Source organism: Tatumella sp. UCD-D_suzukii (genome assembly GCF_000611875.2).
In the GTDB taxonomy this organism is placed as follows: Bacteria; Pseudomonadota; Gammaproteobacteria; order Enterobacterales; family Enterobacteriaceae; genus Tatumella; species Tatumella ptyseos.
Map to the genome: position 1 here is coordinate 173,015 of NZ_JFJX01000053.1, position 57,671 is coordinate 230,685.

Annotated in this window: 53 protein-coding genes, 5 tRNA genes, 1 other RNA gene and 1 pseudogene (1 of these 60 cut by a window edge); 16 read left to right on the top strand and 44 right to left on the bottom strand. The window is 52.0% G+C overall.

What is annotated here, in order from left to right; translation table 11 throughout:
• Positions 1-367, bottom strand: partial view of a methylated-DNA--[protein]-cysteine S-methyltransferase gene (locus CG67_RS10685; RefSeq protein ID WP_025902941.1) — the 5' portion only. Its footprint begins 131 nt before the window's first position; 367 of the gene's 498 nt are visible here — the first part of the coding sequence; its start codon is at positions 365-367; its stop codon lies off the left edge, out of view.
• 159 nt (positions 368-526) lie between these two features.
• Between CG67_RS10685 and CG67_RS10690 the strand changes: the two genes are divergently transcribed.
• On the top strand, positions 527-1,999 hold the full coding sequence (locus tag CG67_RS10690; protein WP_025902942.1) for an AlkA N-terminal domain-containing protein: 1,473 nt from the start codon (positions 527-529) through the stop codon (positions 1,997-1,999).
• An 86-nt stretch (positions 2,000-2,085) separates the two neighbouring features.
• On the opposite strand, the gene CG67_RS10695 is transcribed toward CG67_RS10690, so the two are convergent.
• The 23 genes from CG67_RS10695 to sdhC all read right to left on the bottom strand — a co-directional run bounded on the left by CG67_RS10695 (position 2,086) and on the right by sdhC (position 22,385).
• A tRNA-Lys gene (locus CG67_RS10695) sits at positions 2,086-2,161 on the bottom strand.
• Between the two features lie 63 nt (positions 2,162-2,224).
• Positions 2,225-2,300 (bottom strand) — tRNA-Lys (locus tag CG67_RS10700).
• Between the two features lie 39 nt (positions 2,301-2,339).
• A tRNA-Lys gene (locus CG67_RS10705) sits at positions 2,340-2,415 on the bottom strand.
• Positions 2,416-2,471: 56 nt separating this feature from the next.
• Positions 2,472-2,547, bottom strand: a tRNA-Lys gene (locus CG67_RS10710).
• 163 nt (positions 2,548-2,710) lie between these two features.
• Positions 2,711-3,499: a cell division protein CpoB gene (gene cpoB, locus CG67_RS10715; RefSeq protein WP_025902943.1), complete on the bottom strand. Its 789-nt coding sequence runs from the start codon at positions 3,497-3,499 to the stop codon at positions 2,711-2,713.
• A gap of 9 nt (positions 3,500-3,508) precedes the next feature.
• Entirely contained in the window at positions 3,509-4,027 is a 519-nt protein-coding gene (pal, locus tag CG67_RS10720; RefSeq protein WP_025902944.1) for a peptidoglycan-associated lipoprotein Pal, read from the bottom strand.
• A 43-nt stretch (positions 4,028-4,070) separates the two neighbouring features.
• Entirely contained in the window at positions 4,071-5,366 is a 1,296-nt protein-coding gene (gene tolB, locus CG67_RS10725; protein ID WP_025902945.1) for a Tol-Pal system beta propeller repeat protein TolB, read from the bottom strand.
• Between the two features lie 116 nt (positions 5,367-5,482).
• Positions 5,483-6,925, bottom strand: coding sequence for a cell envelope integrity protein TolA (tolA, locus tag CG67_RS10730; RefSeq protein WP_025902946.1), 1,443 nt, complete (start codon positions 6,923-6,925; stop codon positions 5,483-5,485).
• Between the two features lie 26 nt (positions 6,926-6,951).
• Complete coding sequence (gene tolR, locus CG67_RS10735) at positions 6,952-7,380, bottom strand: colicin uptake protein TolR (protein WP_025902947.1); 429 nt, start codon at positions 7,378-7,380, stop codon at positions 6,952-6,954.
• 14 nt (positions 7,381-7,394) lie between these two features.
• On the bottom strand, positions 7,395-8,081 hold the full coding sequence (gene tolQ / locus CG67_RS10740; protein ID WP_025902948.1) for a Tol-Pal system protein TolQ: 687 nt from the start codon (positions 8,079-8,081) through the stop codon (positions 7,395-7,397).
• Positions 8,078-8,482, bottom strand: a complete 405-nt coding sequence (ybgC, locus tag CG67_RS10745; RefSeq protein ID WP_025902949.1) for a tol-pal system-associated acyl-CoA thioesterase — start codon at positions 8,480-8,482, stop codon at positions 8,078-8,080. The genes tolQ and ybgC overlap by 4 nt, the downstream gene beginning before the upstream one ends.
• Positions 8,483-8,765: 283 nt before the next feature.
• On the bottom strand, positions 8,766-9,068 hold the full coding sequence (gene ybgE, locus CG67_RS10750; RefSeq protein ID WP_025902950.1) for a cyd operon protein YbgE: 303 nt from the start codon (positions 9,066-9,068) through the stop codon (positions 8,766-8,768).
• On the bottom strand, positions 9,068-9,178 hold the full coding sequence (cydX, locus tag CG67_RS10755) for a cytochrome bd-I oxidase subunit CydX (protein ID WP_055725593.1): 111 nt from the start codon (positions 9,176-9,178) through the stop codon (positions 9,068-9,070). Before cydX ends, ybgE begins: the two co-directional genes overlap by 1 nt.
• Before the next feature lie 15 nt (positions 9,179-9,193).
• Positions 9,194-10,333, bottom strand: a complete 1,140-nt coding sequence (gene cydB, locus CG67_RS10760; RefSeq protein WP_025902951.1) for a cytochrome d ubiquinol oxidase subunit II — start codon at positions 10,331-10,333, stop codon at positions 9,194-9,196.
• 14 nt (positions 10,334-10,347) lie between these two features.
• Entirely contained in the window at positions 10,348-11,916 is a 1,569-nt protein-coding gene (cydA, locus tag CG67_RS10765; RefSeq protein WP_025902952.1) for a cytochrome ubiquinol oxidase subunit I, read from the bottom strand.
• Positions 11,917-12,609: 693 nt separating this feature from the next.
• Positions 12,610-13,485 carry a succinate--CoA ligase subunit alpha gene (gene sucD / locus CG67_RS10775; RefSeq protein WP_025902954.1) on the bottom strand — a complete coding sequence of 292 codons (876 nt, stop codon included), beginning with the start codon at positions 13,483-13,485 and terminating at the stop codon, positions 12,610-12,612.
• A complete protein-coding gene (gene sucC, locus CG67_RS10780; protein ID WP_025902955.1) occupies positions 13,485-14,651 on the bottom strand; it encodes an ADP-forming succinate--CoA ligase subunit beta in 1,167 nt (388 codons plus the stop codon). Before sucC ends, sucD begins: the two co-directional genes overlap by 1 nt.
• A gap of 67 nt (positions 14,652-14,718) precedes the next feature.
• Positions 14,719-15,939, bottom strand: a complete 1,221-nt coding sequence (gene odhB / locus CG67_RS10785; protein WP_025902956.1) for a 2-oxoglutarate dehydrogenase complex dihydrolipoyllysine-residue succinyltransferase — start codon at positions 15,937-15,939, stop codon at positions 14,719-14,721.
• Between the two features lie 15 nt (positions 15,940-15,954).
• Positions 15,955-18,762, bottom strand: coding sequence for a 2-oxoglutarate dehydrogenase E1 component (gene sucA / locus CG67_RS10790; RefSeq protein WP_025902957.1), 2,808 nt, complete (start codon positions 18,760-18,762; stop codon positions 15,955-15,957).
• A 391-nt stretch (positions 18,763-19,153) separates the two neighbouring features.
• Entirely contained in the window at positions 19,154-19,867 is a 714-nt protein-coding gene (locus tag CG67_RS10795) for a succinate dehydrogenase iron-sulfur subunit (RefSeq protein ID WP_025902958.1), read from the bottom strand.
• A gap of 17 nt (positions 19,868-19,884) precedes the next feature.
• A complete protein-coding gene (gene sdhA / locus CG67_RS10800) occupies positions 19,885-21,651 on the bottom strand; it encodes a succinate dehydrogenase flavoprotein subunit (protein ID WP_025902959.1) in 1,767 nt (588 codons plus the stop codon).
• Positions 21,652-21,999 (bottom strand): succinate dehydrogenase membrane anchor subunit, encoded by a 348-nt coding sequence (gene sdhD, locus CG67_RS10805; RefSeq protein WP_025902960.1) that lies wholly within the window; start codon positions 21,997-21,999, stop codon positions 21,652-21,654.
• Positions 21,993-22,385 carry a succinate dehydrogenase cytochrome b556 subunit gene (gene sdhC / locus CG67_RS10810; RefSeq protein ID WP_029991644.1) on the bottom strand — a complete coding sequence of 131 codons (393 nt, stop codon included), beginning with the start codon at positions 22,383-22,385 and terminating at the stop codon, positions 21,993-21,995. Before sdhC ends, sdhD begins: the two co-directional genes overlap by 7 nt.
• A 583-nt stretch (positions 22,386-22,968) precedes the next feature.
• Here sdhC and CG67_RS10815 point away from each other — a divergent pair.
• On the top strand, positions 22,969-24,252 hold the full coding sequence (locus CG67_RS10815; RefSeq protein WP_025902962.1) for a citrate synthase: 1,284 nt from the start codon (positions 22,969-22,971) through the stop codon (positions 24,250-24,252).
• Between the two features lie 137 nt (positions 24,253-24,389).
• Here the strand turns inward: CG67_RS10815 and aroE are convergent, their stop codons facing one another.
• The 12 genes and pseudogenes from aroE to msrA form a co-directional block, all read right to left on the bottom strand.
• Entirely contained in the window at positions 24,390-25,244 is an 855-nt protein-coding gene (aroE, locus tag CG67_RS10820) for a shikimate dehydrogenase (protein ID WP_025902963.1), read from the bottom strand.
• 149 nt (positions 25,245-25,393) lie between these two features.
• On the bottom strand, positions 25,394-26,128 hold the full coding sequence (pxpA, locus tag CG67_RS10825) for a 5-oxoprolinase subunit PxpA (protein WP_025902964.1): 735 nt from the start codon (positions 26,126-26,128) through the stop codon (positions 25,394-25,396).
• Complete coding sequence (pxpC, locus tag CG67_RS10830) at positions 26,125-27,054, bottom strand: 5-oxoprolinase subunit PxpC (RefSeq protein ID WP_025902965.1); 930 nt, start codon at positions 27,052-27,054, stop codon at positions 26,125-26,127. Before pxpC ends, pxpA begins: the two co-directional genes overlap by 4 nt.
• A complete protein-coding gene (gene pxpB, locus CG67_RS10835; protein WP_025902966.1) occupies positions 27,048-27,704 on the bottom strand; it encodes a 5-oxoprolinase subunit PxpB in 657 nt (218 codons plus the stop codon). The genes pxpC and pxpB overlap by 7 nt, the downstream gene beginning before the upstream one ends.
• A 363-nt stretch (positions 27,705-28,067) precedes the next feature.
• Positions 28,068-28,811, bottom strand: coding sequence for a type 2 GTP cyclohydrolase I (locus tag CG67_RS10845; protein ID WP_025902968.1), 744 nt, complete (start codon positions 28,809-28,811; stop codon positions 28,068-28,070).
• Positions 28,812-28,819: 8 nt separating this feature from the next.
• Complete coding sequence (phrB, locus tag CG67_RS10850; RefSeq protein WP_025902969.1) at positions 28,820-30,262, bottom strand: deoxyribodipyrimidine photo-lyase; 1,443 nt, start codon at positions 30,260-30,262, stop codon at positions 28,820-28,822.
• Positions 30,259-31,062, bottom strand: coding sequence for a DUF1722 domain-containing protein (locus CG67_RS10855; protein ID WP_025902970.1), 804 nt, complete (start codon positions 31,060-31,062; stop codon positions 30,259-30,261). The genes phrB and CG67_RS10855 overlap by 4 nt, the downstream gene beginning before the upstream one ends.
• 201 nt (positions 31,063-31,263) lie before the next feature.
• Positions 31,264-31,722 carry an IS200/IS605 family transposase gene (gene tnpA / locus CG67_RS10860; RefSeq protein ID WP_025902971.1) on the bottom strand — a complete coding sequence of 153 codons (459 nt, stop codon included), beginning with the start codon at positions 31,720-31,722 and terminating at the stop codon, positions 31,264-31,266.
• Positions 31,723-31,871: 149 nt separating this feature from the next.
• A pseudogene (locus CG67_RS17505) lies at positions 31,872-32,021 on the bottom strand (transposase); the annotation flags it as partial.
• Positions 32,022-32,208: 187 nt separating this feature from the next.
• A non-coding RNA gene (locus tag CG67_RS17510) (RtT sRNA) lies at positions 32,209-32,334 on the bottom strand.
• Positions 32,335-32,386: 52 nt separating this feature from the next.
• Positions 32,387-32,474: transfer RNA gene (locus CG67_RS10865), tRNA-Ser, on the bottom strand.
• Between the two features lie 170 nt (positions 32,475-32,644).
• Positions 32,645-33,175: a peptide-methionine (S)-S-oxide reductase MsrA gene (gene msrA / locus CG67_RS10870; protein ID WP_025902972.1), complete on the bottom strand. Its 531-nt coding sequence runs from the start codon at positions 33,173-33,175 to the stop codon at positions 32,645-32,647.
• A 125-nt stretch (positions 33,176-33,300) separates the two neighbouring features.
• Here msrA and CG67_RS10875 point away from each other — a divergent pair, with 125 nt between their 5' ends.
• The 3 genes from CG67_RS10875 (at position 33,301) to otsA (ending at position 37,761) form a co-directional block, all read left to right on the top strand.
• Positions 33,301-33,807 (top strand): hypothetical protein, encoded by a 507-nt coding sequence (locus tag CG67_RS10875; protein WP_025902973.1) that lies wholly within the window; start codon positions 33,301-33,303, stop codon positions 33,805-33,807.
• Between the two features lie 66 nt (positions 33,808-33,873).
• Positions 33,874-35,292 carry a hypothetical protein gene (locus tag CG67_RS10880; protein WP_025902974.1) on the top strand — a complete coding sequence of 473 codons (1,419 nt, stop codon included), beginning with the start codon at positions 33,874-33,876 and terminating at the stop codon, positions 35,290-35,292.
• A 1,062-nt stretch (positions 35,293-36,354) separates the two neighbouring features.
• The gene (gene otsA, locus CG67_RS10885; protein ID WP_025902975.1) at positions 36,355-37,761 is read left to right on the top strand and encodes an alpha,alpha-trehalose-phosphate synthase; all 1,407 of its coding nucleotides are present in this window, start codon (positions 36,355-36,357) and stop codon (positions 37,759-37,761) included.
• Between the two features lie 74 nt (positions 37,762-37,835).
• Here the strand turns inward: otsA and argS are convergent, their stop codons facing one another.
• A complete protein-coding gene (argS, locus tag CG67_RS10890) occupies positions 37,836-39,566 on the bottom strand; it encodes an arginine--tRNA ligase (RefSeq protein WP_025902976.1) in 1,731 nt (576 codons plus the stop codon).
• A 270-nt stretch (positions 39,567-39,836) separates the two neighbouring features.
• On the opposite strand from argS, the gene CG67_RS10895 reads away from it, so the two are divergent.
• Entirely contained in the window at positions 39,837-40,406 is a 570-nt protein-coding gene (locus CG67_RS10895) for a VOC family protein (RefSeq protein WP_038024784.1), read from the top strand.
• A 1-nt stretch (position 40,407) separates the two neighbouring features.
• On the opposite strand, the gene CG67_RS10900 is transcribed toward CG67_RS10895, so the two are convergent.
• Positions 40,408-41,556 (bottom strand): MalY/PatB family protein, encoded by a 1,149-nt coding sequence (locus CG67_RS10900; protein WP_025902978.1) that lies wholly within the window; start codon positions 41,554-41,556, stop codon positions 40,408-40,410.
• A gap of 94 nt (positions 41,557-41,650) precedes the next feature.
• Between CG67_RS10900 and cutC the strand changes: the two genes are divergently transcribed.
• Positions 41,651-42,391, top strand: a complete 741-nt coding sequence (gene cutC / locus CG67_RS10905; protein WP_038011364.1) for a copper homeostasis protein CutC — start codon at positions 41,651-41,653, stop codon at positions 42,389-42,391.
• 252 nt (positions 42,392-42,643) lie between these two features.
• Here cutC and cmoB read toward each other — a convergent pair whose 3' ends face one another.
• The 3 genes from cmoB to CG67_RS10920 all read right to left on the bottom strand — a co-directional run bounded on the left by cmoB (position 42,644) and on the right by CG67_RS10920 (position 45,309).
• The gene (cmoB, locus tag CG67_RS10910; RefSeq protein ID WP_025902979.1) at positions 42,644-43,612 is read right to left on the bottom strand and encodes a tRNA 5-methoxyuridine(34)/uridine 5-oxyacetic acid(34) synthase CmoB; all 969 of its coding nucleotides are present in this window, start codon (positions 43,610-43,612) and stop codon (positions 42,644-42,646) included.
• Positions 43,609-44,337, bottom strand: a complete 729-nt coding sequence (cmoA, locus tag CG67_RS10915) for a carboxy-S-adenosyl-L-methionine synthase CmoA (RefSeq protein ID WP_025902980.1) — start codon at positions 44,335-44,337, stop codon at positions 43,609-43,611. Before cmoA ends, cmoB begins: the two co-directional genes overlap by 4 nt.
• A gap of 150 nt (positions 44,338-44,487) precedes the next feature.
• On the bottom strand, positions 44,488-45,309 hold the full coding sequence (locus tag CG67_RS10920) for a DUF72 domain-containing protein (protein ID WP_025902981.1): 822 nt from the start codon (positions 45,307-45,309) through the stop codon (positions 44,488-44,490).
• A gap of 241 nt (positions 45,310-45,550) precedes the next feature.
• Between CG67_RS10920 and aspS the strand changes: the two genes are divergently transcribed.
• The 6 genes from aspS to ruvB all read left to right on the top strand — a co-directional run bounded on the left by aspS (position 45,551) and on the right by ruvB (position 50,891).
• Positions 45,551-47,341, top strand: a complete 1,791-nt coding sequence (gene aspS / locus CG67_RS10925) for an aspartate--tRNA ligase (RefSeq protein WP_025902982.1) — start codon at positions 45,551-45,553, stop codon at positions 47,339-47,341.
• On the top strand, positions 47,341-47,787 hold the full coding sequence (gene nudB, locus CG67_RS10930; protein WP_025902983.1) for a dihydroneopterin triphosphate diphosphatase: 447 nt from the start codon (positions 47,341-47,343) through the stop codon (positions 47,785-47,787). Before aspS ends, nudB begins: the two co-directional genes overlap by 1 nt.
• 78 nt (positions 47,788-47,865) lie before the next feature.
• Positions 47,866-48,609 (top strand): YebC/PmpR family DNA-binding transcriptional regulator, encoded by a 744-nt coding sequence (locus tag CG67_RS10935; protein ID WP_025902984.1) that lies wholly within the window; start codon positions 47,866-47,868, stop codon positions 48,607-48,609.
• Positions 48,610-48,642: 33 nt separating this feature from the next.
• Positions 48,643-49,164, top strand: coding sequence for a crossover junction endodeoxyribonuclease RuvC (gene ruvC, locus CG67_RS10940; protein WP_025902985.1), 522 nt, complete (start codon positions 48,643-48,645; stop codon positions 49,162-49,164).
• Between the two features lie 93 nt (positions 49,165-49,257).
• The gene (ruvA, locus tag CG67_RS10945; RefSeq protein WP_025902986.1) at positions 49,258-49,875 is read left to right on the top strand and encodes a Holliday junction branch migration protein RuvA; all 618 of its coding nucleotides are present in this window, start codon (positions 49,258-49,260) and stop codon (positions 49,873-49,875) included.
• Positions 49,876-49,883: 8 nt separating this feature from the next.
• On the top strand, positions 49,884-50,891 hold the full coding sequence (gene ruvB / locus CG67_RS10950; RefSeq protein ID WP_025902987.1) for a Holliday junction branch migration DNA helicase RuvB: 1,008 nt from the start codon (positions 49,884-49,886) through the stop codon (positions 50,889-50,891).
• Positions 50,892-50,922: 31 nt separating this feature from the next.
• On the opposite strand, the gene znuB is transcribed toward ruvB, so the two are convergent.
• Both znuB and znuC read right to left on the bottom strand, forming a co-directional pair.
• Positions 50,923-51,708: a zinc ABC transporter permease subunit ZnuB gene (znuB, locus tag CG67_RS10955; RefSeq protein WP_025902988.1), complete on the bottom strand. Its 786-nt coding sequence runs from the start codon at positions 51,706-51,708 to the stop codon at positions 50,923-50,925.
• Positions 51,708-52,460 (bottom strand): zinc ABC transporter ATP-binding protein ZnuC, encoded by a 753-nt coding sequence (znuC, locus tag CG67_RS10960; protein ID WP_025902989.1) that lies wholly within the window; start codon positions 52,458-52,460, stop codon positions 51,708-51,710. The genes znuB and znuC overlap by 1 nt, the downstream gene beginning before the upstream one ends.
• A gap of 77 nt (positions 52,461-52,537) precedes the next feature.
• Between znuC and znuA the strand changes: the two genes are divergently transcribed.
• The 3 genes from znuA to lpxM all read left to right on the top strand — a co-directional run bounded on the left by znuA (position 52,538) and on the right by lpxM (position 55,928).
• On the top strand, positions 52,538-53,500 hold the full coding sequence (znuA, locus tag CG67_RS10965; protein WP_025902990.1) for a zinc ABC transporter substrate-binding protein ZnuA: 963 nt from the start codon (positions 52,538-52,540) through the stop codon (positions 53,498-53,500).
• A gap of 15 nt (positions 53,501-53,515) precedes the next feature.
• Positions 53,516-54,847 carry a murein DD-endopeptidase MepM gene (gene mepM, locus CG67_RS10970; RefSeq protein ID WP_025902991.1) on the top strand — a complete coding sequence of 444 codons (1,332 nt, stop codon included), beginning with the start codon at positions 53,516-53,518 and terminating at the stop codon, positions 54,845-54,847.
• 118 nt (positions 54,848-54,965) lie between these two features.
• On the top strand, positions 54,966-55,928 hold the full coding sequence (gene lpxM, locus CG67_RS10975; RefSeq protein WP_025902992.1) for a lauroyl-Kdo(2)-lipid IV(A) myristoyltransferase: 963 nt from the start codon (positions 54,966-54,968) through the stop codon (positions 55,926-55,928).
• Positions 55,929-55,998: 70 nt separating this feature from the next.
• Here the strand turns inward: lpxM and pyk are convergent, their stop codons facing one another.
• The gene (gene pyk / locus CG67_RS10980; protein WP_025902993.1) at positions 55,999-57,441 is read right to left on the bottom strand and encodes a pyruvate kinase; all 1,443 of its coding nucleotides are present in this window, start codon (positions 57,439-57,441) and stop codon (positions 55,999-56,001) included.
• Positions 57,442-57,671 lie beyond the last annotated feature (230 nt).

Genomic DNA, 57,671 nt, shown 5'->3' on the forward strand with positions numbered 1-57,671 from the left:
GCGGATTTCTGCCATTGGCTGCACCGACCGCCCGCATGGCTTTCGGGCGATGAATACGTTCTGCTATGTCACGATAGCTTCGCGTTTCACCGTAAGGAATTTCGCGCAATGCCTGCCATACCTCACACTGGAAAGGGGTACCTTCAAACTGTAGCGGTAAATCAAAGGTTTGTCGCTGACAGTTAAAATATTCTGTTAACTGGTATGCCGCCTGTTCCAGTACCGGATGATCCGTCACCCGCAATTCAGGATGGGCTCTGATGCGGGAAGGTCGTTCATTTTCCCAGGCCACGGCAGCCAGCCCCTGCTCACCGGCAATCAATGTCAGCTCACCGACCGGAGTCAGCAATAATCTGTAATAGTACATATAACGTCTCCCTGCGCTGCACAATGCGGACCATTATGCCACGTTCGCGCCGGGGAACCGGCGGTTTTCGGACAGCAGATTATTTAGTTTCCATGTCCGGAAACCGCCAGTCATTCGGGCGTTATACTTATACGCTGAGCGCCTGAACAGGAGAGAACAATGAACGATGAAGAGAGTGCTTATCAGGCGATGGTCAGCCGTGACAGGCGTTTTGACGGCCTTTTTTATGTCGCCGTGCGTACGACCGGTATTTACTGCCGACCGGTTTGTCCGGCACGTAAACCCTTACGTAAAAATTGCCATTTTTTTCGCTATGCGGAACAGGCCGAAAAAGCCGGCTACCGGCCCTGCCTGAGATGCCGGCCGGAACTTGCCCCTGGCCACGCGCCGATAGACCAGGCCGCGTCTCTGTGCCAGCAATTCATCGACGCTATTGAGTCCGGTCTGCTGGATAGCGGGAGCTCTCTCCCCGAAATAGCCAGACGCTTTTCGCTCAGTGAACGTCAGTTCAGGCGTATTCTGCATCAGCAACTGGGGATCAGTCCGCAGGAGTTACGCCAGAGCCGGCGGCTGAAACTTGCCCGGCAACTACTGACCGAGACCCGGCTGCCGGTGACGTCTATCGCATTTACCAGTGGTTTCGGCAGTATCCGCCAGTTTAATTCCGCGTTTCTCACCCATTACCATCTGGCCCCGTCAGCCTTCAGGAAAAGTCTGCCTGCCCTGCCGGATCCACAGCAGCATCAGACAGAAAAAGTCCGGTTATCTTATCGCCCGCCTTTCGCCTGGCACGCCCTGCTCCGTTTTCTCGCCAGGCGCGGTATTAAAGACGTTGAGTGGATAGACGGTGAATATTACCTGCGCACCCTGGCTATTGGTCAGTGCCGGGGGTGGATCCGCGTGGGAGATGATCCCCGGCAACATTGTCTGCGGGTAGAGTTCAGCCACTCGCTGACCCCGGTGTTACCGGTGTTGTTACAACGGTTACGGCAACTTTTTGATTTGAGTGCGAGGCCTGATCAGATAGCCGATCATCTGTCCCGGGATCCTCTGCTGGCTCCGTTAGTGCTGCAAAGCCCCGGCCTGCGGGTACCAGGCTGCTTTGAGCCTTTTGAACTGGCGGTCAGGGCTATCCTCGGGCAGCAAGTCACCGTCGCGGCAGCGACAACGCTGAGTAAACGGCTGGCGGCCAGGTTCGGACAGCCGGTGGTCACCCCCTTCCCTGAGCTGAGCCGCCTTGCGCCGACAGCGGAGGATTTTATCGGGGCGACCACGGACGATATCGGCTCTCTGGGGATTGTGGGGAGCCGTATCAATGCGATTCTGGCGCTGGCGGACGCCACCCGGCACGGCCTGTTCAGAGAACTGCAAAACGAGCCTCAGCAAAGGGGACCGCAGAGACTGACTGAATTACCCGGCATTGGCCCCTGGACAGCACAATATATTGCAATGCGGGCCTTTTCATTGACGGATGCTTTCCCTAAAGAAGACATAGCACTGCGTAAAGCCCTCGGCGGACTGACGCCCCGTGCTGCAGAACAACGCTCGCTGATCTGGCGTCCCTGGCGGAGTTATGCCGTCATGCTGTTATGGCAGGCGGAGGAAAATAAGAAACCGGCGGCAAAGCTGTAAACGTGGGGACAGGTGAAAAGAGTCGCTGCCGGCCGGACGGGTCACAGAAACGAAAAAAGCCCCCTGAAGGGGCTTTTTTCTGAATTTGGTGGGTCGTGCAGGATTCGAACCTGCGACCAATTGATTAAAAGTCAACTGCTCTACCAACTGAGCTAACGACCCCTTGCGGGATATTCCCTTTACGAGTGTTCTTGCGAGAGGTTCTTTAAGTCATATCTTAAAGAATGGTGGGTCGTGCAGGATTCGAACCTGCGACCAATTGATTAAAAGTCAACTGCTCTACCAACTGAGCTAACGACCCCTCGCGGGTTGTTTTGTGTTGATGCATTCACCGGGTGAATGGTGGGTCGTGCAGGATTCGAACCTGCGACCAATTGATTAAAAGTCAACTGCTCTACCAACTGAGCTAACGACCCGTCAGCCACAAAACAGATAAAAGAGTTTAACACCCCCACCCTTCACAACAGAAAGATGGTGGGTCGTGCAGGATTCGAACCTGCGACCAATTGATTAAAAGTCAACTGCTCTACCAACTGAGCTAACGACCCTCTTTTACCGCCACCGAATGCATTTCGCTTATCACCCGGCAACGGCGGCATATATTACTGATTTAACTGGATAGCGCAACTCTTATTTGAAAAATAACTGACTGGTTGCTTAGCTTTCACCCGCTACGTCCATAAATCACACGATTCCGGGTGAGTTTGCTATTTACTGACCTGCTTCCAGTCGTTTTTTAGCATCCCTGGCCGATGCCGTACCGGGGTAAAGTTTAATTACCTGTTCAAACACTGCCTTCGACTTGGCTGTGTCTTTTTTATCCTGCATCACAACACCGACCTTGAATAAGGCTTCCGGGGCTTTAGGCGATTTAGGATAATTTTTTACCACGGTCGCGAAATAGTAGGCAGAATCATCCAGCTGACCTTTGTTGTAATACAACTGTCCCAGCCAATAGTTGGCATTCGGCTGATACGTAGAGTCCGGATATTTTTTTACCCACGTCTGCAGAGCAGAGATTGCCTGATCAAACTTCTTCTGCTTCAGAATAAGATCAATGGCGGCGTTGTAGTCAGAGTTCTCATCACCTGACTGCGCGGCCGGGCTGGCGGCAGCGGCCGGAGCACTTCCTGAAGCGGCCGTGGCATCCTTACTGTCAGTGTTCGCGGGAGTTGTCTGAGTCGTGTTATTGCTGCTCAGCGTGTCTATCTGCTGATAGAGCTGTTTTTGCCGTTCAACCACCTGGCTGAGCTGATAACTGTTTTCCTGAATCTGTCCACGCAACGAGTCAATATCACTTTGGGTATCATTCAGCTGCTGCTGCAACTGCTGCATAAGTTGAGACTGTGCGTTAGAAATACGTTCGAGGGTGGTGACCCGGTCTTCTACCGAGCCAGAGCCAACGCTACTGATTGACGCCTGTGCAAAAGCGGCCGGAACGGCCGCTACACCAATCAGTAACGACAGACTCAGTGCATGACGTCTGAAGTTACTAATCATATGACTCTCTTAGTACACCAGTACGGCGCGACGGTTTTTAGCCCATGCGGCTTCGTCGTGGCCCAGTACTGCAGGTTTTTCTTTACCGTAAGACACGATGGACATCTGGTCAGCAGATACCCCTTTGCCTTGCAGGTACATTTCAACAGCATTAGCACGACGTTCGCCCAGGGCGATGTTATATTCCGGTGTACCACGTTCGTCCGCAAAGCCTTCGATAGTGACTTTGTAAGACGGGTTGCTACGCAGGAAGTTCGCGTGCTGATCCAGCATACGAGCGTACTCAGGCTGAATGTCATATTTGTCCAGACCAAAGTAGACAATATTGTTCTGCTGAAGCTGCTGCATTTGCATACGCGCTTGTTCATCAGAAGACATATTACCGCCATTCTGGCCGCTACCATAAGCGCTATCAGCACCGGTAGTTGAGCCACTCTGGTCATTGTCATTTTTGTGCGAGCTACAAGCCGCAACAGCCAGTACAGGCAGGGCCAGCATGAGGCCTTTCAGCATTTTATTCAGTTGCATTTCAACACCCTATTATTGTTTGCCATACATATTTACACATGCATCACATATACGGAGACCAGGCAGGCGAAGATACCTGTCCATCAGTCGCCGGAAGACGCGCTTTGAAACGCCCGTCAGTTGAAACCAACTGCAATACGGAGTTATAGCCCTCGGTGGAGCCATAAATAACCATTGTGCCGTTAGGTGCAAGACTTGGCGTCTCATCCAGATACGTGTCCGTTAATTGCTGAACGGCTCCCGTCTCCAGATCCTGTTTAGTGATATGCTGCGCACCGCTTGCGGTACTCACCATCACCATAAATTTACCATCCGGAGAAACATCCGCATCCTGGTTCTGACCACCCTGCCAGGTAATGCGTTGCGGAGTCCCCCCGTTAATATTCATTTTATAAATTTGCGGACGTCCTGCCTGATCCGACGTATAGGCCAGTGTTTCACTGTCCGGGAACCAGGTCGGCTCGGTGCTGTTATAACGTGCATTTGTCAGCTGACGGATCTGTCCGGACGCCAGGTCCATCACATACAAATTCAGACTGCCGGTTTTAGACAATACAAATGCCAGTTTTTTGCCATCCGGAGAAAACGCCGGAGCACCATTGTGGCGCGGGAAATCAGCGATAGTACGGATAGTGCTGTTAGACAGATTTTGTACGACCAGTGCTGAACGTCCTGTTTCAAAGGTAACATAGGCGAGTTCGTTACCATCAGCAGACCAGGCCGGTGACATCAGCGGTTCCGGTGAACGATGGACCACAAACTGGTTGTAACCATCGTAATCGGAGACGCGTAACTCATACGGGAACTGTCCGCCGTTGGTCTCAACCACGTAAGCGATGCGTGTACGGAATGCGCCTTTGATACCGGTCAGCTTCTGGAATACTTCATCACTGGCGGTGTGAGCCGCATAGCGTAACCACTGCTTAGTCACTTTATAACTGTTCTGCGACATCACGGTGCCCGGAGAGCCCGCAGTATCGACCAGTTGATAAGAGATCTGGTAGCTGCCATCGGCATTCGCCTGGATCTGACCTACAACAACAGCATCAATACCTAGTGCAGACCACGCCGCAGGCTGAACCTGTTGAGCTGTGGTTGGTTCCTGCGGTAAGCGGGAACGATCTAACGGGTTAAATTTACCACTGTTACGTAAATCTGCGGCAATAATCCCACCAATGTCTGCCGGCGCCGGGCCTGTACCTGTCCATTGGAAAGGTACGACACCGATAGGACGTGCAGTATTTACCCCCTGGGTGATTTCAATCCGGACTTCAGCCTGTGAAACCACCGCCCATAATAGTAAAAATACACCTAACGTTATACGAAATGCCTGCTTCATCTTCTCTCCCTTATCTGAACTCACGCCCATGATAATTCGTATAAATTCCGGTAATTGTCTGGCGCAAGTATCGGTTGCTCTACCTAGCATAGTCGATACTTACGCCGGAGACACGGTTAAGGTTTAAACTCCAGTGTCGCATCCCTCACTGCCTGCCAGACTTCCTGGCTTGGTGGTTTCGGAATATGCGCCATTTTTGCTGCGGTGATCGCGGCCTGGCATAGAGCAGGATCGCCGCCCGCCGCCGTTGCTGAGATCAATAATCCGTCAGGAGCCAGCTTAATATTTACATCACAGGTTTTCCCTGCGTAGTTATCAGAGTCGTAGAACTTACTCTGGATAGCGCCCTGTACCTGACCAATATAACTCTGTATAGCGGCACCAGATGCACCTGATTTATGCTGATTGCCCTGCCCTGCGGCAGATGCCCCTGCGTTTTTACCGGATTTAGGTGCATTCTTACCGGAGGCTAACCCACCCAATAAGTCATCCACTTCACTGGTATTTTTTGCAGCAGCCGCTTTTGCCCTGGCGGCAGCTTTAGCTTCCGCATCAGCTTTGGCTTTCGCCTGCTGCTCTGCCTTCGCCTTTGCTTCTGCCGCTGCTTTGGCTTTCGCCTGCTGTTCCGCTTTCGCTTTTGCTTCTGCCGCTGCCTGAGCTTTCGCCTGCTGTTCGGCTTTTGCTTTCGCTTCTGCCGCCGCCTGAGCTTTCGCCTGCTGTTCGGCTTTTGCTTTCGCTTCTGCCGCCGCCTGGGCTTTCGCCTGCTGTTCGGCTTTTGCTTTCGCTTCTGCCGCCGCCTGGGCTTTCGCCTGCTGTTCGGCTTTTGCTTTCGCTTCTGCCGCCGCCTGGGCTTTCGCCTGCTGTTCGGCTTTTGCTTTCGCTTCTGCCGCCGCTTCGGCTTTTGCCTGCTGTGCTGCTTTTGCGCTGGCTGCTGCTTTTGCCTGCTGATCTGCCTGAGCTTTCGCTTCGGCAGCAGCTGCTTTCGCCTGCTGATCTGCCTGAGCTTTCGCTTCGGCGGCTGCAGCTTTCGCCTGCTGTTCGGCCTGAGCCTTCGCTTCGGCGGCTGCAGCTTTCGCCTGCTGATCGGCCTGTGCCTTCGCTTCGGCAGCAGCAGCTTTCGCCTGCTGGTCTGCCTGAGCTTTTGCCTCGGCCTCGGCTTTAGCTTGTGCGGCTTGGGCTGCGGCTTTTGCCTGCTGTGCTGCTTTTGCTTGTGCCTCAGCGGCTACAGCCTTCGCCTGTTCGGCTTTCGCATCAGCATCAGCATCAGCATCCTGTTGCTGTTCTTCTTTCGCGTCGTCCTGTGAAGGTTTGGCATTCGGCTGTTGCTGTTGTGAGGGCTGACTGGCGCTCTGCTGCTCATTCTCGCGGTTGTACTGTTCAACTACTGCCCCCGGGTCCACCATGACGGCATCAATATCGCTGCCGCCACCGCCACCACTGGTTTCGATATTTTCATTCAGCGAGCTTATAATCAGTATTGCAATCAACAGGATATGCAAAATCACCGAAATTATAATCGCGCGCTTTAATTTATCGTTTTGCTCGGTTGCCTTCGACACTCTCGGTTCCCACAAACGGATTAGACTTAAATCGGCTGCGTCATCAGGCCAACTGACTTAACACCCGCCTGATGGAGTAAATTCAGTGCTTTGATAATTTCATCATAAGGCACTTCTTTCGCTCCCCCGATTAAAAACACCGTCTTAGGGTTCGCCTGAAGACGACGTTGTGCTTCACTGATGATCTGTTCCGGAGGTAATTGCTCCAGTCGCTGGTGATCTTCAACAATGCTGTATTGCCCCACGCCGGAGACCTCAACAATGACCGGTGGATTATCATCCGTTGACACTGTTTTTGAATCTGTTGCATCCGGCAGGTCGACATTGACACTCTGGGTAATAATCGGTGCCGTGGCCATAAATATCAGCAACAGCACCAGCAGTACATCCAGCAGCGGGACAATGTTTATCTCAGACTTCAGTTCGCGACGAGCGCGACCACGCGTTCTGGCCATGAGTCAACCTCTGCTTACTTAGAACTATCGCTGGTAAATGCCTGGCGATGCAGGATAGCGGTAAACTCTTCGGTAAAGTTATCGTAACCCTGCTCCAGCTTATTCACCCGCTGATTCAGGCGGTTATATGCCATGACTGCCGGGATGGCCGCAAACAGACCAATAGCGGTAGCAATCAATGCCTCTGCTATTCCGGGAGCAACCATCTGCAGGGTTGCCTGCTTTACGGCACCCAGGGCGATAAAAGCATGCATAATTCCCCAGACTGTACCGAACAGACCAATATAAGGACTGATGGAACCGACCGTCCCCAGGAAAGGGATATGGTTTTCCAGACTTTCCAGTTCACGGTTCATCGAAATACGCATGGCCCGGCTGGCACCTTCAACAACGGCTTCCGGCGCATGGTTATTTACGCGGTGTAATCTGGCAAATTCTTTAAAGCCCGCATAGAAAATCTGCTCTGAGCCGCTAAGCTCTTCGCGGCGCCCCTGACTTTCCTGATAAAGACGTGAAAGATCCACACCTGACCAGAATTTATCTTCAAAGGCTTCGGCCTCACGGCCTGCTGCATTCAGGATGCGTGTACGTTGAATAATGATGGCCCAGGAGGCAATAGAAAACACAATCAAAATCAACATAATGAATTTGACCAGAAGGCTTGCCTTCAGGAACAAATCAAGGATGTTCATGTCAGTCACTGCTTGAACTCCGCGACAATAGACTTAGGAAGCGCAATGGGCTTCATACGATTTATGTTGATACAGGCAATCAACACTTCAGCTTCATTGATTATTTTGCCTTCACCATTCACGATACGTTGACGGAATGTCATCGTTACCCGCCCTAACTCGCAGACTTCGCTTTCAACGTGCAGCAAGTCATCAAGTTTTGCGGCAGCAATATAGTCCACCGTCATACGCCGCACCACAAACCCCACCTGCTGTTCTAACAGCGTCTGCTGCGTAAAACCACACTGGCGCAAGGCTTCGGTACGTGCCCGCTCATAGAAAGCAATATAGCTGGCGTGATAAACAACGCCACCGGCATCGGTGTCTTCATAGTAGACCCTGACCGGCCATTGAAACTGAAAGTGACTCACTCTGCATCCCGGCATTAATTTTTAAACCAGCCTACTATACGCAAGAGAAATCGCCTTTGGAATGGGACAACACTGAGCGGAGAAAATAATTATGCCTTCTGACACAACCTGCACCGATTTCAGTGAACAACCTGACAAACACTTAACTTTTTTTACCTTTTAAAGCACTCAGGGCCGTGTTCAGGCTGGGAAAATTCCGACTGACCACAAAAAAACTCCCCTGAAAGCGATACTTTCAGGGGAGTTCCGGGTGTACGGATCAAAGATGACTGTTTCAGCTGACTCAGTGAGTCGCCCAAAAATAGCAGACAAGCGCAGGGATCAAAATTATCCAGGCCAGCAGAGGATTAAAAACTCCCTGCCAGAGCGTTTTTTGCAGGCGCAAACCGCTGCCATGAATGACTCCGGCACACACTGACCAGATAAGCGCCAGCCCCCACCACACAGCATATGTCCGGGGAACCACAGCGAACCGGGTCGGATCCCAAAGTACACATCCGGCCACCAGCAACGCGAGGATCAGCGAAAGGACCCGCAAGGGGCCCTTATCGGTAAGCTGATAGATCCGGTGAATAATCCCGGCCATCAGGACGGATTACTCTCGTTATCTTTGTTGGCATTTTCAAATGCCAGTGCAGCTACGACACCAAAAGAACAGGCCAGAAGCGTGCCGAGGATCCAGGCAAAATACCACATAATCGACCTTCCTGATTAATACAATGAATGAGAGTTACGTTCGATATCTTCTTTAGTGATGCGACCATACATTTTGTAATAACACCATGCAGTGTATGCCAGAATGAGAGGTACGAAGATGATCGCAGCAAAGGTCATCGTTGTCAGCGTACGCAGGCTGGAGGTGGCATCCCACATCGTCAGGCTCATCCCCGGGTTAGTCACGGATGGCATAATGAACGGGAACATCGCAATACCTGCCGTCATAATAACGCAGGCAATGGTCAGTGATGAGCAGATAAATGCCAATGCGCCCTTATTCTTCGCTGAGAATAATGCAGTCAGTAATGGCAATACCACACCCAGTACAGGGAACACCCATAAGACCGGTGACTTCCTGAAATTCACCATCCAGGCGCCGGTTTCACGTACCACGTCTTTACCAACCGGGTCAGAAGCCGCATGATGATCAATCACGCTTTTCAGTACATAACCTTCAATACCGTAAGCGACCCAGATACCGGCCAGGATAAAGCAGACCATCATGACCAGTGTCGCAATCTGCGTCACCCGGCGGGTACGCAGGTGAAGCTCACCCGTCGTACGCATCTGCAAATAGGCTGCCCCCTGGGCGAGGATCATTGTCAGGCTGACAATCCCGGCCAGTAAGGCAAACGGGTTCAGCAGCATAAAGAAGTTACCGGTATAGAACAGACGGAGGTACTCATCCATATGGAAAGGGACCCCCTGCAGTAAGTTCCCGAAAGCAACCCCGATGACTAATGGCGGAACGAAGCTCCCGATAAAGATCCCCCAATCCCACATACCACGCCAGCGGCTGTCACCCAGTTTCGAGCGATAATCAAAACCGATCGGGCGGAAGTAGAGAGATGCCAGCACCAGAATCATTGCAACATAGAAACCGGAGAATGCGGCGGCATAGACCGTTGGCCAGGCCGCAAACAGTGCCCCACCCGCCGTGATCAGCCAGACCTGGTTTCCGTCCCAGTGAGGTGCAATACTGTTTATCATAATACGGCGTTCGGTATCTGTGCGTCCGATAATACGACACAGCATACCGACACCCATATCAAACCCGTCGGTAACCGCAAAACCTATCAGTAATACACCGATAAGCAGCCACCAGACAAAGCGCAAAACTTCATAATCAAACATATGTGCCCCCTGAATTAATGTGTCAGCTGCGACGGTGTGGCCAGTTGTTCATGATGATAACGACCGGTTTTCAGACTGCTTGGCCCCAGGCGAGCAAACTTAAACATCAGGTACATTTCAGCCACCAGGAATAAAGTATACAAACCGCAAATCAGGCCCATAGAGAACAGCAGGTCCCCGACTGTCAGCGATGAATTAGCCACAGCGGTAGGTAAAACTTCACCGATGGCCCAAGGCTGACGCCCGTATTCCGCCACAAACCAGCCAGCTTCCACAGCAATCCACGGGAGCGGGATGCCGTACAGTGCAGCTTTCAGCAACCAGCGGCTTTTCCCGACCCGGTTACGCAGCACACTGAAGAATGAAATCGCAATCACTGCCAGTAACAGTACGCCACACAGCACCATGATGCGGAAAGCAAAATAGAGCGGAGCCACACGCGGAATAGAATCCTGCGTCGCTTTTTCAATCTGAGCTTCTGTCGCATCTGTCACGTTAGGTGTGTAACGTTTCAGCAGTAATCCATATCCCAGGTCTTTTTTGGACTGATCAAAGGCTGCGATAACCGCAGGATCTTTACTGCCGCTGCGCAGTTCATTCAGCAAGGCATAGGCTTTCATACCGTTACGAATACGAACTTCGTGCTGCGCCATTAAATCCTTAAGACCAATCACCGGGGTATCCGTTGAACGGGTGGCGATTAATCCGAGCAGATAAGGTATTTGGATAGCGTAGTGGTTAGTCTCTTCTTTCTGATCCGGGATCCCAAACAGGGTAAATGCTGCCGGGGCAGGCTGGGTATCCCACTCTGCTTCGATGGCTGCCAGTTTGGTTTTCTGTACATCGCCGATTTCATAACCGGACTCATCACCCAGAAGGATCACTGACAGAACCGCGGCCATCCCAAAGCTTGCTGCAATGGTGAAAGAGCGTTTGGCAAAAGCCATATCACGCCCTTTAAGCATATAGAATGCACTGATCCCCAGAATAAACATCGCCCCGGTGGTATAACCCGCGGCCACAGTATGCACAAATTTCACCTGCGCGACCGGGTTCAGGACCAGCTGAGAGAAGCTGACCATTTCCATACGCATGGTTTCATAGTTAAAGACAGATGCAACAGGGTTCTGCATCCAGCCATTGGCGACCAGGATCCATAGGGCCGACATATTTGACCCCAGGGCCACCAGCCAGGTCACCGACAAGTGCTGAACTTTCCCCAGACGGTCCCAGCCAAAGAAGAATAAACCGACAAAGGTAGATTCCAGGAAGAATGCCATCAATCCTTCGATAGCCAGTGGAGCCCCGAAAATGTCTCCGACATAATGGGAATAGTATGACCAGTTAGTCCCGAACTGGAACTCCATCGTCAGACCGGTAGCCACGCCGAGGGCAAAGTTAATTCCGAAGAGTTTCCCCCAGAATTTGGTCATATCTTTATAGATTTGTTTACCTGACAATACATACACTGTTTCCATAATAGCCAGCAAAAACGCCATACCCAGCGTCAGTGGCACAAACAGAAAGTGGTACATTGCAGTCAAGGCAAACTGTAGACGAGACAGTTCGACGATATCAAACATCCTGACTCCTTGCTCTTTTAATAAAAAACTCTCTTCACGGGCCCTGTTATCATTTCAGGACTTCAGAGACTAAGTCGTTAATTGTCACGGTGAATTATATTTTCTTTCATTCAGCAAAAAGTTGATCCGCTATTCAGAACAGGATTTTACCAGCCCCGTTAACTCTCAGACGCTAACCACTTATTCACATCTCATTATGGTTAATGAGTTGTGAATAAAATGACAGCGCTCAACTTCCGGTAAAAAAAAAGAAAAAATAGGAAAAACCCCAAATTGACACAGAACAATTTAATCTAAAACACTTAACTATATCCAGCGGATAAAATAGATATAAATCATCATTTATTGATCTGAATCGTTATTTCCCGGGGAGATATTTGATATGTCAAAACAGGCAGGACAACATGCGTCAGACCGTAACGGTCATTATGTCACCAAAGACTGTCATTGCGGATAAGAGGCCTGGCGTGTCTGCCATGACCGGAAACAGGTAAGTTATGTTTATCGTTCTTCCGTAATTTTAGTATAACGCCGCCAGGCAGGAAACAAAAAATTCACAGTCAGTAAATAATTAATAAACAATAGTATGTTTATATTCAGTATTAACCGGAATACTGCAGGCTGCATCGTTAATTTATCACCATAAAAAAACCACCGGCGGGCCGGTGGCTGTCTGGCAGAATACAACGATGATTACCGTGCAGGTAAAACTGATTTCACTGCATCACCGATGTCGGCAAGACTGTGCACAGTCCTGACTCCCGCCGCTTCCAGCGCCGCAAATTTTTCATCTGCAGTCCCTTTACCGCCGGCAATAATCGCCCCCGCATGCCCCATCCGCTTTCCTTTCGGCGCTGTGACACCGGCAATATAGCTGACGACAGGTTTGGTCACATGATCTTTGATAAAAGCGGCGGCTTCTTCTTCAGCACTGCCCCCTATCTCGCCAATCATTACAATCGCTTCTGTCTGCGGATCTTTTTCAAACAGACCCAGAATATCGATAAAGCTGGACCCCGGGATCGGGTCGCCGCCAATACCGACACAGGTTGACTGACCATAACCGATATCTGTGGTCTGCTTGACGGCTTCATAGGTCAGCGTGCCGGAACGGGAAACAATACCGATACGGCCTGGTTGATGGATGTGGCCCGGCATAATGCCGATTTTACATTCCCCGGGGGTGATGACTCCCGGGCAGTTAGGCCCGATCATCCGTACACCCGCTTCATCCAGCTTCACCTTTACGGTCAGCATATCCAGCGTCGGGATCCCTTCCGTAATGGTGATAATCAGTTTGATACCGGCATCAATGGCTTCAAGGATACTGTCTTTACAGAACGGCGCAGGGACATAAATCACTGATGCCGTGGCACCGGTTTGCTCTACGGCTTCACGCACGGTATTAAAAACCGGCAATCCGAGATGAGTGGTTCCGCCCTTACCTGGCGTCACTCCGCCGACCATTTGTGTTCCGTAATCAATGGCCTGTTCAGAATGAAAGGTACCCTGCCCGCCGGTGAACCCCTGGCAGATGACTTTGGTATTTTTATCGATCAGAATTGACATTATTTGCCCTCCGCCGCTGCAACCACGCGTTGTGCCGCGTCGGTCAGACTGGTTGCTGCGATAATATTCAAACCACTCTCAGCCAGTTTTTTTGCGCCTGATCCTGCGTTATTACCTTCCAGACGCACCACCACCGGAACATTGACACCCACTTCAGCCACCGCCCCGATGATCCCGTCAGCGATCAGGTCGCAACGGACGATGCCCCCGAAAATGTTCACAAATACCGCTTTTACGGCATCGTCAGAGAGAATGATTTTAAACGCTTCGGTGACACGCTCTTTGGTCGCACCGCCGCCAACGTCCAGAAAGTTTGCCGGCTGACCGCCATAGTGTTTAACGATATCCATGGTCCCCATCGCCAGCCCTGCCCCATTGACCATACAGCCAATATTACCGTCCAGAGCAACATAATTGAGTTCCCACTGCGCCGCGCGGGCTTCCCTGGCATCTTCCTGGCTTGAGTCATGCATTTCGCGTAATTCCGGCTGACGGAACAATGCGTTACTGTCGATGCTCAGTTTACCGTCCAGACAGACCAGATCATCGGTTTTGGTGATCACTAACGGGTTAATTTCGACTAAAGCCAGATCCCGCTCAAGGAACAGCGTGGCCAGTCCCATAAAGATTTTGGCAAACTGACTGACCTGTTTTCCTTTCAGCCCGAGCTTAAAGGCCAGTTCACGCCCCTGGTACGGCTGAGGACCGGTCAGAGGATCAATCGCCATTTTATGGATAAGATGCGGGCTTTCTTCCGCCACTTTTTCAATTTCCACGCCGCCTTCGGTGGATGCCATAAATACAACGCGGCGACTGCTGCGATCGACCACCGCCCCCAGGTAGAGTTCGTTCGCGATATCTGTGGCGGCTTCCACCAGAATCTGACTGACCGGCTGTCCGTTTTCATCGGTCTGATAAGTCACCAGCGACTTACCTAACCAGTTTTCGGCAAAGGCACGGATTTCTTCTTTACTCTTCACCACTTTGACGCCACCCGCTTTACCGCGACCACCGGCATGGACCTGGCATTTCACTACCCAGGGGCCCGCTCCGATTTTGGATGCCGCTTCTTCAGCTTCGCGCGGGGTGGTACAGGCATAACCGACAGGTGCAGGCAGGCCGTACCGGGCAAACAATTGTTTAGCCTGATATTCATGTAGATTCATGATGTGCTATCCATTCAGTTCAGAAAAGAATAAAAATCAGGCGTACCTGCGTACGCCTGGTGAAAAATCAGACATCCAGTAATAAGCGGGCCGGATCTTCAAGCATCTCTTTAATAGCCACCAGATATCCGACAGATTCACGACCATCAATTAAGCGGTGATCATAGGAGAGCGCCAGATACATCATTGGCAGGATCACAACCTGACCCTCGACCGCCATAGGACGATCTTTAATCGCATGCATCCCGAGAATGGCACTCTGCGGCGGGTTGATAATCGGTGTCGACATCAGTGAACCAAATACGCCGCCGTTAGTGATAGTAAAGTTCCCGCCGGTCAGTTCTTCAACGGTCAGTTTCCCGTCGCGCCCTTTTACGGCGAGTTCTTTAATTTTTTTCTCAATATCCGCCATGCTCAGTGCATCAACATCTTTCAGCACCGGCGTCACCAGTCCGCGAGGGGTGGATACCGCAATGCTGATATCGAAGTAATTGTGGTAAACCACATCATCACCATCGATAGACGCATTCACTTCCGGGTAACGTTTCAACGCTTCCACGACCGCTTTCAGATAGAAAGACATAAATCCGAGGCGGACACCATGGCGCTTCTCGAACGCTTCGCCATACTGTTTCCTGAGATCCATGATGGGCTTCATATTGACTTCATTAAATGTCGTCAGCATGGCGGTGTTGTTTTTAGCTTCCAGCAGGCGCTCTGCCACCCGTTTACGCAAACGCGACATCGGCACACGTTTTTCACTGCGGTTGCTCATCACCGGTGCAGCCGCAGGGGCAGATCCCTCAGCCGGAGACGCCACTGATTTTGACTGTGCCGCCAGATGCTTTTCAATATCTTCCCGGGTCAGGCGGCCACCGACTCCACTGCCGCTGATTTTCGCCGGGTCCAGAGAGTGTTCAGCAATCAACCGGCGGATAGCCGGGCTTAACGCATCATTGGATCCTTCTTCCAGAGAAGCATTCTGACGTTGTGCAGGTGTTGATTCTTTCGCCTCTGGCTTAATATCAGATTCTTTACCGCTGCTGTCGCTCTCTTTCAGACGTCCCAGTAACTGCCGGGAAGTCACGGTCGCACCTTCATCTTCCAGAACCGCGTCCAGTACACCGTCGGCAATGGCAGGCACTTCCAGAATAACCTTATCGGTTTCAATCTCAACCAGCACATCATCGCGTCGAACACTGTCACCCGGTTTCTTGTGCCAGGTCGCGACGGTGGCATCGGCAACAGATTCAGGCAAATCGGGAACGAGAATATCTAAACTACTCATTTTCTATCCTTATAATCAATCAACGTTCAGCGCATCATTTACCAGCTGTTGCTGCTGCTGCTGGTGAACCGACAGATACCCCACTGCCGGTGAAGCGGATGCCGGTCTGCCGGCGTAGTGCAGTGATGATCCCTGCGGTACAACTTCACGGAAATTATGCTGACTGGAATACCAGGCCCCCTGATTCAGTGGCTCTTCCTGACACCAGACAAAATCAGTGACATGTGAATACGGCTGCAGGAGTTCCTGAACCACCTGGTGCGGGAACGGATATAACTGCTCAATCCTCAGGATAGCCACATCCTGCTGACCATTTTTACGGCGCTGTTCCAGTAAGTCGTAATAGACTTTGCCGGAACACATCACTACGCGGCGGATATTCTCTGCCGGCAGCGGATCAATTTCACCTATCGCGGGCATAAACTGACCGGAGGCCAGTTCTTCGAGGGTAGACACTGCCAGCGGGTGACGTAGCAGTGACTTAGGTGACATAACGATCAATGGCCGGCGCATACCCCGCAGAGCCTGACGGCGCAGCATGTGGTAGACCTGCGCCGGGGTGGAAGGTACACACACCTGCATATTCTGTTCTGCACACAGCTGCAGATAACGTTCCAGACGGGCCGAGGAGTGCTCCGGTCCCTGACCTTCATAGCCGTGGGGCAATAACATCACCAGACCGCACATGCGACCCCATTTTTGTTCACCGGAACTGATGAACTGGTCAATCACTACCTGTGCGCCGTTCGCGAAATCCCCGAACTGAGCTTCCCAGATGGTCAGCGTCCGGGGTTCGGCAGTGGCATAACCGTATTCGAATGCCAGTACGGCCTCTTCGGACAAGACAGAATCCCAGACTTTGAATTCCCCTTGTCCATTGTGGATGTGCTGTAACGGTGTGTAGGTTGAACCGTTCGTCTGGTTGTGGATCACCGCATGACGGTGGAAAAAGGTGCCTCGCCCGGTATCTTCCCCGGAAAGGCGGATAGGAACGCCTTCATCCACCAGCGTCGCGTACGCCAGGTTCTCCGCTCCGCCCCAGTCAAATAATTTGCTGCCTTCAGCCATTTCCTGACGGTCACGGTAAATTTTCTGTACCCGTGATTGCGCCTCAATTCCGTCAGGGATCTGACTGATACGGCGCGCCAGCTCCTGCAAACGCTTCATTCCGACCTGTGCCGGATAGCTCTCATCCCATTCATGATTCAGGTACGGTGACCAGGTATAAGAGTTAAGAGACATTGGCCGCCATTCATCAACCACACACTCACCGGCATCCAGCGCATCCCGGTACAGATTGACCATTTCAGTGGCATCCGCACTGCTAATCACCCCTTCTTCCTGCAGGCGATCGGCATAGATTTTACGCGGGGTCGGGTGTTTTTTAATCTGCTTATACATGACCGGCTGAGTCGCACTTGGCTCGTCGGCCTCATTGTGGCCATGACGGCGATAGCAGACCAGATCGATAAACACATCACGTTTGAAGGTATTACGGTAATCCAGGGCCAGCCGTGTCACAAAGGCAACCGCTTCCGGATCGTCGGCATTCACATGGAAGATCGGTGCCAGCACCATTTTACCGATATCGGTACAGTACGGTGTTGAACGGGCATCCAGCGGGTTCGACGTGGTGAAACCCACCTGATTGTTAATCACGATCCGGACGGTTCCTCCCACCTCATAGCCTCTGGCCTGGGACATATTCAGGGTTTCCTGTACCACCCCCTGCCCGGTGATCGCCGCATCACCATGAATGGTAATAGGTAATACCTGATCGTGTGAGCGCTCCTTCAGCCTGTCCAGCCTGGCTCTGACCGAGCCCATAACGACCGGGCTGACAATTTCCAGATGGGACGGGTTAAAGGCCAGAGCCAGATGCACAAGACCGCCTTCGGTTTCCACATCCGAGGAGAAGCCCATGTGGTACTTCACATCTCCGGTACCCAGCAATTCTTTATGCTTACCGGCAAACTCATCAAACAGATCCTGCGTTTTCTTACCCAGGACGTTAATCAGGACATTCAGTCGCCCACGGTGCGCCATGCCCAGTACCACTTCGCGGGTGCCGTTTTTTCCGGAGTGGCGGATCATCTCGCGCAGCATGGGGATCAGTGCATCGCCGCCTTCCAGTGAAAAACGCTTAGCGCCGGGGAATTTGGCGCCCAGATATTTCTCAATCCCTTCTGCCGCCGTCAGCTCTTTCAGGAATTCTTTCTTTTCCTTAGCAAGGAAACTGGCACGCCCGACAACAGACTCCAGTCGCTGCTGGATCCAGCGTTTTTCTTCGGTGTTGTTGATGTGCATATATTCCGCACCGATCGAACCGCAATAGGTTTGTTTCAGTGCTTCATACAGGTCGGCCAGTTTCATGGTCTCTTTGCCTATGGCAAAGGAACCGACATTAAAACTTTCCTGAAAATCATCCGCCGTCAGATCATGAAAAGCCGGGTCAAGATCCGGCACCGGTTCCTGTTTCCAGAGACCTAAAGGATCAAGTCTGGCCTGCTGATGACCACGAAAACGAAAGGCATTAATCAGTTGCAGTACTTTCACCTGGCGGGAATTGACTGCCGGGTCAGTGACTGAGGAGGTGTAGCGGGTCGAATCTTTTGCCAGGCGACGAAAATATTCACGGGTCGTAGAGTGGAACTGCTCCTGACGGAGATCGTTTGCCGGGAACTGTTCGAACATTTCCCGCCAGACGGGTTCGACAGAGGCAGGATCAATGAGGAAGTCCTCATAGAGTTGTTCTATATAAGACTGGTTAGCTCCTGCCAGCCAGGAGGAGTCCAGCCAGGGCTTCATTGCGTTGTTCTGCATGGTGATCCCTTAAGCATTGTCATGCTTTTCGTAGTTATTGTTGCCGTTTACACGGATATTCCGGGACAGTGCATAGGTCAATGAATGCCATTCCCTCAGATTGTCCATATCTTCTGTTGATGCAGTGGCATTCCCTACGGCCCGGCCTGTTCAGACATTGACCCCGTGTCATGCCCGCAATCATCACCTTGTTTTATATCATTAAACGCGGTACTACATGCAAGATTCTCTTGCCCGAACAGTGGCCTTACCCGCAAAGATAAGCCCCGAAGTGTCATTTTTACGACAGGTCAGCGCTATCTTTGTCAGGGCGAAACGTCCAGGTGACGACGTTGGCGCTCTTGCTAACATGACTTTCGGTGCCGGGAGAGGAGACCTCCCCGGCGCCGGGTCAGGCATTACGGTGCAATAACATGGACTTAATATGACCAATGGCTTTGGTCGGGTTCAGCCCTTTCGGACAGACACTGACACAATTCATGATGCTGTGGCAGCGGAAGACGCTGAAGGCATCGTCCAGGTTATCCAGCCGGGCATCGGTTTCGGTATCCCTGCTGTCAATCAGGAAGCGATACGCGGCCAGCAAACCGGCCGGGCCGATAAACTTGTCCGGATTCCACCAGAAAGACGGACAAGACGTCGAACAACAGGCGCACAGAATACATTCGTACAAGCCGTCCAGATGTGCCCGCTCTTCCGGAGATTGCAGGTTTTCACGGGCGGGCGGATTTTTGTCATGACTCTGCAGGTACGGTTTAATTTTTTCATACTGGGCATAAAACTGCCCCATATCGACCACCAGGTCGCGGATCACCGGCAGGCCCGGTAAGGGACGAACCACAATTTTCCCCTTACCGCGGAGTGCCGAGACCGGCGTAATACAGGCCAAACCGTTTTTACCGTTCATGTTCAGGCCATCCGAACCGCAGACACCCTCGCGACAGGAGCGACGGAAGACCAAAGTCGGGTCCTGTTCTTTCAACAGGATCAATGCATCCAGCAGCATCATATCCCGCCCTTCTTCCGCCTCCAGTGTGTAGTCCTGCATCCGTGGGGCATCATCAACTTCCGGATTGTACCGGTAAACAGAAAACTCAAGTTTCATTTGTCTCTCTCCACCGGTTAATAGGTACGTACTTTTGGCGGAAACGCCGCACGTAACTTCGGTTGCATATTCACTGTGCGCCGCGTCATGCTTTCGTTATCCGGTAAATAGAGACTGTGGCAGAGCCAGTTTTCGTCATCGCGATCCGGGAAGTCAAAACGACTGTGCGCTCCGCGGCTTTCGGTGCGATAGTTCGCAGCCATGGCCGTGGCGTAGGCGGTTTCCATCAGGTTATCCAGCTCCAGACATTCCACCCGCTGCGTATTAAAATCCGGTGAACGATCATCAAGACGAGCTGATTTCAGTCGTTCGCGGATAGCTTTCAATTCTTCCAGCCCCTTAGCCATCGCTTCACCTTCACGGAACACCGAGAAATTGTGCTGCATGCATTGCTGTAGGGCTTTACGGATTTGGACGGGGTCTTCACCCGTAGTGTTGTTATCCCAGCGCTGGTAGCGGGCCAGTGCCGCAGTAATTTCTTCGTCTGTCGCCTCCGTCAGCGGGCCTTGTTCGGCAATGGATTCCGACAGGTGCAGACCGGCAGCTCGTCCGAACACCACCAGGTCCAGCAGGGAGTTTCCTCCCAGGCGGTTAGCACCGTGAACTGAGACACAGGCGATTTCCCCGACGGCAAACAGCCCCGGGATCACTTTATCATTACCGTCTTCATCAAGGGTCAGCGCCTGACCGGTTACCCGGGTCGGGATGCCTCCCATCATATAATGGCAGGTCGGGATCACCGGAATCGGTTCCTTAACCGGGTCGGCATGGGCAAATGTCCGTGATAATTCAAGGATCCCCGGCAGGCGTGATTCCAGCACCTCTTTCCCCAGATGGTCCAGTTTCAGCTTAAGGTGAGGCCCCCATGGGCCATCGCAGCCGCGTCCTTCGCGAATTTCTATCATCATTGAACGGGCAACCACATCCCGTCCGGCCAGATCTTTGGCATTCGGGGCATAACGTTCCATAAAGCGTTCACCATGCTTATTCAGCAGATATCCGCCCTCACCACGACACCCTTCGGTGACCAGCACGCCGGCTCCGGCAATCCCTGTCGGATGGAACTGCCACATCTCCATATCCTGAACCGGAACACCGGCCCGCAATGCCATCCCGACACCGTCACCGGTATTAATATGGGCATTCGTCGTCGACTGGTAGATCCGTCCGGCACCGCCGGTCGCCAGAATGGTTGCCTTCGCTTTGAAATAGACCACTTCACCGGTTTCGATACATAACGCCGTACAACCGACAATGGCACCCTGCGCATTTTTCACCAGGTCCAGGGCGTACCACTCAGAGAAGATGGTGGTATTGTTCTTCAGGTTTTGCTGGTAAAGCGTATGTAATAACGCATGTCCGGTACGGTCAGCTGCCGCCGCAGTACGCGCCGCCTGCTCTCCCCCGAAGTTTTTCGACTGTCCGCCAAACGGCCGCTGATATACCCGGCCATCATCGAGACGAGAAAAAGGCAACCCCATGTGCTCCAGCTCCAGAATGGCTTCCGGCCCGGTTTTACACATATATTCGATGGCATCCTGATCCCCGATATAATCAGAGCCTTTTACGGTGTCATACATATGCCATTCCCAGTTGTCTTCGTGGGTATTCCCCAGCGCAACGGTGATCCCGCCTTGTGCAGACACGGTATGGGAACGGGTAGGAAAGACTTTAGATAACAGGGCACAGCTCTGCCCTGACTGAGAAATCTGTAGCGCGGCACGCATTCCTGCGCCACCCGCACCGATAACGACTGCATCAAACTCTCTGACCGGCAAACTCATTTACACACCCCACACAATAATCGTTCCATAAATTGCATACGTCAGCAGCGCCAGCACGATCACGCCCTGAAGCACCAGCCGTAACGCAATGTTTTTCACATAATCGGTCAGGACCTGCCACATACCGATCCAGCCATGAATAAGAACCGAAAATAGCGTCAGCAAGGTGAATACGCGGGTAAATGTCAGCGCGAAGAATCCACGCCAGACCTCAAAGGTTAGCGGGCCGGAAAAAACGAAAAATCCGAGGATGAACAACACATACAGTGCAATCACTATTGCTGCGCCACGTAACAGCAACCAGTCATGAATGCCATTACGTCCAAGTGCAGATACGCTGCTTACCATAGTAATACCCCCGCCAGAACCGCCAGAATCACGGTAATTACGAAACTGATTTGTGCAGACCGTGTACCGGCCTCCAGGCTTTCATCCAGCATACCAAAATCCATGAGCAGGTGCCGGAGCCCCCCGACAATGTGGTAAGCCAGAGCTGTCATTATCGCCCACAGGATAAACCTGACGATAAAACTCCCCAGCAGAGTGGATGCTTGCTGAAAACCTTCGGGGGAAGAGAGAGAAAGTCCAAGTAACCACAGCAGAATGCCCACGGCAATCAACGTGATTACGCCGGAGACACGGTGGAGAATGGATGCTATTGCAGTCACGGGAAACCGGATCGTCGAGAGATCCAAGTTGACAGGTCTTTGTTTTTTCACGATTTGCCCACACAGCTCTTTATTATTTTAGCTTCCTCCGGCCTTGCAGGAGACGTAAAAATCTGCATCACGACTGACTTTTACGGGACCAATACAGGTAACATCCAGTGTTAAATGACGCGAAAAAACGCTGGGTGCCTCCTGATAACAAGAGTTTCCGGAGACCTTTTCAAAGTATAGGGTTATCACAATCTGATTACAATTACCCTACAAATTGTTTGGATAAATTTGCCCGGAACAGTGATCAGTATCACGTTACAAGCCGATTTTCCTAAAGCCGAACCAGCATTCACATAAAAACAACATTTTTGTCACATTCAACGCTGATTAATCGATATAATACCTCCTGAAGGTGGGGATAGACTTTCAGTTATCTGTAAGTTATATAACTGTTTAGAGATAAACGCTAAAACGATGACAACAACGATACTTTTTATGTCACCCGGAGGCGAATAACTCCAGATATTTCCAGCTATTACGGAAGCATTTATGCCGGAATAACTTCACAAAGCGTGTAACTTGTATTTATTTTGTAAAGCCAGTATTACGCATATTTTGGCGTCCGGAGAGTCTCTGCCGGGCGCTAAAGGAGACCGAGATGACAGACAAGAAAGTGACGCTTACCCTGGATGGGGCCGAGCCATTAGAGCTCAATGTCCTGCGTGGCACTCTGGGTCAGCATGTGATAGATGTTCGTGCATTAGGGAACAGCGGGCTGTATACCTTTGACCCCGGGTATACCTCCACGGCATCCTGCGAGTCCAGAATAACGTATATCGACGGCGATGAAGGCATCCTGTTGCACCGGGGTTACCCTATCTCACAATTAGCAACACATTCGAACTATCTGGAAGTCTGTTATATCCTGCTGTACGGCGAAACCCCGACACGGGATCAGTATGAAAAATTCCGTACCTCGGTCACCCGGCATACGATGATCCATGAACAGATCACACGTTTATTCCACGGTTTTCGTCGCGATTCACACCCGATGGCGGTGATGTGTGGCGTTACCGGGGCACTGGCCGCGTTTTATCACGACTCGCTGGATGTCAATAATGAACGTCACCGGGAGATTGCCGCCTTCCGTCTGCTGTCTAAAATGCCGACGGTTGCAGCCATGTGTTACAAATACTCTATCGGTCAGCCCTTCGTGTATCCGCGTAATGATCTCTCTTACGCCGGCAATTTTTTACACATGATGTTTGCAACCCCTTGTGAAGAATACGTCGTCAATCCGGTGCTTGAAAAAGCGATGGATCGTATCCTGATATTACATGCCGATCATGAACAGAATGCATCGACCTCTACGGTCAGGACGGCAGGATCTTCAGGCGCGAATCCGTTTGCCTGTATCGCCGCGGGGATTGCCTCTCTGTGGGGGCCGGCCCACGGGGGAGCGAATGAAGCGACTTTACGTATGCTGGAAGAGATTGAGACCGTTGAGCATATTCCTGAGTTTATTCGCCGGGCGAAAGATAAAAACGACTCTTTCCGTTTGATGGGCTTTGGTCACCGCGTGTATAAAAACTATGACCCACGGGCCACCGTCATGCGTGAAACCTGCCATGAAGTGCTCAAAGAGCTGGATATGAAAGACGATCTGCTGGAAGTGGCCATGGAGCTGGAGCACATTGCACTGAATGACCCGTACTTTATCGAGCGTAAACTCTACCCTAACGTCGATTTCTATTCCGGCTTGATCCTGAAAGCGATGGGGATCCCGACGTCTATGTTTACGGTGATCTTTGCAATGGCACGTACCGTCGGCTGGATCGCACACTGGATTGAAATGCATGAAGAAGGAATGAAGATCGCCCGTCCAAGGCAATTATATACCGGCTATACGGAGCGTGAGTTCCATACCAGCCTCACCGAATAATTCAGGCGACAAACACCTCCTGCACGGAGGTGTTTGTCCTCCCGGCCAAACAGCCCCTGTCATTAAGAACGCTCAACGGAGGCAGGCAGAGCCTCCGGGTCTAGCCAGCCGGTCAGCTCTCCCCTCTTTCGACCGTATTAGCCGGTAAAGAGTTTCTGTAATACTTTACGCATAGGCTCTTTATCTGCCTCTTTATCGAACCAGTAAGTGAGGTTTAACGCCCCCTGATTCACCAGCATATTTAATCCATTCAGTGTCCGGCAACCTTTATCCGCGGCTTTTCTTAAAAGCGCTGTTTGCGGCGGATTGGGGATCACATCAGCAACAAACAGCGAGCTTTCCAGACTCTCCGTATCAATGTCCGGTAACGCGTCAGCATCATCCAGCCCGACAGACGTCGCATTCACCAGAATATCCGGAAGCGGATCAATGCGTAACCCCGGTGTCCAGGCCTTAAAGGTCGCTTTTGCTTTCGTATTGTCGTTGATCAGATCGACCAGTTCCTGACCTTTTTTCTTATCACGGTTAATGATGGTAATTTCTGTGGCTCCGGCTAAGGCCGATTCCACGGCAATGGCCCGGGCTGCCCCCCCGGCTCCCAGCAATGCCAGGGTTTTGCCTTTGACATCAATTTGCTCACTTAATGCCTCGACGAACCCCTTACCGTCGGTATTCTCGCCGGTGAGTTTACCGTCACGGATAATGACACAGTTAACGGCACCGATGACTTTGGCTGAGGTGCCCAGTTCATCAATATACTCAATAATGGCCTGTTTGTTGGGTATGGAGCAGTTAAACCCGCGCCAGCCCATGGCTTTTGCACCAGCCACGGCCTTCTCAAGCTGCTCTTTGCCGACATCACAATTGATATAACGGGCAGGAATGCCCTGATGCTGGTAGGCAGCTTCCATGACGGCCACGGTGGGGTTTTCGGCACAAGGTGAAGAGAAAGAACCGGTCAGATCACTCAGAAAATTTTCTTGTTCAGCCATCAGAAACTCCTGTTATCAGAATGTTTCTTTAAGCCTTAAACAGAATGGCAGCACTGTCAACGTTACTGCCATTGATAATATGAATCATAATATTACCCGCGGCATGATCGCCGCGTGCGACCCGATATCCTGTCCTGCACATCGGGGCTTCAGGCAGTGATCATAATATTTTCCCGGCGGAAGGCTTCACACAATGCCCGGGCGAACAGCAAGGCATGTTCCCCATCCCCATGCAGGCAGACGGTCTGCGCGGTGACACGAACCTGCTCCCCGCTCACTGCGGTGACTTCCCCCTGCTGTACCATCTGCAAAGTCTGAGTGATCGCCTGGCTGGCTTCAGCCAGTAATGCGCCGGGTTCTCCGCGAGGTACCAGCTCACCCTTCACGGTATATCCCCGGTCTGCAAACACTTCCTCACGCGTCGCTAAACCGTAATGCTGCCCCGCGGCAATCAACTCACTGCCGGCCAGTCCGACCAGAATCAGTCCGGGATCTGCGGCGAAGACCGCCCGGGCGATGATGTCTGCCAGTTGTCTGTCACGCGCCGCCTGGTTATACAGCATTCCGTGGGGTTTCACGTGGGCTAACGCAACGCCTTCACTGGCGGCAATGGTTTTTAACGCCCCAATCTGATAGAGCTGCTGCGCATAGACGTCCGATGCCGGTAACGTCATCGCCGTCCGGCCAAAATTCTCACGATCCGGAAAAGAAGGATGCGCTCCGACCCGTACCCCGTATTGTTTTGCCAGACGTACGGACTGCAACATGGTGGATGCATCACCGGCATGAAATCCGCAGGCGATATTGGCTGAACTGACTAATTGCAGCAACTGATCATCCAGAGCCGAACCCTCACCCAAATCCGCATTTAAATCTATTTTCATCTCTCTGAGAGTCCCCATTCCATCATCTTCAGTACATGCTGCTGGTGCTGTTTTGCCCGTAATGCTTCTTCATGAGTACAGTGAACAAAATGTATCGGCTCCCCCGGGCGTATCTGTGCCAGATGGTAAAGATCCGCCGAAATCACCACGCCTATCCGGGGATAACCTCCCGTCATCTGGGCATCTGCCATCAGAACCACAGGCTGTCCGCCGTTAGTGACCTGTATCGTCCCCGGCAGCACCGCATGGGAGAGTAACTCCCGGCCGCACGGCCGTTGGAGTTGCCGGCCCTGTAAACGGAACCCCATCCGGTTACTCTGAGCTGACAGCGTCCAGCCTGTACGCCAGAATGCCTGACCGGATCCGCGGCTGAACTCATGGTATTCGGGCCCGGGGATGACCCTCACGCGATTTCCCCACAATAATTGCCTGACCCCGGCACTGTGTGAAAACTCCCGGGTCGGCGGATTCAGCGGTAACTGATCACCGTCACGCAGATAGCGCCCCTGCCAGCCACCAAACCCGGCTTTCAGATCCGTACTGACGGATCCCATGACCTCAGGCAGATCAAAACCGCCATTGATCGCCAGATAGCTTCTGACTCCGCGCAGTGCACGATGTAATGTCAGCACCTGTCCTGCCCTGGCGAAAGTTCGCCAGCCTGTCCAGACGGGCTTACCCTCAAGTTCGGCCTCACAGCCTGCACCGGTCAGGGCGAACCAGCTATCGCGTCCAAAAATGAACTGAGCCTGTCCGAAAGTGACCTCGAGGACGGCGCTGTTTTCAGGATTACCTGCCAGCAGATTCGCCGTTTTCATGGCCGGCAGATCCAGGGCTCCGCTCAGGCTGATCCCTGACTGGCTATAGTGATAGCGCCCGGCATCCTGAACTGAGGTGGCCATTCCGGCACGGAGGATGGTTAACATTGTCCCTCCTTCTGAGGCACAAAGCGCACCGTATCCCCGGGAGCCAGTAAAACCGGCGGGATGCGTTGCGCGGAAAATAAAGATAACGAGGACTGGCCGATAAGCTGCCAGCCCCCCGGCGTCGGAAGCGGATAAATACCCGTCTGGCTTCCGCCAATCCCGACGCTGCCTGCAGGTACCGAAATTCTGGGCTCAGCCCGGCGCGGGCAGTGAAGACTGACATCCAGCCCGCCCAGATAAGGGAACCCGGGCTGAAAACCAATAAAATACACGGTATAGAGCGCAGCACTGTGCCGTTCAATGACCTGAGAAGGCGAGAGCTGGCAATAGCGGGCAACCTCTGCCAGGTCCGGACCCGCAGCCCCTCCGTAGATGACCGGGATAGTGACGGTTCGCGATTCAGGAATAGCCGCAGAGCTGTTTTCCCATTGGCTGCGAAGTCCCGCCAGCGCGGCCCTGGTATCCGACGGAATATCCTGCAGAATAACGGTCAGATTGTTCATTCCGGGAATGACTTGCCGGACCCCTTGCACTTTTTCCAGTTGCCTGGCCATTCCCCGGATTTTGTGCTGCGACGCCAGGGATACCGGGGGAGATAGCTCCATCACCAGTGCCTGCTCTCCCAGCATGTAATATCTGATTTGCTGCACCACCTGCCTCCGCATTAAAAACACGGCCCAATAAAGCCAATGTAGTGTCCACAGACACCTGTGATCCCGTGCTACCGTTATCCGTAACTGAAGGATCTGTGTCAACATTTTTAATAATTCAGAGACATACGGTAAAATGATGGCAGCCGGCCGGGGACAGAAAATGTCATATTTTCCGTAAACAGGAGATGAACTTCGCCAATAGAATAGCCTTGCAGGAGAGGAGGATCAGGCCGGATTATCCCTGCGGGGGAAAACCGCTTACCGGGGTATCCCTGCAGGGAAAAATTAAGTATGACACGGTAATGCAAGGCCCTGCCGGGAAGACCCCCGGCAAAGCCCTGTCAGTGACGGAAAGGACACTCAGGCCGGGTTGTCGATATCGACGAAAGTGACCTGCAAGCCCTGCTGTTCGCTGAGCCATTCCCCTAAGGCACGTATGCCTCCGCGTTCGGTCGCATGATGACCGGCCGCATAAAAATGGAGGCCTCGCTCACGGGCAACATGGATAGTCTTTTCCGAGACCTCACCGGTAATAAAGGCATCAACACCAAAATCTGCCGCATCATCGATAAAGCCCTGCCCCCCTCCGGTACACCACGCGATGCGGGTGATGGTGTCGGGAGCATTCTCCCCGCTATGCAAAGGTTCACGACCCAGTTTATCCTGAATCAGCAACTTCAGGGCTTCACCGCTTAGCGGAGTGCTCAGCGAGCCATAAGGCACCAGCGGAACGATTTCACCCTCCGCCTGAATACCGAGCAGTTTTGCCAGTTGGGCATTATTCCCTAACTCAGGATGAGCATCCAAAGGAAGGTGCCAGCCATACAGATTGATATCATTCAGTAGCAGCGTTCGCAGGCGCTGACGCTTCATCCCTTTCACCAGCGGCGACTCATTTTTCCAGAAATAACCATGATGGACGATCACGGCATCTGCCTGTAATTTTACCGCCTCATCCAGCAGAGCCTGACAGGCGGTAACACCGGTCACTACCCGTTTTACTTCAGGACGACCTTCAACCTGCAGACCGTTAGGGGCGTAATCGCTGAAACTGTGGCTGTTCAGTTGCTGATGGATCAATTGTTCAAGCCGGGTATTATTCATTCTGTTTCTCATTTTCCGGGGGATGGATTGTGCTTCCGGGCAGCCTCGTAGGCCTGCAGAGTCGTCTGACGCGCCTGCTTATGATCAACAATCTGTGCCGGATAATCCAGTGTTTTGCCGTGTTTTTTCGCCCAGTTGACCGGATCATGGATAGCTTTATCCGGCACAGCGGACAGCTCAGGGATCCAGCGCCGGATGAAATTACCGGCAGGGTCAAAACGTTCACCCTGCAGTTGCGGGTTAAAAATGCGGAAGTACGGCGCCGCATCGGTACCGGTGGAGGCGGCCCATTGCCAGCCACCGTTATTAGCGGCCAGCGAACCATCCAGCAATTGCGACATAAAGTATCGCTCACCTTCCCGCCAGTCGATAAGCAAATCCTTCACCAGGAAACTGGCGACAATCATCCGCAACCGGTTATGCATCCAGCCGGTTTCGTTCAGTTGCCGCATAGCGGCATCCACCACCGGAAACCCGGTCTTACCCTGTTGCCAGGCCCGTAATTGGTCATCATCCTTGCGCCAGCGGACATTTGCCGTCCAGTCGGTAAAGGGCTGATGACGACACAATGCCGGATAGGCCACCAGCAGATGAATATAAAACTCCCGCCAGAAGATTTCATTCAGCCAGCTGAAGGCATTCCCGCCGGACAGGGCTTCGGGATGGTCATGAAGGATACGTAACAGACACTGCCGTGCCGAAATCTGCCCGGTCGCCAGGTACGGAGATAATACGCTGGTGCCCGCATGTTCCGGGAAGTCCCGCAGACGATGATACTGTTCAGCTCCTTGCTGACTGAACTTACGCAGGCGCTGAAGGGCCGCCCGATGACCGGGAGGAAAACATTCCCTGTCATAGTCGCGACTCTGCTCACTCAGTGACGGGATATCATCCGCCTGAATATCCGCCGGATGTGCCCGCTTGTCAGGTGCGGGGTAGCACTCCGGGAGTTCATGTAAAAGCGCTTTGACCAGCGCTTTACTGAAAGGGGTATAAACATTGTACATTGTCCCTTTACCGGTCAGTACGCTGCCGGGAGGAACCAGGGTTCCGTCATGGAACCCCTGACTCACGATATCCTCTTCCGCGAGTTTTTGCTCTGCCCGTTGGTCTCGACGGTGTTCGTTCAGTTCGTATTGGTAGTTATAAAAAACCTGAGTCACCTCATACCTGTGACAGATACCGGAAAGCTGTTCCACACTCTGCGTAAAATCATCACAGGCAGCAAACAACAGCGGGATCCCCAGCCCGCTAAGGTCTTCACTCAGATGTTGCAGACTGTCACGAATAAACGATAGCTGACGTCCGGACACATCATGCTGCTGCCATTGCCCCGGGGTGGCGATGTACAGGGCTATCACCCTGGCATCAGGATCCTGGCAAGCCGCATACAGTGCAGGATTATCATTCAGACGTAAGTCATTTCTCAGCCAGACAAGATGAGTTTTCACAGCGCCTCCGTTTGCAGGGAAAATTCTGCCACAGAGGGCAGAGAGGGGAAAAGGTAGCGCTGGGATGACAACCAGCTATGCGGGTACATAGCAAGATAGCGCTTCAGCTCTGCCACCGGTGCTGACAGCGGTAATTCCCCGCGTCGGTAATCATCAATAATCGCCGCCAGTGCTTGTCTCTGCGGCCCGCTGAGGTGCGGGCGGAAATACCCCTGGATATGCATCAGCACATTGGTATGGTTTTCCCGCGTCGCAGGGCAGCTAAGAATTTCCATCAGCTTGCGGCGATACGCCAGCGCAAACGCTTCCAGGGATGGCCAGTCAGACATACCGGCCACCAGCGGTCCTGACTGACGATACAACGGCTGAGAATGCGCCAGTAATTGATATTTGTAACAGGTATGAAACTGCATCAGCCGGTTTGCTGTCAGCTCTCCGTCACACAAGGCATCAAATTCTGCACGTGCTGCCACCGATGCCAGAAACTGCTGACGCTGTTCGGGACGGGCGAGATCACTTTCATCCGTTAACGGCAGAGAAGGGACATGTCCGGATAAACTTTCATATTCAGCCCGGCTCACCTGTTGTGAAATAATAATCCCGTTAACGGGCCAGAGCGTTAATTTCTGACGGCTGGTCAGTGGCGGGTGCTCAGCATGTTCACGAGTCATGAGTGCTGTAACATCCTGTGCTGTAATGTGTTTCAGTCGGAATCCGGAAGGCAAATCAACCGCCAGGCGTGTCATGGCCTGGTCCCGGGACTGCGCGGTCAAAACCCCGATAAGCGGAGAAAGCGTCATAAACCTGTACCTTATATTTAAAACTGTACAGGTTTGGAGTATAACGGCAATCACAGAAAAGATCTCCCGCTATCGCGTTTCCCGGTTTTTTCCCAATAAATATCCTCCGGCATAGCCGGAGGTTTTTCAAATGCGCCTGTAAGGCTCTCTTACCAGCAGCGCCCTAACAGGCGCATCGCAATCTGACATTTGCATTTTGGATTACTTACGGCCCGTAAACGGGCTTCCCGGATAAGGGATCGACAACTGCTCTCCCATTTTATCCGCTTCGAGTTGGTGCTTTATATATTCCTGTATCTTTTTCGTGTTCTTGCCTACTGTGTCTGCATAGTATCCACGGCACCAGAACTCCCTGTTTCTATACTTAAATTTCAAATCCCCGAACTGTTCATACAGCATCAGACTGCTTTTGCCCTTCAGATACCCCATAAAGCCCGATACACTCATCTTCGGCGGGATCTCCAAAAGCATATGAATATGATCAGCACAACATTCTGCTTCCAGGATATTCACATTTTTCCATTCACACAGCTTTCTTAAAATGCTCCCTATTGCCCTTCGCCGCTCTCCATAAAAGACCTGCCTTCGGTACTTAGGTGCGAAAACTATGTGATATTTACAGTTCCATCGGGTATGCGCTAAGCTCTTTTCGTCCCTCATTGGGACCCCCTTTTGATTTCCTGTTGAACCTTTGCAGTTGCCAGACCGCAAGGTGTTTTAACAAATCAAAAGGGGTTTTTATATACGGCCCAAAGCTGAAAGCTTTACGGAACCCCCAGCCTAGCTGGGGGTTTTCTGGATACAANATTCACATTTTTCCATTCACACAGCTTTCTTAAAATGCTCCCTATTGCCCTTCGCCGCTCTCCATAAAAGACCTGCCTTCGGTACTTAGGTGCGAAAACTATGTGATATTTACAGTTCCATCGGGTATGCGCTAAGCTCTTTTCGTCCCTCATTGGGACCCCCTTTTGATTTCCTGTTGAACCTTTGCAGTTGCCAGACCGCAAGGTGTTTTAACAAATCAAAAGGGGTTTTTATATACGGCCCAAAGCTGAAAGCTTTACGGAACCCCCAGCCTAGCTGGGGGTTTTCTGGATACAATAAAAAAGCCTGAACTTTCGTTCAGGCTCTCTTAAAGAATGATGGCGGTGAGGGAGGGATACACTCGCTGCGTAGCAGCTCGCCCTTCGGGGGGCCGCTGGCCCTGCAAAACCTGTCAGGTTTTGTCGAACCCTGCGAGGGTTCTCACCCTCCCGGCAGGATGCCTGCTGACAGGCAATAAAAAAGCCTGAACTTTCGTTCAGGCTCTCTTAAAGAATGATGGCGGTGAGGGAGGGATTCGAACCCTCGATACGTTGCCGTATACACACTTTCCAGGCGTGCTCCTTCAGCCACTCGGACACCTCACCACTTTTTGTTGTCAGTCGCTGTAGCGGCTAACGGGGCGCTACTATAGGGAGTCAGTCGCAAACGGTCAAGAATTATTTTTCTCTTTTGTTTTACCCGGTTAGCTTATGAACGAATTGCTTTATATAACCGCAATTCGCTGCTTTTTCGGGCAGGGGTTGCGGTTGCAGGATCAGTCTTTCACTTGTTCAGAGTAACGCTTACGCAGCTTCTGAAGTTTAGGCGGGATCACTGCCAGACAAAAACCGTTGCGCTGACCTTCACCTTCCCAGTAGTTCTGATGATAGTCTTCAGCCGGATACCAGGTCTGTAACGGTTCGATAGTGGTGACTATCGGCGCACTGTGGTCAGCAGCGGCGCGGGCGATGGCGGCTTTCGCTTCCAGTTCCTGCGCCGGGGTGGCCGGGAAAATAGCAGAGCGGTACTGAGTACCGATGTCATTCCCCTGGCGGTTCAGCTGGGTAGGGTCATGAGTCGCGAAACTGATATCCAACAGGTCTCCATAACTGACCAGTGCCGGATCAAAACTGATACGAATAGCTTCAGCATGGCCTGTCGTCCCTTCACAGACGGTCTGGTAGGTCGGATCCAAAGTGGTTCCGCCGGTGTAACCGCTCTCGACCGATACCACACCCTTAATGCTTTTAAATACCGCTTCGGTACACCAGAAGCAGCCTCCGGCAAGCACAATCGTTTCTGTCATTTTTCTCTCCTAAGTCCTTGTCGCGTAATGGTAATATTATCTCAGGAACCGAAATAACCACTACCAAATTTTGGTTGATCGCTGTAAAATATGGCAAAAAGGCAGCCAAATTTTAGAGGTTCCTGATGACCAGCACCACACCGCGAGGCATTCAAGAAATTAGTTGTACATTAAAAGATGACACTGTCAAGAGTGCACATCGTGTGCGGATTACAAGGCAGAACTTCAAAGGTCAACGGAGTAGAGTTTTTTATAACTTAAATGAAGCCAAAGAATATTTGTCACTCTCAAAAAGCGTCCAAGGTAAAAAGTTAATTTATTCCATTGAGCACACAGAAGAAGAAAAATATTGTGCTGACAAAGAAAATCGGAATGATTTTATCTTTGAGAATTTTTTGAAGCTCTACATTCGTGATTACATTGATACCAAGCCACGAGAAAATGAGATTCAAAAAAGATACCATGCAAGCACGGTAGCTTTTTACAATATTGTTCTTGAAGCTTCCATTCTTGATAGATCCCCCACCTATAAAGAAAAAGTAGACATGGGTATCGGCAATCCTGAAGATCCAGTTTATAATTCCTTCGGAAAATACGACATTCGAAAACCACTAACAAAAAGCATTACTTAAATAGAGAAAGATGAGCTCCTAGATTTATTTATTCAGTTTTCCAACTAATACAAAATGTAGATGATTATGAAAAAATATGACCACTTCGAAGAATACGAATGGATTGGCTTGTTTTGGGCGGAAACCATTCCAAATGAATCAGAAATATCCATGGAATTTCCGGGGAAACTAACTTACAGTATTGAAAATGGAGTCCAATTAAGTTTCCTTTACCCGGCGGTAAAAAAAATAAAAAAATTAAAATATATCCATGGCGCCCTTGAAAACGGGGAGAAATGCACACTATTTGGGGATTTTGATCCAGACAGGTTTGGTTTTCATTTTGGTGAAATTTCTATATATAAAGCAAAGATTACTTTTAATTCTGTAATTTTCGGGATTCATACAACCACTGAGGATAAATTCGACGGAATATCATTGGATCTTACTAACTTCCAAGAGTTTTGCCACCCTCAAGGATTTCTAGACTTGGCAAAATATTCTGAGAAACCGATTTTCGCTGAATATCATGGCGACATTGAAATATCGTTGGTGAACAGTGCGAAATTCAAACAGTTAGAGTTCAATGTTGATACACTTTTTCATTGCAGAAATGAAGAAGCAGGTCTTGAGATAAAGAATGCAATAAAAGAAGTAATTGAAAAATACAAGGGCGAAGAAATACTTACCAGGACGGATATAGGCTGGGAGTTGTTGTTAAAAAATAAAAACGGCCTAACTATTTATGAAGCAATGAAAAATACTTTACTGATAGAGCAATTCTTGTCTCTATTGATTTTCTCTCCAACAAGAAGAACACGATTAAATGTACTAAATCGAAGCGACGAACAGCCGGATCGTTTCAAGTATTTACCCACCTTAACAACCCTATTTGATATAAGCAAATTTAAAGAAAAGGTTCTCAAGGCAGATTTATCACACATGTATCTTCCAATTAATGGAAGAAATATTGATTTTGGAAAAACAATAAAAAACTGGTTTGCTGAATATGAGAAATTCCAAATGTATGCATTTTCTTTGTCTAATAAATTTGGAAGAACAACAGAGCCTGAAATAAGATCAGAAATAATTGTCAATCTCGCACAAATAGAAGCAATTGCAAATAGTTTAGGAAAAACAAAGTCAAACGAAAAGTATGACTTTCCCATATCACACTATGATAAAGGCCAAATAAGAGAAACTCTCCGAAGAAGTCTTAAATTGTCAGAGTCAGAAAAGATAGGAGCAGCATTATCTGAGTTAAGAAGTGAAATTGCACATTTTGGCAGACCAATAACCAGGATAAAAAAAATGTCCCTCTCGGATTTGCACACTGTTCAAAAGTGCTTGAGTTTTATCATATGTTCTTCTATATACGAGAAGTTAGGAATTCCCGAAAAAAATATCTCTGCATTCCAGGAGCGGCATTTTCCCAAACCAATCGATTTTAATAAATACATTAACCAAATGCCTTTAGAAGATAATAAAATTGAACCTGAAGATTAGTTGAATTCAAACTCTGAATAATAAAAAATCCAGTCATTCCGACTGGTTTTTTTATTATTCAGAAAACCCCCAGTTAGGCTGGGGGTTCCGTAAAGCTTTCAGCTTTGTGCCGTATATAAAAAACCCTTTTGATTTGTTAAAACACCTTGCGGTCTGGTAACTGCAAAGGTTCAACAGGAAATCAAAAGGAGGTCCTAATGACGAAAAGAACTTAGCGCATATCCGATGCCTACCATGAAGCTGGACCAGATCGTCAGGGTCCTTCTAACTCATGAGGTCCTTGGGGGACCGGCACCAGCCAAAGAACAGCACCTTGGATGAGCAACCAATAAAAATCAACAAAAAATATGTAGCCATATAGATCAATAAGTTCCAAGAGTTTTGTTGCCATAAAAATACATAACTAGTCTTATAGATACCAGAAGCAGCCCCCGGCAATTACTGCATATTCAATAGTCATAATAAGTTCTCTCTTGTGTACTGCTTCATTGTGCTTATGAGTATATCAGATGCGCTCAATAACCCATTTTTCAACCCGGCCTGTCATTAAATGCCGAAGGCGGAGCAGGCTCCCGGGATGATCTGAACGATTTTCCATCAGAAAACCTGCACATTGAGTCATACCTGTCGCCGGAGGAGACCGCCGGAAAATATTCGTCATACGGCCACGCTGTGGAAAGAACCGACCTCCGTGGCAGGATAAATTACCCAAAGCAGTCTATTATTAACAATAAAGTAACAAAAGTTAAGCGCGGGTGAAAATATCTGAACTCAGTAAAACTGAAAGGCGTGCTGCAAGACTCAATCCGCCTCTCTGCCACCGGGATCTGACCGGGCCCCGAAACCTGAATAATATGCCCGGGACCCTCGTTGCCTGCCTCACCGGCATACCTCCGGTGCGTTGGCTACTATCTCCGGTCGCCTGCGGAATAACGTCGTTAAAATGGCAGGATCCTGGTCAATACTCCGTTGAAAATCAGCGTAATGACTGCCATTGGACATACGCTCTGCATGCCGGTGTTACCCGGTACCGATAATCCTCACTAACAAGGAATCTTCAGGATGGGTCAATTAGTTGTAGTGTCTAACCGGATAGCTTTGCCGGTGAACGGAAAAAGCAGTGCAGGCGGGCTGGCCGTGGGCATTCTGGATGCATTAAAAAAGAACGGTGGATTATGGTTTGGCTGGAATGGTGAAATAGCGGAAATTTCCGGAGAAGAAGAACCGGTATCAAAAACGTCTCATGACGGTATCAACTATGCTTCATTCAGCCTTAATCAGAATGATTATGATCTGTATTATAGCCAGTACTCTAATACGGTGATCTGGCCCGCGTTCCATTACCGGTTAGATCTGGTGGACTACCAGCGCACAGCCTGGGAGGGGTATTGCCGCGTAAATCAGTTACTGGCTGCCAGACTTGCCCCCTTACTCAGTGAAGGCGATATCGTCTGGGCGCACGATTATCATTTGCTGCCGTTTGCCGCAGAATTACGTAAGGCAGGAAAAAATCCGCCTGTCGGTTTTTTCCTGCATATTCCTTTTCCGGCCCCGGAGGTTTTTAATGCGTTGCCGGACCACAAAACGCTCCTTGAAATGCTCTGCAGCTATGATCTGCTAGGGTTTCAGACGAAAAATGATAAACAGGCGTTTCTCAGCAGCCTGGATCAGGCCACCGGGCTTACTAAGACGGAAGAGGGCCGCTATCAGGCATTCGGGCGTACATTCAGTGTCGATCATTACCCGATCGGCATTGAACCTGAAAGTATCCGGCAAATAGCTGCCGGGCCGTTACCGCCGAAAATGGTGGCCATCCGCGAAGAGTTGGGGGATGCAAAGAATATTATTGCCTGCGAGCGACTGGATTACTCCAAGGGCTTGCCGGAGCGATTTCTGGCGTATGAAGCCTTGCTGGAGCACCATCCGCGCCACCGGGGACATATCCGTTATACCCAGATAGCACCGACTTCCAGGGGAGAAGTGCAGGCTTATCAGAAAATCCGCCATCAGCTGGAAACCGAAGCCGGACGGATTAACGGTAAATACGGTACGCTCAGCTGGACGCCGCTCTATTATCTTAATCAGCACTTTGACAGACGCTTGCTGATGAAAATATTCCGCCTGACGGATATTGCGCTGATCACGCCACTGAGGGATGGGATGAACCTGGTCGCTAAAGAGTATGTTGCCGCGCAGGATCCTGAAAACCCCGGGGTGTTGATCTTGTCACGTTTTGCCGGCGCCGCCTGCGAACTGACGTCAGCACTGATAGTGAATCCGTATGATCGCGGGGAAGTTGCTGCAGCCATCGACCAGGCGATCACGATGCCCCTCAGCGAACGCATTGAACGTTATCAGCAGATGATGGCGGTACTGACGCATCAGACAATAGATCGCTGGCGGGATACTTTCCTGCAGGACTTACGTTCAGTGGGCCGTCTGACCGGTGAACCACAGGACAGGGGCTAAGTGTAAGAATGAAGGTCAGTGAGTGTCAGCCGGTCACGGGTCGGCCCCGACAGATGCCGGGGCGACGGGGACAGTTACATCCGGTCAACTGTCCTGATACCCAGGGTATCCAGACCACACTTCAGCGTCTTCGCGGTCAGGCTCGCCAGCTTCAGGCGGCTCTGACGGGTTTTCTCGTCGGCAGCAGCCAGAATAGGGCAATGTTCATAAAACCCGGAAAACAGGCCAGCCAGATCATACAGGTAAGAGCACATCACATGCGGAGTACCTTCACGGGCCACCTGCAGCAGTGTTTCTTCAAACTGTAACAGACGGGTTGCCAGGGCCGCTTCACGGCTTTCAGTCAGAATGATCTCACCCTCTGCGGCATGGACATCAGCGCCGGCCTTACGGAACACGGACAGCACACGTGTGTAGGCATACAGCAGGTAAGGAGCGGTGTTTCCTTCAAAGGCCAGCATATTGTCCCAGTCAAAAATGTAATCAGTGGTACGGTTTTTTGACAGGTCGGCATATTTCACTGCGCCGATACCAATGACTTCTGCCAGGTTCTGCAGTTCATCTTCGGCCATCTCAGGGTTTTTGCTTCTGACCAGCGTCAGGGCGCGATCGTGGGCTTCATCCAGCAGGTCGGCCAGTTTAATGGTACCACCGGCACGGGTTTTGAAAGGACGCCCGTCTTTCCCCAGCATCATTCCGAACATATGATGTTCCAGCGGGATACTTTCCGGCACATAACCGGCTTTACGGACAATGGTCCATGCCTGCATCAGGTGCTGGTGCTGGCGGGAGTCAATGTAGTAAAGCACGCGATCGGCTTTCAGGGTTTCATAACGGTATTTGGCACAGGCGATATCCGTAGTGGTGTACAGGTAGCCACCATCTTTTTTACGGATGATCACTCCCATAGGTTCGCCTTCTTTATTTTTATATTCATCCAGGAAAACGACGACAGCACCTTCACTTTCCACGGCCAGACCTTTCGCTTCCAGGTCGGCAACAATCCCCGGTAGCATCGGGTTGTACAGGCTTTCACCCATCACATTATCGCGGGTCAGGCTGACGTTAAGGCGGTCATAGTTGTGCTGGTTCTGAGCCATGGTGATATCCACCAGCTTTTTCCACATCTGTGCACAGTATTCGTCGCCACCTTGCAGTTTAACGACATAACCCCGGGCACGTTCGGCAAAGGCTTCATCCTGATCGTAAAGCTGCTTGGCTTCGCGATAAAACGCTTCCAGGTCGGCAAGCGCGATTTCGGTGTCCTGTTCCTGCTGTTTCTTTTCCAGGAAGGCAATCAGCATACCGAACTGGGTTCCCCAGTCACCGATATGGTTGGCACGGATCACGTCATGTCCCAGGAACTCCAGTGTGCGAACTGAAGCATCCCCGATAATGGTTGAACGTAAATGGCCGACATGCATCTCTTTGGCGACATTCGGCGCTGAATAGTCGATAACGATACGTTGCGCCGTCACCGGAGAAATATTCAGTTTATCGTGGCTCAGCGCCAGCTCAGCCTGTTCCGCCAGGAACGCGGGTTCCAGGAAGATATTAATAAAGCCCGGACCGGCGATTTCAGTTTTTCCGGCGATACCTTTCAGATCCAGATGGGTGAGAACCTGCTCTGCGAATTGTCGCGGAGCCTGACCCAGTTTTTTAGCAATAGCCATAATGCCGTTGGCCTGATAATCACCGAACTGTGGTTTGGCAGACTGGCGGACCTGCGGTTCACAGTCAGCAGGCGCACCTGCTGCGATCATTGCCTGACTGACTTTTTCTGAAAGAAGAGCCTGAATATTCACCGAATTACCTTCATAAGCTGTTAAACCCCTGACCTGACAACGACAGGCTGTCAGGCGTACGCATGTAAAAAAGCGCAAACGGGTATTAATCGAAATTTAGCACAGCAGTATACGTGAAACCGCGGGTGACGTCAGTAGTCGGATCGGTGCTACCTTCCCGGTAGTGCCGGCCGGCCTATGGCCGTGAAGATGTTATTTTTATCACGTGACTTTACTTACGCCCGGCAAGCCGCAAAAATAGCGCCCCGGACCTTATCCTGATAAATGACTATGACTGATAACGCAACTTTTTCCCGCTTCCTGCCCGACCTGGCGGCAGATTTATCCCGTTTCTCTGGTGACCTGAGCGCGCTTGCGGAGCGTCTGGGATTACCCCTGGCAGAGTTACAGCCTGACCATATTTCTGTGCGTTGCCATCAGAACACGACAGCAGAACGTTGGGCTGAAGGACTGTCACAACTGGGGGAGATGTTCTCACAGGCTGAAATTAATCAGCGGCCGATTTGTCTGTTCCGCCTGCATCAGCCGATAAGCTTACTGGGCTGGCAGATACGGGTGGTGGAATTACCCTGGCCTGGCAGCAAGCGTTATCCTCATGAAGGCTGGGAACATATTGAGGTGGTATTGCCCGGGGATCCTGACACGCTCGGGCAACGGGCTATGGCATTGATTGCCGACCACGGGCTGACAGCACCCGGAATTTCGTTTAAAACCAGTCGTCCGGCAGGGGACCAGGATATATTGCCTAATCCGACACTGGCGGTGACGGACGGTAAAACGACCATTAAATTTCATCCGCATACCCTGGAAGCGGTAGTCGCCAGCGAACAGGCGAAATAATTTAAGCGGTCGCTTCTCTGGCAGCGTGCGCAAGCCGCCCGATAGCCAGATCCAGCGTTTGCGGGGCACAGGCATAGTTCATCCGCACGGAGTGCGGGTCACCAAAGGGGGCGCCCGCGCTGAACCCAAGCCCGTGCTGTTCAAACCAGAGTGCGGGATTATCCACCCCAAGTCCGCTGGCATCAATCCAGGCCAGGCTGGTGGCCTGCGGGGTGATCATGCTCAGGCCGGGGATTTGCCCGACAGCATCAGCCAGTCGATCACGATTATTACGCAAAAAATCCTTCTGAGCCTGGAGCCAGTTATCGCCGTGTTCCCAGGCGGCTTCGGACGCGATAATCCCCGTCACTGACGGAGGCGGTAGCAGCCCTTCAGTGGCTTGTACGAAGCGGTCACGTAAGTGCGGGTCGGCAATGATGGCAACCGAAAGCCCCAGTCCGGCAATATTAAAGGCTTTGGCCGGGGAAAACAGAGTCACGGATCGTTGGGCGGCATCTTCATTCAGTGCAGCAAATGGCTGGTGCCGTTTACCCGCCGTCAGCACCAGATCCGCATGGACTTCATCACTGCAGACCAGCAGGTTGTGACGGCGGGCAAACTGCTGGAGCTGAAGCAGTTCTTCCCGCGGATAGACATAGCCGGCGGGATTATGAGGATTACAGAGAAACAGCCATTTCTCGTCCCCCTGCAGCTTTTCATCCGTGAGTGACAGCGGCATTTGCCAGTGCTGATCACTTTTCCGTACCGGCATCAGCGATTGCCGCCGCTGAAGGCGCTGTGCAAACTGACTGAAAGGCGGGTAGTGCAGGGAGGTCGTAAGTGAGGCCTGATCGGGACGGCTCAGGTAGCGAAGAATAATTTCAATGGCGCATTGTGTCCCGGGCAGAAACACCAGCCATTCCCGTGGCACGTGCCACTGGTGATGGCTGGCAAGCCAGGCCATGCAAGCCTCTGCCAGTTTTTCCGGTGCGACCGGATACCCGAAAATACCGTGAGCCACGCGCTGCTGTAAGGCCTCAATGACACAAGGTGCCGTGCGGTAATCACTGTCAGCAATCCACATGGGGAGAATATCTTTTCCGGCATATTTCGCCCACTTAACGCTATCACTGTGAACCCGGTCGACCCTTTCTCTGAAATTGAATGTCATTATTACCCCTCCCGTTTACAGGACGACGCACGGTCGTTTATCGCCCCAACATCACACTGTAACAACCTGCCCGAACTTTTATAAGGAGAATGTCATGGCTATGCTGGAAATCTGTTGCTACGGTGCGGAGTGTGCCCTTAATGCTGAGAAGGCGGGCGCTGATCGCATCGAGTTATGTGCTGCCCCGTCGGAAGGCGGTCTCACCCCCTCCTTTGGTCTTCTGAAGGAAGTCATCTCGCAGGTGACCGTTCCGGTGCATCCTATCATCCGTCCGCGAGGGGGCGATTTTTGTTACAGCGAGTCAGAGTTCCGGGTGATGAAATCTGATATTGCACGGGTCCGTGAAATGGGGTTCCCGGGGCTCGTGATTGGCATACTCGATGCCGGAGCGCATATCGACCTGCCACGTATGAAAGAAGTTATGCATCTTTGCGAAGGCATATCGGTCACTTTTCACCGGGCTTTTGATCTCTGTCATAACCCTTACCGTGCGCTGGAAGAGTTGGCCGACCTCGGTGCAGACCGCATTCTGACTTCGGGACAACAGGAATGTGCCGAAAACGGACTGGTGCTGTTAACCGAACTAAACCAACTGAGTCAGACCAGGGGCGGGCCGGTAATTATGGCCGGAGCCGGTGTCAGGCTCAGTAACCTGCAGCGATTTGTGGCTGCCGGACTGACTGAAGTCCACAGCTCGGCCGGTAAACCGGTCAGTTCACCGATGCATTATCGCAAAGCGGGGGTGCGTATGAGTGCCCTGGGGTCTGCCGATGAATTTACCCGTTATGTGGTGGATGAAGAAATGGTGGCGGCGATGAAGAGTATGCTGCAGTAGCGCAGCTTTTTGCGGGCTGATTAGTGACGCTGTCACTTTTTCGGTGGTGCAGGATGAATAATGGGTCGGAGACACACAGAGATACCGTGCAGAAAAAACGCACCAGCGGGTCATGGTCGTCCGGAGACGTTTGTCGCAGAGAGTCTTCAGCAGAGCAGACTCACGGTCCGCTTCACTGCAAGGTATTTCGCGGGAAGAGGCTGCCCGGACGCTGAGCTGAACGGAGCCAGCAGACTGGCCCCGTTAGCAGCATCAGGGTTTACGTGCAATCAGTACAGCACGTAACGGTGCAGGATAACCCTCAACGGTCAGTTGCGGATTTTCCGGGTCGAGGAACTCTGCCAGTGAATCGCTGGTCATCCATCCGGTCCGGCGCTGTTCACTGGTTGAGGTCAGTGCATGGTCGGCAATACGGACATCCGCAAAGCCACATTTTTCCAGCCAGTTTTTCAGTGCTGCAGCGGAAGGCAGGAAATAGACATTTCGCATCTGCGCATAACGCTCTCCCGGTACCAGTACCGCGTTTTCATCACCTTCGATCACCAGCGTTTCCAGTACCAGTTCGCCGCCGCTGACCAACTGACTCTTCAGTTGCCACAGATGCTCCAGGGGGGAACGGCGGTGGTAAAGGACGCCCATCGAGAAAACGGTATCAAACGCATTCAGTTCCGGTAACTGTTCGATACCTACCGGTAACAGATGCGCCCGCGGGTCATCGCCCAGCAGTTTACGGACCGCTTCAAACTGGCATAAAAACAGCTGCATCGGGTCGATACCGACCACCATGGAAGCCCCGGCACCCAGCATTCGCCACATGTGATAGCCGCTGCCGCAACCGACATCCAGAATCGTTCGTCCTTCCAGCGGGGAAATATGCGGTAATACCCGATCCCATTTCCAGTCTGAACGCCACTCTGTATCAATATCGGTGCCGTAAAGTGAAAAGGGACCCTTGCGCCAGGGCATCAGCTGGCGCAGTAATGTCTCAATCCCCTGGCGCTGGCGCGGGGTCAAATCATCGCTGTCCGCGGTGACGCCGTTGACCAGGTCAAGGCGTTGCGGTGTCAGCAACGGTAAGTGGTCAATGGTCTTCTTCCAGTGACGGAAATGGCCATGTAAACTCTCACGCTGCCACTGACTCAACTGAGCCGGCAACACTTCCAGCCAGGGGGCGAGAGGCCCCGTCGCAATTTGCTGATAAAAACGTCCGAAATCAATCATTTTAAAGCCACAAGTGAACCAAAATTAAAACACTGAAACCACAGTTCCGCATGACGGAATCCGGCCTGCGCCAGTCGTGATTTATGCGTACTGACGCTGTCTGTCAGCATGACATTTTCCAGCATGCTGCGTTTCTGACTGATTTCCAGCTCGCTGTAACCGTTGGCACGTTTAAAATCATGGTGCATTTCGAATAACAGTTCACCGGTCTTCTCATCATCAAAGCTGAATTTTTCTGATAACACCAGCGCACCGCCGGGATTCAGCCCCTGATAGATTTTCTCCAGCAGTTGCAGACGCTCTGCCGGGTCAAGAAACTGCAGCGTGAAATTCAGCACGACCAGCGATGCATTACTGATATCGACAGAACGAATATCGTCTTCAATCACCTGTACCGGTGTCTCTGCCCTGAAGGCATCGATATGGCGACGGCAACGTTCCACCATTGCCGGTGAATTATCAATGGCGATAATTTCACAACCGGGATGGCGGATATTGCGGCGTACGGAGAGGGTAGCAGCCCCCAGCGAACAGCCAAGGTCATAGACACGGCTATCCGGCCGGACAAAACGTTCGGCCAGCATCCCTATCATGGAAATAATATTTGAGTATCCGGGCACTGAGCGCTGGATCATATCCGGGAAGACTTCGGCAACCCGTTCATCAAAAGTCCAGTCACCTAATCGTTCAATGGGTGCTGAAAAAAGGGTATCACGGTCAGACATCACACTATCCGCAAGGTCCAGAAAACGCCTATTCTCGCAGAAACTGGCGCAGCCTGCACCCATCAGCGTGACTTTTCACGCATCTCAGCCCCCATTCAGGCCGCAATACATGAAAAAGTCGCTTTATCTGTTCCGCTCTCCGCGCTGTTCTCAGAACAGGCTCGCCTGATCCGGCCATTCGGGAAGGGACGGTAATCCGTCACTGTAAGGCTGGATCTGCGGCCATAAACGGTGCAGTAACGGGAACACGTCACCCATCTCCGGTGTATGGATAAACAGCAACGGTGAGTGGGCTGTCTGCCATTCCTCTAACCGGGCGGACCAGTCAGAAAACAGGGCTGAGGAATCATTAACATCATCACTGCCGATAAAGCGGATCATCGGTGCGTCGGCAGTGCGTACGGCATGTACCGGCACTTTGGGCTTTTTGGCTTTGGCATCCAGCGCGGCAGCCGTTCGGGAAGGGGATGCATGTACCGCCCGGCTGTCGAGGATCACGCGATTAATACCGCGATCAGCCAGTCCCCGGTTCAGGGCCCGTTCTGCTTCCCCCCGCGCAAAAAATTCCGGGTGACGGACTTCCACCCCGTAGTTAAACGTGTCGGGCAGGGCAGACAGAAACTGCCACAAATCCGGTAACTGTGCGGGAGAAAAGCGGGCCGGTAATTGTAACCAGTATTGAGCAATGCGCTCGCTAAGCGGGTCCATACGGCGTAAAAATTCGCTGAGCAAATCGTCACAGTGGCGTAATTGTGCGTTGTGACTGACGGAGGCCGGAAACTTAAAGCAAAAACGGAATGCCTCATCCGTCATGGCTTTCCAGCGCAGAACGGTTTCTGACTCTGGTAGCGCATAAAGCGTGGTATTCCCTTCCACACAATTAAAATGCCGGGCATACTCTTCCAGAGTATGCAGGCCTGCCCGTTTCCAGTTCGGGTGTTGCCACTGAGGTAATCCGATGCGCAGACTCACGGGGTGTCCTTCTGAGGTGACTGACCAGGGATAATGTCGCGGAAGAATAGCCCGGATCCTGCCGGGAACGAAACGTGCTGCGACTGAATGGCGAGGAAACAACCGCTTTCACGCGCCTGTACTTATCCTCGGGCAGATTTTCCAGTATAATACGCCCCATTTTGTAGCCGGCCTGCTTTGCCGGCAAACACTCCGGACACATTTTCAGACCGCTGCGGCAAGGTCAAAAAAGGATAGCGTAATGCGTACAGAATATTGCGGACAGCTCAACCTGTCCCATGTAGGACAGAAAGTCACTCTTTGCGGCTGGGTAAACCGTCGCCGTGACCTGGGGAGCCTGATTTTTATCGATATGCGCGATCGTGAGGGTATCGTTCAGGTATTCTTCGACCCTGACTATGCACAAGCCTTTTCACTGGCTTCAGAACTGCGTAACGAGTTCTGCATCTCCCTGGAAGGAGTGGTACGTGCACGTGATGAGCGTAATAAAAATACGGACATGGCAACCGGTGAAGTGGAAGTTCTGGCTACCGGCCTGACGATTATCAACCGTTCTGAACCTCTGCCACTGGACTCAAACCACGTCAATTCCGAAGAAGCACGCCTGAAATATCGCTACCTGGATCTGCGTCGTCCTGAAATGGCTCAGCGTTTCAAAACCCGTGCCCGTATCAGCAGTTTTGTGCGTCGCTTTATGGACGATAATGCGTTTCTCGACATTGAAACCCCGATGCTGACCAAAGCGACACCGGAAGGCGCACGTGATTACCTGGTGCCGAGCCGCGTTCATAAAGGCGAGTTCTACGCGCTACCGCAGTCCCCTCAGCTGTTTAAACAATTGCTGATGATCTCCGGTTTTGATCGTTATTATCAGATAGTGAAGTGCTTCCGTGATGAAGACCTCCGGGCCGATCGTCAGCCTGAGTTCACTCAGATAGACGTGGAAACCTCGTTTATGACGGCACCTCAGGTTCGTGAAATCATGGAACGTATGATCCGTGAACTGTGGCAGGAAATTCTCAACGTCGATCTGGGAAGTTTCCCGCAGATGACCTACGCAGAAGCGATGCGTCGTTACGGTTCTGATAAACCTGACTTACGTAACCCGATGGAACTGGTGGATGTGGCTGACCTGGTGAAAGGCGTTGAGTTTGCTGTCTTTGCAGGGCCGGCCAATGATGCCAAAGGTCGTGTGGCGGCATTACGTGTTCCCGGCGGTGCCCAACTGACCCGTAAACAGATTGATGAATACACAAAATTTGTCGGTAACTACGGGGCGAAAGGCCTGGCCTGGATGAAGGTGAACCAGCGTGATGCACTGCCGGAAGGTATTCAGAGCCCGGTGGCGAAGTTCCTGAGCGCAGAAATCATCGAAGCTATTCTTCAACGTACCGGTGCGACCGACGGCGATTTGATCTTCTTTGGCGCAGACAATGCCGGTGTAGTGGCTGATGCCATGGGTGCGCTGCGTCTGAAAACCGGACGTGACCTGGAGATCACTGAAACTTCCCGTTGGGCACCGCTGTGGGTGGTTGACTTCCCGATGTTCGAAGATGATGGTGAAGGGCACCTGGCAGCGATGCACCATCCGTTCACTGCACCGCGTGATCTGTCACCACAGGCGCTGATGGCCGCACCGGCTGAAGCGATCGCGAATGCTTATGACATGGTCATCAACGGTTATGAAGTCGGGGGCGGCTCGGTCCGTATCCACGACGGCAGCATGCAGCAGGCCGTGTTTACGTTGCTGGGCATTGATGAAGCACAGCAGCAGGAGAAATTTGGCTTCCTGCTGGATGCGCTGAAGTACGGTGCACCACCGCATGCCGGTCTGGCGTTCGGTCTGGATCGACTGGCAATGCTACTGACCGGGACGGATAACATCCGTGATGTTATCGCCTTCCCGAAAACTACCGCCGCAGCCTGCCTGCTGACCGATGCTCCGGGCGAAGCGAATCCGGATGCTCTGGAAGAGCTGGCATTGCAGGTAGTGAAAAAAGAGAAGAAACCTGCGGATCCGGCCGGTCACTGATGACGAATTATAAGCACCCGGTCTCGGTATTGGTCGTCATTTATGCGCAGGATACCGGCAGGGTGCTGATGTTACAGCGCCGGGATGACGCCGCCTTCTGGCAGTCGGTGACCGGCAGCCTGGAGCCGGGGGAGAGTCCTGCGCAGGCGGCCCGTCGGGAAGTGCAGGAAGAGACAGGCCTCGATATTGAGGCCGAAGGGGTAACGCTGGTGGATTGCCGGCATGAGATTACTTTTGAGATCTTCCCTCATTACCGGCACCGGTATGCCCCCGGCGTCACTCATAATCAGGAACACTGGTTTTTGTTATCGTTGCCGGCAGAGTTGCCGGTGACATTGACCGAACATTTATCCTGTCAGTGGTTACCTGCGGAACAGGCGGCCGCGCTGACAAAATCCTGGAGTAATCGTGAGGCTATCGAAAGATCCCTTATGAACCCGCAGTGATGCCGGATCCTGTTATCCGTAGCTGTGCAGAGCGTGCTGTACCCGATTATCTAATAACGAGATAGTGAGAGAATTAATATGGCTGGACATAGTAAATGGGCTAACACCAAACACCGTAAAGCGGCTCAGGATGCTAAACGTGGTAAAATTTTCACGAAGATTATCCGCGAGCTGGTAACCGCAGCCAAACTGGGGGGGGCTGATGCTTCCTCTAACCCGCGTCTGCGTGCGGCGATGGATAAAGCATTATCCAACAACATGACCCGTGACACCATGGATCGTGCTATCGCCAGGGGTGCCGGTGGTGAAGATAACGCCAACATGGAAACCATTATTTATGAAGGTTATGGTCCGGGTGGCAGTGCGATTATGGTGGAATGTCTGAGTGATAACCGTAACCGCACGGTCTCCGAAGTCCGTCACGCCTTTACCAAAACCGGCGGAAACCTGGGCACTGACGGCTCTGTCGCTTATTTGTTCAGCCGGAAAGGGGTTATCTCTTATGCTCCGGGCCAGGACGAAGATACGGTGATGGAAGCGGCGCTCGAAGCCGGTGCGGAAGACGTTGTCAGCTACGATGACGGAGCTATTGATGTATTCACGGCCTGGGAAGAACTCGGGAAAGTCCGTGATGCACTGGACGCTACCGGTCTGACCGCAGACAGTGCTGAAGTCACTATGATCCCATCAACCAAAGCGGATATGGATGCCGAGACTGCGCCTAAACTGCTGCGTTTGATCGATATGCTGGAAGATTGTGATGATGTACAGGAAGTTTACCATAATGGTGAAATTTCTGATGAGGTTGCGGCGACGCTGTAACCGGTCAGACAGTTTGACTGGACGAGAGAGTGTATGGCGATAATTCTGGGTATCGATCCGGGGTCGAGGATCACCGGGTACGGGGTTATCCGCCAGACCGGCAGACAACTCACTTATCTTGGCAGTGGCTGCATCCGAACCAATACGACTGAGTTGCCGGAAAGACTGCGGCTTATCTATGCGGGAGTCAGCGAGATTATTACGCAGTTCTCCCCGGATTACTTCGCCATAGAGCAGGTATTTATGGCGAAGAATGCAGATTCAGCCCTCAAACTGGGGCAGGCCCGGGGTGCCGCTATCGTGGCGGCGGTCAATCTGGCGCTGCCGGTATTTGAATATGCAGCCAGGCAGGTGAAGCAAACCGTCACCGGCACCGGTGCAGCGGAAAAATCTCAGGTTCAGCATATGGTCCGTAACCTGCTGAAACTGCCTGCGAATCCGCAAGCCGATGCCGCCGATGCACTGGCGATAGCCATCACCCATTGCCATATCAGTCAGAACAGCCTGCGGGTCAGCGATAATCCTCTGCTGATGGCGAGGGGAAGGTTACGTTAAGCACGCCGCTTATCAGTGATTAAGGCTGGATATTCATCCAGCCTTTTTTATGTTATAACCCTGTTCAGTGAAGATAATAAAAGGATATACACAGTGATTGGTCGTCTGCGGGGTCTTATTCTGGAAAAACAGCCACCACTGGTGCTGATTGAAGCCAATGGTGTCGGCTATGAAGTCCATATGCCAATGACCTGTTTTTATGAATTGCCGGAATTGCATCAGGAAGCCGCTATCTTTACCCACTTTGTGGTACGTGAAGATGCACAGCTGCTGTTCGGCTTTAACAGCAAGCAGGAGAGGACCCTGTTCCGGGAACTGATCAAGGTGAACGGCGTCGGACCGAAACTGGCTCTGGCTATCCTTTCCGGTATGTCGGCACAACAGTTTGTTCAGGCGGTTGAGCATCAGGAAATTGGTGCCCTGGTCAAGCTTCCGGGGGTCGGTAAGAAAACGGCTGAACGTCTGGTCGTGGAGATGAAAGACCGCTTTAAAGGCCTGCACGGGGACCTGTTCTCCGGTGAAACACCGTTTGAATTATCGGCACCGTCGTCGGCACCTGCGGATAACAACGATGCGGAGTCAGAAGCGGTGGCGGCACTGGTAGCGCTGGGCTACAAACCTCAGGAAGCCAGCCGTATGATCAGTAAAGTGGGTCAGCCGGGCGCTGACTGTGAAACATTAATCCGTGAAGCATTACGTGCTGCGATATAAGGATCGTTATGATTGATGCTGACCGTCTGATCTCTGCGACACCTCAGAGCGAAGAAGAGAGTCTGGATCGTGCTATCCGGCCTAAATTACTCGGAGAATATGTCGGGCAGCCGCAGGTTCGCGAGCAGATGGAAATTTTTATCCAGGCCGCCAAAATGCGTAATGATGCACTGGATCACCTGCTGATTTTCGGACCTCCCGGGCTTGGGAAAACCACGCTTGCCAACATTGTCGCCAATGAGATGGGTGTCAATCTGCGGACGACCTCCGGGCCGGTATTAGAAAAAGCCGGTGACCTGGCAGCGATGCTGACCAACCTGGAACCTCACGATGTGCTGTTTATCGATGAGATCCATCGGCTTTCCCCGGTGGTGGAAGAGGTGCTGTATCCGGCCATGGAAGACTATCAGCTGGATATTATGATCGGTGAAGGTCCGGCAGCACGTTCGATCAAGATTGACCTGCCACCGTTTACCCTGATTGGTGCAACCACGCGGGCAGGTTCACTGACTTCGCCGTTACGTGACCGTTTCGGGATCGTGCAGCGTCTGGAGTTTTATCAGGTCAGTGATCTGCAGCATATTGTCAGTCGCAGCGCGGCCTGCCTCGGATTACCGCTGAGCAGTGAAGGGGCCCTGGAAATTGCCCGCCGCGCGCGGGGAACACCGCGTATTGCTAACCGGTTATTACGCCGGGTGCGGGATTATGCTGAAGTGAAAGCCGGCGGTGAGATGAGCGGTACCGTCACCGGCAGCGCACTGGATATGCTGGATGTTGACAGCGAAGGGTTCGATTTTATGGACCGGAAGTTACTGCTGGCGATTATCGATAAATTTACCGGCGGCCCGGTCGGGCTGGATAACCTGGCCGCAGCGATTGGTGAAGAGCGTGAAACCATCGAAGATGTGATTGAGCCTTATCTGATCCAGCAGGGGTTTATTCAGCGTACGCCGCGGGGAAGAATGGCGACACAACATGCTTATCGCCATTTTAATATTGTGCGGGATGAAACCTGATAACCGGCGAAGAAACGCCGGCAGGCCAGCTTTAGCTGGCCGTTTTTTTCATCATACTCAGCACAAAGAGGGCGGCGGCACAGAGCACCACCGAAGGGCCGGCAGGCGTATCATAACTTGCTGAAAGTGCCATCCCCCCGGTAACCGACAGCATCCCGCAAAGTACGGCATAACCTGCCATTTGTTCCGGGGAACGGGCGAACCGGCGGGCAGTCGCTGCCGGAATGATCAGTAATGAGGTGATAATCAAGGCCCCGACAAACTTCATTGCCACCCCGATAGTCAGTGCGGTGACCAGCATCAGCAGCAAGCGACAACGTTGTAAATTAATGCCGTCCACCTGAGCCAGTTCCGGGCTGAGGGTCATTGACAGCAGCGAGCGCCATTGCCAGAGCAGGATAGCCACCACGACCGCCACACCGCTACCGATAAGCCAGAGATCCTGCGGAGTTACCGACAGTAAATCACCAAACAGATAGGCCATCAGATCGACGCGGATATTCGACATCAGGCTCACGACTACCAGACCCAGCGAAAGTGAACTGTGCGCCATAATACCCAGCAGAGTGTCGATAGCCAGGTGCTGCCGGTATTCCAGCAGTACCAGCAACAGCGCCAGCAGCAGGGTGATCGCGATAATCGCGTAGTACGGATTAATATTCAGTAGTAAACCAAACGCGACGCCCAGCAATGAGGCGTGGGCGAGCGTGTCCCCGAAATAGGACATCCTGCGCCAGACAACGAAAGAGCCGAGCGGGCCGGCGGCCAATGCCAGCAGCATGCCTCCTGCCCAGCCCGGAAGCAGTAATTCCAGCATCAGTTATTCTTCCCTTTTTTCAGCACGATCCTGCCACGAAGGTCATGGCGGTGATTATGGTCATGCCGGTAAATGGCCAGTTCCTGCGCACCACGCGGTCCGAACATCGCAATAAACTCAGGATGCTGTGAAACGACCTCCGGTTTGCCGGAACAGCAAATGTGATGATTCAGGCAAAGGACGTCGTCGGTTCTGGCCATCACCAGGTGGAGATCGTGAGAAACCATCAGTACACCGCAGTTCATCTGTTGCCGTAACTGATTGATCAGGTCATAGAGTGCGACCTGACCATTCACATCCACGCCCTGAGTCGGCTCATCCAGTACCAGTAACTGCGGATTGCCCAGCAGGGCACGGGCCAGCAACACCCGCTGCATTTCTCCCCCCGAAAGTTTCTGTAACGGATAACGGGCCAGATGGCCTGCCTGAACACGTTCCAGCGCGGGCATTATTTCAGATTTGCTGACGCCCGGCGATAGCGCCATAAAACGGGTGACATTCAGCGGTAATGTCGGGTCGATATGCAGTTTTTGTGGCACGTAACCGATACGTAACCCCGGACTCCGGGTTACCCTGCCTTCATCCGGTGTGAGTAAGCCGAGCACAATACGAACCAGTGTCGATTTACCTGCACCATTAGGGCCCAGCAGGGTCAGTATTCGTCCGGGAGCGATGGACAATGAAATGTGGCTGAGCACATTACGAGGTCCGAAAGACACAGAGATATTATCCAGTGCGACTAAGGCAGACATAGAATTTACAGTTTGCAACAGAAACATTATGTTATAATATCACACATTATTACGTTTTTACGAAGGATTGAATTAAAATGTTACATTTTAAGCGGCGATATTTACCGGTACTGCTGGCTGCCGGAATCGGCTCATTTCTACCGGCGATCGCCAACAGTGCAGTAGTCACTTCAATCCGTCCGCTGGGCTTTATTGCGGCGGCCATCGCTGACGGGGTGACCCCGGTTGACGTGGTGTTACCGGACGGGGCATCTGAGCATGAATATGCACTGCGACCTTCTGACGTAAAACGTATAAAAAATGCAGACTTAGTGGTCTGGGTGGGGCCGGAAATGGAGAGTTTCATTACCCCGGTGGCGGCATCCCTGCCGGCAGTCAATAATCTGCAACTGACGGCGTTACCGTCCGTGCAGAGTCGCCTGATCAAAGGGGATGAAGACGAAGAACACGACCACGACCATCATGAGCATGACGACGGGGAGGCTGGCCGGGAGAACTCTGATAGTCATCACCATCACGGTGAATATAATATGCATATCTGGCTGTCTCCGCAGATTGCTGAGGCATCTGCAGTGGCTATTCACGATAAATTATCGGAACTTATGCCGGATCGCAGAGACAAACTGGATGCGAATCTGAAATTATTCAGGGAACAACTCGCGCAGACCGATATACAAATCCGTCAGCGCCTGTTACCGGTTTCGCAGGAAGGCTATTTTGTGTTTCATGATGCGTACAGTTATTTTGAACACACCTTTGGCCTGTCACCGCTGGGGCACTTTACCGTGAATCCGGAAATTCAGCCCGGAGCCCGGCGATTACATGAAATAAGAACACAGTTGGTTGAGCAAAAAGCGGTATGCGTTTTTGCTGAGCCACAATTCAGGCCAGCCGTCATTGATGCGGTAGCCAGAGGAACCTCAGTCCGCAAAGGCACGCTGGATCCCCTGGGTATGGGTATCGGGCTGACACAAGACAGTTACGTCAGGTTCCTGTCACAATTGTCCGGCCAGTATGAGAGCTGCCTGAAAGGAGCATAGAAGGAAATCAGATAAGTGCAACCGATTGCCCGCTCTGTCGCCCTGGCATTTAATAATTTGTCGCGTCCCCATCGTATTATTCTGGGGTCGCTGACCGTGGTGACATTGGCTATCGCCGTCTGGCGGCCGCCGTTTTATCACCAGGATCAGGGTGATGCTGCAGAAACAATTGTCAGTAATATCGAAAACGATGCTGGCCGGTTACGTACCATGTTACCGGAGGCCAGTGAGCCGATAGATCATAATACTCCGGTCCCGGAGGAGGATGTTCCGCCGGAGACCCCGGAGGACAATGATGTCCCGACGACCCGTGAATATACCGTTTCATCGGGTGATACACTCAGCAGTGTACTTAATCAATATGGTATTGACCTGCAGGATGTCAATGCGCTGGTCGCCAGTGATAAGGGCCTGCGAACGCTGAATATTGGTCAAAACCTGAGCTGGTCGCTGAATGCTGACGGTCAGTTACAGTCTCTGGACTGGGAAATTTCCCGCCGGGAAACCCGTAATTATGTACGGGATGGTCGTGGGGGCTTTACCATGACGCCTTCCGTCCAGCAAGGTGTCTGGCAGGATACTGTCGTGCAGGGCGCTGTCCGGGGCAGTTTCGGTGCCAGTGTACAGAGTGCGGGGCTAAGCCCGGCCGAAGCCAGTGCGGTGGTCAAGGCACTGCAATGGCAGCTGGATTTCCGTAAGCTGCGTGCCGGGGATAAGTTCAGTATTCTGTTATCCCGTGAAAACCTGGACGGGAAATCGATGCAGAGCCAGTTACTCGGTGTTCGTCTGCGTTCGGCAGGTAAAGATTACTATGCATTCCGTGCCGATGATGGCAAATATTACGATCGTACCGGCTCGGGGCTTGCCCGCGGTTTTATGCGGTTTCCGACGGTAAAACAATATCGTGTCTCGTCCGGGTTCAATCCACGCAGGGTGAATCCTGTTACCGGGCGTATCGCGCCGCATCGGGGGGTTGATTTTGCCCTGCCGGTAGGGACACCGGTACTGGCTGTCGGTGACGGTGAAGTGATAGTGGCTAAGAACGGCGGAGCTGCCGGCAATTATATTGCCTTACGTCATGGCAGACAGTATATGACCCGCTATATGCATCTTAGCCGTCTGCTGGTGAAACCTGGTCAGAAAGTGAAACGCGGGGATCGTATTGCGTTGTCGGGCAATACCGGACGGTCGACCGGTCCGCATCTGCATTTTGAGGTCTGGATCAATAATCAGGCGGTGAACCCGCTGACCGCGCGTTTGCCGGAAATGGAAGGTCTGAGCGGCCAATCCCGCAAAGCCTATCTGGCACAGGTTAAAGACTGGCAGTCGCGTCTTACCCTGAACTGACGGAGTGAGTTTCTGAAAAGCCGGTGTATTTTTACCCGGCTTTTTTCATTTATGCAGATGAATATTGCAAATAATCCCTTCAGCACTATCATAAGCCCGTCAAAACAGAGGTCAGTGCATGAAGAATGATAAGAAAAACGCGAAAGAATTTATCCCGGTTTTCAGACCGGCATTTCTGAAACCTGTCTATTGGGGAAACTGGCTGGCGATTGCCGCTTTAGCCCTCATGGCATTATTGCCGGTGAAAGTGCGCGACCCTGTGCTCGGCACGCTGGGGAAATGGGTCGGCAGGGTAGCGAAAAGCGCCCGTCGCCGGGCGCGTATTAACCTGCAGTACTGCCTGCCGGAACTTCCTGAGCAGGAGCGTGAGCAGGTCATCGACCGGATGTTTGCGACAGCCCCTCAGGCGATGGTGTTGATGGCCGAACTGGCAATCAAAAACCCGGAAACTATCCGCAAAAGGGTCGTGTGGCACGGTCGTGAAATCATCCGTCAGATGAAAGATGAGCAACAGAATGTCATTTTTCTGGTACCGCATGGCTGGGGCGTGGATATTCCGGCCATGCTGCTGGCCTCTGAAGGCCAGAAAATGGCCGCGATGTTTCATAATCAGAAAAACGAGTTGATGGATTATCTCTGGAACCGTCTGCGCAGGGTGTACGGCGGACGGATGCATGCCCGTAATGACGGAATAAAGCCGTTTATCAGTTCAGTACGTCAGGGATACTGGGGATACTATCTTCCGGACCAGGATCACGGTGCGGAACACAGTGAATTTGTGGATTTTTTTGCGACTTATAAAGCCACTCTTCCCGCGATAGGCAGACTGATGAAAGTTTGCCGTGCCCGGGTCGTCCCGTTATTCCCTGTCTACAACGGAAAAACCCATCAGCTGGATATTTATGTACGCCCGCCGATGGATGATCTGATGGATGCCGATGATAAAACGCTGGCGCGCCGGATGAACGAAGAAGTTGAGATTTTTGTCCGTCCGAATCCGGAACAATATACCTGGATACTGAAACTGCTGAAAACACGGCAGGAAGGGGATATTGAACCTTATGTCCGCAAGGATTTATAACCCTGCCTGAGCCTGCGGGCAGGGGGTCGTGCTCCCGGACACCATTTTCCGTGGAGCACGACAGCAGGGATCACCCGACCCGCAGTACCCGGCTGGTATTTGTCGTTCCGCTCGCCCCCATCACATCCCCCTGGGTCACAATCACTAAATCACCGGACATCAGATAACCCTGGTCACGCAGCAGAGTGATGGCATCGTGCACCGCCGCCAGGCCATCGGTATAGCTCTTAAACTCTACCGGTGTCACTCCACGGTATAACGCTGTCCGGCTCAGTGTTTTAGCGTGCCGGGACATCGCAAAAATCGGCAGCCCGGAGGTGATCCTGGAGGTCATCAGGGCTGTTCTGCCGGATTCGGTCATGGTAATGATGGCCGTTACTCCCCGCAGATGGTTAGCCGCATACATCGCTGACATCGCAATGGCTTCTTCGATATTATCAAACTGTACGTCAAGCCGGTGTTTGGAGACATTCACACTGGGGATCTTTTCTGCGCCCAGACAGACATTCGCCATCGCGCTGACGGTTTCCGCCGGATACTGCCCCGCGGCGGTTTCTGCAGAGAGCATCACGGCATCGGTGCCATCCAGCACTGCATTAGCAACATCCATAACTTCTGCGCGTGTCGGCATCGGGTTTGTGATCATCGATTCCATCATCTGAGTGGCCGTAATGACGGTCCGGTTAAGCTGACGCGCCCGACGGATCAGTGTTTTTTGAATGCCGACCAGTTCAGGATCCCCGATTTCTACTCCCAGGTCGCCGCGGGCTACCATCACGACATCACACGCCAGAATAATGTCGTCCATCGCTTCAGGGCTTGCAACCGCTTCAGCACGCTCAACCTTTGCCACTATCCGCGCATCACATCCCGCGGCTTCCGCAAGCTGGCGGGCGTAGCGTAAATCCTCGCCGGTACGGGGGAACGACACCGCCAGATAGTCGACACCGATCAGGGCCGCCAGATGAATATCGGCTTTGTCTTTTTCCGTCAGCGCCGCAGCGGAAAGCCCGCCTCCCGGTTTATTGATCCCTTTATTATTTGATAACGGGCCACCGACGGTCACGCGGGTAACAACCTGAACATCGTTAACCTGTGTCACTTCGAGTTGTACGCGACCATCATCCAGCAGCAGAGTATCTCCCGGCACCACATCCTGTGGCAGGCCTTTATAATCGATTCCGACCTGCTGATGATTGCCTTCGCCTTTCTCCAGCGTGGCGTCCAGCACAAAATTATCACCCATATTCAGGAAGATTTTGCCCTCTTTAAAGGTCGATATACGAATTTTAGGGCCCTGAAGATCCCCCAGAATGGCCACATGGCGGCCGAGTTTACGGGCGATTGCTCTGACGTTATCCGCTCTGGTCTGATGGTCGCTGGCGCTGCCATGAGAAAAATTAAGACGCACAACATCAGCGCCGGCAGCAATGATCTTCTCCAGATTATTCTCGCGGTCTGTGGCGGGGCCGAGGGTAGTAACAATTTTGGTTCTTCTCAGACGTCTTGACATGAACGACTCCGTTGGCGAATAAATCAGCATAAGTGGACTGCGCCAGACCACCGGATGACATGCTGGCTGATCCGGAAGTGCTGTTTAATGCTTAAATGTTGGTATTTCGTTAAAATCCCGCACAGTATTCTTATATCCATATCAACGCCATTTCGCTGTGACTTCTTTGATGCGCTGCAACATATCGGCAGATAGAGGACGATATGGACGAAACAGGCGGTAACATAGGG

What these genes read in the sequence shown, in the direction of transcription:
- sucC (WP_025902955.1), bottom strand. Translation starts at nt 14,651, where the DNA reads ATGAATCTACATGAATATCAGGCTAAACAATTGTTTGCCCGGTACGGC.
- cydA (WP_025902952.1), bottom strand. Translation starts at nt 11,916, where the DNA reads ATGTTTGATATCGTCGAACTGTCTCGTCTACAGTTTGCCTTGACTGCA.
- msrA (WP_025902972.1), bottom strand. Translation starts at nt 33,175, where the DNA reads ATGACAGAAACGATTGTGCTTGCCGGAGGCTGCTTCTGGTGTACCGAA.
- znuB (WP_025902988.1), bottom strand. Translation starts at nt 51,708, where the DNA reads ATGCTGGAATTACTGCTTCCGGGCTGGGCAGGAGGCATGCTGCTGGCA.
- cpoB (WP_025902943.1), bottom strand. Translation starts at nt 3,499, where the DNA reads ATGATTAGTAACTTCAGACGTCATGCACTGAGTCTGTCGTTACTGATT.
- pxpA (WP_025902964.1), bottom strand. Translation starts at nt 26,128, where the DNA reads ATGAAAATAGATTTAAATGCGGATTTGGGTGAGGGTTCGGCTCTGGAT.
- nudB (WP_025902983.1), top strand. Translation starts at nt 47,341, where the DNA reads ATGACGAATTATAAGCACCCGGTCTCGGTATTGGTCGTCATTTATGCG.
- otsA (WP_025902975.1), top strand. Translation starts at nt 36,355, where the DNA reads ATGGGTCAATTAGTTGTAGTGTCTAACCGGATAGCTTTGCCGGTGAAC.
- CG67_RS10690 (WP_025902942.1), top strand. Translation starts at nt 527, where the DNA reads ATGAACGATGAAGAGAGTGCTTATCAGGCGATGGTCAGCCGTGACAGG.
- CG67_RS10935 (WP_025902984.1), top strand. Translation starts at nt 47,866, where the DNA reads ATGGCTGGACATAGTAAATGGGCTAACACCAAACACCGTAAAGCGGCT.
- sdhA (WP_025902959.1), bottom strand. Translation starts at nt 21,651, where the DNA reads ATGAGTTTGCCGGTCAGAGAGTTTGATGCAGTCGTTATCGGTGCGGGT.
- CG67_RS10880 (WP_025902974.1), top strand. Translation starts at nt 33,874, where the DNA reads ATGAAAAAATATGACCACTTCGAAGAATACGAATGGATTGGCTTGTTT.
- cmoB (WP_025902979.1), bottom strand. Translation starts at nt 43,612, where the DNA reads ATGATTGATTTCGGACGTTTTTATCAGCAAATTGCGACGGGGCCTCTC.
- cydX (WP_055725593.1), bottom strand. Translation starts at nt 9,178, where the DNA reads ATGTGGTATTTTGCCTGGATCCTCGGCACGCTTCTGGCCTGTTCTTTT.
- znuC (WP_025902989.1), bottom strand. Translation starts at nt 52,460, where the DNA reads ATGTCTGCCTTAGTCGCACTGGATAATATCTCTGTGTCTTTCGGACCT.
- CG67_RS10900 (WP_025902978.1), bottom strand. Translation starts at nt 41,556, where the DNA reads ATGACATTCAATTTCAGAGAAAGGGTCGACCGGGTTCACAGTGATAGC.
- odhB (WP_025902956.1), bottom strand. Translation starts at nt 15,939, where the DNA reads ATGAGTAGTTTAGATATTCTCGTTCCCGATTTGCCTGAATCTGTTGCC.
- CG67_RS10795 (WP_025902958.1), bottom strand. Translation starts at nt 19,867, where the DNA reads ATGAAACTTGAGTTTTCTGTTTACCGGTACAATCCGGAAGTTGATGAT.
- aspS (WP_025902982.1), top strand. Translation starts at nt 45,551, where the DNA reads ATGCGTACAGAATATTGCGGACAGCTCAACCTGTCCCATGTAGGACAG.
- CG67_RS10855 (WP_025902970.1), bottom strand. Translation starts at nt 31,062, where the DNA reads ATGACGCTTTCTCCGCTTATCGGGGTTTTGACCGCGCAGTCCCGGGAC.
- ybgE (WP_025902950.1), bottom strand. Translation starts at nt 9,068, where the DNA reads ATGGCCGGGATTATTCACCGGATCTATCAGCTTACCGATAAGGGCCCC.
- sucD (WP_025902954.1), bottom strand. Translation starts at nt 13,485, where the DNA reads ATGTCAATTCTGATCGATAAAAATACCAAAGTCATCTGCCAGGGGTTC.
- CG67_RS10815 (WP_025902962.1), top strand. Translation starts at nt 22,969, where the DNA reads ATGACAGACAAGAAAGTGACGCTTACCCTGGATGGGGCCGAGCCATTA.
- cydB (WP_025902951.1), bottom strand. Translation starts at nt 10,333, where the DNA reads ATGTTTGATTATGAAGTTTTGCGCTTTGTCTGGTGGCTGCTTATCGGT.
- tolB (WP_025902945.1), bottom strand. Translation starts at nt 5,366, where the DNA reads ATGAAGCAGGCATTTCGTATAACGTTAGGTGTATTTTTACTATTATGG.
- ruvB (WP_025902987.1), top strand. Translation starts at nt 49,884, where the DNA reads ATGATTGATGCTGACCGTCTGATCTCTGCGACACCTCAGAGCGAAGAA.
- pxpC (WP_025902965.1), bottom strand. Translation starts at nt 27,054, where the DNA reads ATGTTAACCATCCTCCGTGCCGGAATGGCCACCTCAGTTCAGGATGCC.
- sucA (WP_025902957.1), bottom strand. Translation starts at nt 18,762, where the DNA reads ATGCAGAACAACGCAATGAAGCCCTGGCTGGACTCCTCCTGGCTGGCA.
- pyk (WP_025902993.1), bottom strand. Translation starts at nt 57,441, where the DNA reads ATGTCAAGACGTCTGAGAAGAACCAAAATTGTTACTACCCTCGGCCCC.
- CG67_RS10895 (WP_038024784.1), top strand. Translation starts at nt 39,837, where the DNA reads ATGACTGATAACGCAACTTTTTCCCGCTTCCTGCCCGACCTGGCGGCA.
- lpxM (WP_025902992.1), top strand. Translation starts at nt 54,966, where the DNA reads ATGAAGAATGATAAGAAAAACGCGAAAGAATTTATCCCGGTTTTCAGA.
- CG67_RS10845 (WP_025902968.1), bottom strand. Translation starts at nt 28,811, where the DNA reads ATGAATAATACCCGGCTTGAACAATTGATCCATCAGCAACTGAACAGC.
- znuA (WP_025902990.1), top strand. Translation starts at nt 52,538, where the DNA reads ATGTTACATTTTAAGCGGCGATATTTACCGGTACTGCTGGCTGCCGGA.
- cmoA (WP_025902980.1), bottom strand. Translation starts at nt 44,337, where the DNA reads ATGTCTGACCGTGATACCCTTTTTTCAGCACCCATTGAACGATTAGGT.
- cutC (WP_038011364.1), top strand. Translation starts at nt 41,651, where the DNA reads ATGGCTATGCTGGAAATCTGTTGCTACGGTGCGGAGTGTGCCCTTAAT.
- tolR (WP_025902947.1), bottom strand. Translation starts at nt 7,380, where the DNA reads ATGGCCAGAACGCGTGGTCGCGCTCGTCGCGAACTGAAGTCTGAGATA.
- pal (WP_025902944.1), bottom strand. Translation starts at nt 4,027, where the DNA reads ATGCAACTGAATAAAATGCTGAAAGGCCTCATGCTGGCCCTGCCTGTA.
- ruvC (WP_025902985.1), top strand. Translation starts at nt 48,643, where the DNA reads ATGGCGATAATTCTGGGTATCGATCCGGGGTCGAGGATCACCGGGTAC.
- tnpA (WP_025902971.1), bottom strand. Translation starts at nt 31,722, where the DNA reads ATGAGGGACGAAAAGAGCTTAGCGCATACCCGATGGAACTGTAAATAT.
- sdhD (WP_025902960.1), bottom strand. Translation starts at nt 21,999, where the DNA reads ATGGTAAGCAGCGTATCTGCACTTGGACGTAATGGCATTCATGACTGG.
- aroE (WP_025902963.1), bottom strand. Translation starts at nt 25,244, where the DNA reads ATGGCTGAACAAGAAAATTTTCTGAGTGATCTGACCGGTTCTTTCTCT.
- CG67_RS10875 (WP_025902973.1), top strand. Translation starts at nt 33,301, where the DNA reads ATGACCAGCACCACACCGCGAGGCATTCAAGAAATTAGTTGTACATTA.